Genomic DNA, 57,671 nt, shown 5'->3' on the forward strand with positions numbered 1-57,671 from the left:
GGCGCTTAGCTCAGTTGGTAGAGCGTCTGCCTTACAAGCAGAATGTCGGCGGTTCGATCCCGTCAGCGCCCACCATATATCTCTTATATATTGTCTCTGCTCAATCTTTTATATAGAATTTATTTCATAATAATTTCAATATCACTGATTGCATGAGAAATCCTTATCAGCGTAAAGCTACCGCAAAAGCACCAAGTTCAAATGATAATGTAAAAGAACTTTATAAGCAGTTCATTGAAAATATGGTTGCTCAGGGTTCAATTGTGGCTTTGTATCAGGAAGGCTGGGCAATGTGCACGACGCCGACTGGGCAGCGTGGATTCGCGATTTGGCAAAGTAAAAGCCTCGCTAAATTGATGATTAAAGACACTTGGGCAGATTATCAAGTGCAGGAAATTTCCCTCAAGAATTTGGTCGAGCAGCTTATTCCATATTTACGCCAGCAAAAAACCACCCTTGCAATGGATCTTACGCCTGATGGGCATAATTTGATGGTTTTACCAGAAAAATTCTTGTTAGATTTGAAAAATTATCTTTATCAACTGTATTTGCAAAAGCCTGAGCAATTCCAAAGTTTGAAATTACCTTTACCGCGTCATATCCGTTTAAATTAACTTTTAAAATTCATTCAGTATCCATCCGCTGAGGTAAGCGAAATATTCTCTTAGCCAAGAGTTGTAACGGTTAACTAATGGTGTAGGTGCTGCAACAGGAATAATGCTGCTATAGCCTTGTTTTTTTGCAATTGCAGCAGCTCTTAATGTGTGAAAATCACTGGTGACCATTGCAATCGGTTCATTCAAATGAATATTTAGCTGGTTCAGGATGGCTTGGCTATTTTTTAGATTTAAATCGGTACTGGTGCTTTTATCTTCTAGCCAAATACGATTTGAGGGAATTGCATAGTTGTGCTGTACATACTTCGACATAATTTCTGCCTCAGTATATTGCTCTCTAAAATCCAGCCCACCAGTCATAATAATGGGTGTTAGTGGCTGCTGTTTCGCTAGCTCAGCAGCACGATCCAGTCGTTGCGCTAAAGTGGCAGAAGGTTGCCCATTTTCAACACCACTACCCAAAACAATAATGGCTTTGACAGGTGCTGTTGGTTTATCGGATTGTGTCGCCAGATGTAAATATGTGAAAAAGCAGAGCACGCTCGCACTCCAGCATAGAAATCCGATCCAGCTGTAACGCCAGATGAAGGTTCTGAATGTTGTTTGATGTACAAAAATCTGGATTTTTCGATAGAACAGAGCAAATAGGATTAAGCCTATGCCAATCAACAACGGAAGTACTGTGCCTAGATGAATCTTATTCAGACTGATTAAGTAAGCCCCGTCTAAGAAGAGAATAGAACCGATGAAAGCTGAAATCAGTCTTTTTAGTTGTATTGAGTGCATTACGATTGATTGGAGTTTGAAGTGCTTGAGTGGAATTGTATCCGAGTTTAGCTGTTAATTAATTGAGATATTCACTTGCTGCATAAAATAAAACCGAGCTGTTGTAGGCTCGGTTTTATTGTTTCAATTGCATTAGATTTTAGTACACATCACGACGATAGCGACCATCTTGGCGAAGTTGCTCAACCGTGTCTTCACCCAGAATATCATTTAGGGCTTGGTTAACATCACTCGCCATGCCTTGGATACTGCCGCAGATATAAATGACGGCACCACGTTTGATCCAAGTCACTAACTCGGCAGCCTGGTTACGGAGGACATGGTGCACATATACTTTTTCAGCTTGATCACGGGAGAATGCTAAATCCAGACGTTCCAGCATGCCTGTGGTTTGCCAAGCTTCGATGGTAGTTTGATAGAAATAGTCATGCGCACGTTGGCGTTCACCAAAGATCAGCCAGTTCTGAGTGTAATCGGCACGCACACGGGCATGTAAAAGGCTCATCAATCCCGCAATCCCCGTTCCATTGCCAATACAAATGACGGGACGATTGTCATTAATTAGATGGAATGATTCATTGTTGCGAATACGCAGTGCAATTTCTTGTCCAAGTGCAGCATGAGCTGTTAACCAACCAGAACCTAAACCGAGTTCACCAGTATTATTGCTTTGTTGACGTACCACCAAACGAAGTTTTTGCTGTGTCGGAATGCTGGCAATTGAATATTCACGCGAAGGTAAAGTATGCAGTTGCTCAAGCAAATGTTCCATGTTGGCAAACGGTTCAATTTCAGTGTTGAGCTGTTTATCCCACAAAACCTGTTCAATTGAAATACCTAAAGATTCAACGGGCGTTTGTGCAGCGATTTGATATTTCAGCATAAATGCTTGAATACGCTCAGGGCTGTTACCTGGCTGAATCTCAGCAATATCACCTGCTTGCCAGTGGGCTTCATGCTTGGCTTGTAATTCAATATTAAATGCAGGCGCACCTAGACTCTCTGGATTGAGTAATTCACGATTGATCAACGTCCAACTGTCAAAGGTTTTATCAATATGCATGGCTTGTAAATCAAGTTTACTAACCTTGGTAAGTGCGGTATTCCAACGCTGTATATCTTCATGGCTGGCATTATCCACTTCAATGGTTTCAAATAAAGCCTGTGCCTGATTCTGTTTTAGCCAAGCGGTAATCTTATGTCCAAAACTGCAATAACTATCTGGATATTCTTTAGAGCCTAGAGCCAAGACTGCGAAATGAAGGTGGCTCAAATCCAGATTGCTATTCAGCATTTTCTTGGCAAAACCAGAAGCCAAATCAGGAGCATCGCCCGTACCATAAGTACTGGCGACAAACAGAACTTGTGGTATAGCTTTAAGGTCATCCAGTGTGAGTTGTTGCACGGTTTTAACCGTTACAGGCTGACGAGCTTCCTGCAAGCTAGTTGCAGTACGCCATGCCAGTTGCTCCGCCACACCAGTCTGTGATGCGTAGACAATCAACCATGGTTTTGCATTTGGATCGACACTCATACTGTTATTGCCTAAGCGTGCTGCTTGGGTCAATTTCTTTTGCTTGCGACGTTTCAGATATAGCATCCAACCCGTGACAAAGAACAATGGCATCGTTAGTGCGGCAAGCATGGCCAAGAACTGGTAAATTGGACCAAAGAAGCTACCACGGTGAACAGGCAACATACTGCTCATGATTTTTTCATTCAGCTTTTTATCTTCATACAGTTCCACATCTTGAACTTTTGCCGCTTGATAGTTATAGATGGCTTTGTTTCGTGCACGTTCATGTTGAGGGATTGGGTCTACAAAGCTGAGTTCAACTTTTCCATCTGCTTTTTTCGGCAGGTTTAAGGTCAGTGTTGAATAGTCATGTCCGAGTTTAGCCTGAACCCCCGTCCAAGTTAGTGTAAGTACGGATTGCATTTGTTCGGGGCTAAAGCTCGCAGCATCTTGTTTAGAACCACGACTTTCACCAGTTCGACCTTGCGGAGCATGTTCGCCACGCTGTTCTCTAGATGCTCCACGTGGACCTTGACCCTCAGGTTTAGCACCTTGCATTTCAGGCTGCGGACGTTCAACACCCATCACCTTAAACATACCATTTCGCCACCAATCATAAGACCAGTAGAGTCCTGTACATGCCAGCAGTAAGTAAAAGATTACCGCCCAAGTCCCCACCACGGCATGTAAATCCCAGAGGAAATTACGTCCTTTGAGCTTCGGTTTTACCAACAACCATTGTTTAAGCGAGTGCTTTTTTGGCCAGCGCAAATACAGACCACTCAAGACAAAGAAAATCAGTATGAGTGTACAAGCACCTGTAATTTGTTTTCCTACAGGACCCACAGTTAAGTTACGATGCAGTTGTTGTACAAATTGAAAGAAGCCTTGTCCCTTAATTTCCGGTAACACTTCAGCAGAGTAGGGGTTGACCATCATGTTATAGCCCTTACGCGCGCCTTCTTTCACAATATTGATAGTGCTTGAGGCAGTTGGGTCTTTGCCGATGGTAATGCTGTTGATTTGAATATTCGGATCGACTTGTTGAAAATGCGTGTAGAGCTCGGCAGGGCTGAGTTTGTCTCGACTTTCAGCATGGACGACATAACTGTCCGTGTTAATCCATTTTAGGATTTGTTGTTCGTAAGAGTAAATTGCGCCAGTAACCCCCATAATGGACAGTATTAATCCAGCGGTAATCCCCATAAACCAGTGAATTTGGAAAAATGTTTTTTTCAACATGATGGTCAAGTGTTGGATGTGTGAATAAATTGGCGAAATTATAACTGAAGATTGAGCAGATAATGTGGATTTTGCAGTTAATATTTATTCTCATTATCGTTTTGAATTCGTTTCGCAAAAAAAGCCTCCATATTTCAGAAGGCTTTATCGTAAAGGGAAGCTACTTAGATCTTCTTCGCTTCACCTACAGATTCATTTAAGTGCTTACGGATGGTCTCGAAAGAGAAATTACGTGAGTCCATACGTTTTGGTAAAATATAGGCGCCTTGTTGACCTTTTACTTTAAAGTTCAACAACATAAATTCTGGTGTGTTGTACCATTCATAAATGTCTTTCCAACCTATTGCACCCACACCTTCTTGCATGCCCATTTGCTGGCGCATCACGATGCCGTGCGGTTGTACCCCAAGTTTCACGCCTTTAATTTCCTGAATAGGAAACTCATTCATTTTGCGTTTCACATACCATTCCAAACCGTAAGTACGAATTGCAAGGTACAAAGCTACCCCAACAATTGCCACCCAGCAGAAAATGGTCGAGTAGTTTTTTAATAAGATGATGCCCAAAATCGCAATAGCTACGATGGCACCCATAATCATCCATGCTTTGGTGCTAATTTTATTGGTACTACGCCAAATCACCATCTGAGCATGACGTTGCTCAGCTTCAGAGATTTCGTAGTTCACAGGTTGTAGCGTATAAGCGTATAAATTTTTTGCGGTCATAGTGAAAAGAGCACATTTAAAACTGGAGAAAGTTTAGCATTAAATACACGGGGTTGATACGTTATAAATGCATTGTATTGCGGCTAAGACGCTGCTTTTTTAAATAGCAAAATCATCATATAGCCGCAAGTAAATTATCCTAAAGTGTAATCACATACACTTTAAAGTGATGCAAATTCGGTCGCTTGATCATCACGTTCATTGCTTAAACTTTGCTTGAGATGGCTAAGTTGTTGCAAGATACTGAACATTAAAGATAATTGCTGCAAAATAATTAACGACAATTGATCTTCCTTTTTATCCTGTGTGAGACGTTGCCGAATAGTTTGCAACATATTCTGTGCTGTGAGATCGGGCATTTCATCTTTCAAAAGAGCACCACGAATATCATCCAGTGCCTGATTTAGCAGATTCAGAATTTCAGGATCTGTAATTTGTGCACGATGTGCACCAAGCGCCGAGATGTAACTCAAAAAGGTATGGTTCAGACAGAGAAATTCAAATGCCTGACTTTTTTGAGTTGGGTCAAAATCTGGCTCAGTGGCTAAAGTTGAAATCAGAGAAGCGACATCGGCATCACTATTGTTCGCAGCACGACGCACTACACGATAATTTAAACCATTGTTGCGTCCCTGTTGGTATTGCTGAATCACTTCATTCAAATAAGTACATTGAGCCTGCAAGCTACGTTGAATAATGTGGGGTAGGCGACGGAATTTCCAGTCAGGGAAAATAAAGCTTACCCCTAGCCAAGCGATTGCACAGCCTATGAGTGTATCAATCATGCGGGGTAAGGCGGCAGAAAAACCTAAACCATCCAGATTAAAATTAATCAGTGCCAAGATGGTAATAAAGGCAGTTGCTTGCGCATACTGTTTGCTGCGTAATTCAAAGAATAATACCCCACTGAGAATGAGGAGCAGCAGTTGACCTTCCACCGAAGGAATGAAATACAATACCGCTTCACCAATGATAATGCCGACCAAGGTACCAACAATTCGTAAGCGCAGGCGACGTTTGGTGGCGTTAAAGTTGGGTTGGCAAACAAACAGGGCGGTTAAAATAATCCAGTAGCCATATTGAATCTGCGTCACTTGAACAAAAACATAGCTGACCAGTAAGACAATTGAGAGTCGGATCGCGTGGCGGAATAAAACCGATTCGGGAGTTAGATGGTGTTTGATCCGGATGACAATATCATCCCAGCCTTTCAAGTCATCATCTTTGAGCTGATTTTCAATATGTTTGCTCTTATCGAACACGATATTTTGTTCGGCTTCTAAGTTACGTAATTGAGCGTCAATCGACTTTAGGTTTTGGTACAGGGCAAACAAGGCATTCACCCAAATTGGGTCATAATGATTGTCATCGCGTAATTTTTCTAAAGAAACCTTCAGGTTTTGAAAGGCATGCTTAAAGCGCTTGTTATGTTTATAGTTTTTGCGCAGTAAGATGCTTTCACTTAAATCCTTACAGGCTTTGCCCTGAATGGAGAGAATACGTTGGAAGCGAAATAGAATATCGCTGTGTTCAAATACTTTGGTCAGAATCTGATAATCAATATGGGCAGAATCGGCACGTTCATGAATGTCCTGTGCGACAAAATAGTATTGCAAGCTGCGACGCGTATCGCGCTGACCACGGTCGCCTTTGAGACGAGTCAGCAGCGCTGTTTTCATTTCGTTAAAGATGCCCACCAACTTGCCATTTTCCAGTGACAAATCAATCATGCTTTGTTGATAGCTTTGCGGAGTCATGTCTACATCAAACAGATTGGATTTGGCAAACAGGAAATTACCCAGCGAGGAATAACACTCAGACAATTTGTCTTGTACTTGGCGCACAGGGAACAACAAGAAACTGATGGTCGAAATCACCCCATACCATGCTGCACCTGCGACCAGCAGTGAGGCTTGCATATACCATTCTTCAAACAGATGGACACCGAGCATGGAATATACGGAAACGACCAAACAGCCATAGGAAATGGTGGCGTAACGACGCCCCAATGAGCCCAATAAAATAAAGCCAATACAGGAGATAATCAGCCCAATGGCAAACAGAATTGGATGCGGGAACAGGAAGTAAATGGACGTTGCCGTAACAAAAAAACCGATATAGGTATAAACCAGGTTTAAAAGGCGTACTGAAAAGCGATCATCAATATCGCTCAGACCTGCAGCTACAACGCCTAAAGTCAGGGGGATGGTTGCCAGTTGGTGACCTAAAAAGTAGGGAACAAAGGCTGTACCTGAGAACGCAATAATCATGCGCACGTTATACATAAAAGTGGTGTTATAAGTGGTTTGCTTCAGACGAGTAAGCCAAGTGTTCAAGTGTTTTCCTTTAAGAGAAGTACATCAAATCTTTATGCAAAAAAACAGATTTGAGTCAGGATTAATTTCACTTTTTTGATCAAGAAATAATACTATGGAGAGTGTAAGCTTGTCTTGTTTCTTCGTAGTTAAAAAATTAAATATGAATACTCCCCAATCTCCCGCAACAAAGACCTATTCGACCTCTTGGATCATGTTATTGGCGTTATTGACGGCCTTGGGTCCACTATCTATTGATATGTATTTACCTGCTTTGCCTCAAATGGCAAAAGACTTTGGGGTGAGTACCCAAATGGTGGCAAATACGTTGCCAGCCTATTTTCTGGGTTTGGCAATAGGGCAATTGATTTATGGACCTTTGAGTGACCGAATTGGGCGTAAGAAACCGCTGTATTTGGGATTGACCTTGTATGTTGTTGCCAGCTTATTGTGTGTGCTTGCCACCAATGAATGGGCGTTGATTGCAGCGCGTGTGTTACAGGCACTGGGTGGATGCGTCGGGGTTGTGATTGCGCGAGCTGCCATTCGTGATCGTCTGGACATGAATGCTTCTGCACAGGCATTTGCCAGTATGATGATTGTGATGGGGGTCGCACCGATTTTGGCACCTACCTTGGGTGCATTGGTCCTGAGTTATTTTAATTGGCATGCCATCTTTGTTTTTCTGATGATGATTGGCGTAGCCTGTTGGTTGTGTATTCATTTCTTTTTTCAGGAAACCTTGCAACCTGAACGTCGCTTGCGCTTAAACCTAACTCAAGTCTTTCAGTTGTACGCTGCAATTTTCCAAGATCGTAGCTTTCGTATTCCAATGCTGGCAGGTTGTTTCTCGGGTGGGGTGTTGTTCTGTTATATCAGCTCATCTGCATCGGTGTTGATGAATGGCTATGGTCTGAACCAGCAACATTTTGCGATCGCTTTTGGTTCGAATGCTTTTGGTATTATGCTGCTATCGACCCTGAATAAAAAACTGGGCAAGCATCTTTCTGTCTTTAGTCGTTTAAAAATTGGTGGATTCATTCAGCTTTCAGGTGCCTTGGTGTTGGTGCTTGCAGGCATGTTACAACATGCTCCGATTGAACTGGTCTATGCGGGTATGTTCTTGGCGGTTTCAGGCATTGGTTTTACAGGTCCAAATGCAATGGCATTGGCTATGTCTGAGCAGGGTGCGCGTGCAGGAACAGCCAGTGCAGTAATGGGCAGTATGCAATTTGCCTGTGGCTTGCTGGGTGGCGTGATTCTGAATTTCTTGGTCTGGAGCGACTTAATGAACATGGCGACCTTGATGCTGTGTTTTATTGCCATCGCAATGTTGGCAATCTTCAGTTTGTCGCCACAGAAAGTGATGGTTCAATCATAGAACTTGAATAAAGGACAGTCATCCAGTTGTATGTGTTGACTGTCCCTTGGGTGGATCTTTGAGTTATTTATGCAGAAATTGCTTAAAGTTACGGAGAATGCGGAAGCTCACATAAAGTGCGATGAGGGCAAAGATCACAATGCCGAAGACGACGTATTTTAATTGCTGAATATCTTGTTTGAAAAACGCTTGGATTTGCGCATCGCTATATGCAAAACGGCTGACTTTCTGTGTTTGGCTATCATGAAATTGAATATGCTGAATGTAATTCTGCTGACCAATTTGCTTTAGACCCAACACATCAATCTGACGTCGATGGCTTTGATTCTCAGCATCAGTACATAGGTCTTGGGCATAATGCTCACAGCTCATTTTGGCAATAAAGCCTTGGTTGGCGACAAGAATAAAAACAGACTCATCGGGCTTTTGATTGTTGGTGACCAATACCAGCGGTTTGGCAGCAGTCGATTTCAGTTCAAACTGCTGTGCTTGAGCCAAATCTTGTGTGGCATTTTTAATTTCTAAAGTTTTGACGATACACGTCCAGACCAGAGCCAAAGTAATTAAAAAAATACTGGCTGCGAAACACAGGCGAAAAACGGTTTTAATGGTCTGGTGCATAAATGAGCCAATATCCTAAAAGTGTATAGCGCAAAAAAAGGGGAGTCATTTTAATATGGATTCAATCTAAATGCTTTGTTTAATCCTGCACAAGTTTTATGTTAAAAAAATTTAACGAAACTAGGAGGCTAGCTTTAAAAGGCGGTACACTGAAATATGTAAATAATAGTGTTTAAGTCAATATTTAGCTTGAAAATCATTGAGTTCATTCGCTTGATTTCATCTCTTGGTTAGCAACGGAACTCGCATGGGTAATTTTTTATTTCTTCAAATTTTCACGGTTATTTTTGCACTATCAATTGCGACGACGATTTTTAACAAGCGAATTTTAGGCTTTCCACAAGCAATTGGGGTTCCGATTGTCTCGGCAATTTTTGTCTTTATTTTACAGTGGGGTGCAAGCCTGCTGAATGGTAATCAGTTTATTACCATCAATATTCATAATATTGAAAATGCTGTACGTCACATCGACTTTTATGACTTTCTGATTAACGGTGTGATCTGTTTTATTCTGACGTCTTCTGCGTTGAAGTTTAAAGTTTCAGATTTACGCAGTTACTGGAAGCCAATCAGCATTTTAGCCAGTATCGCACTAGTACTTTGTGCCGTGTTGTTTGGGGTGGTGCTCTATGGTTATCAATTCTTAGTCGGGCAGCATGTCGACTTATTGGTGTTGCTGCTTTTGGGCGCGGCGTTGGGAGCGACTGACCCGATTGGCATTAAAGGAGTACTAAGTTCAGTACGTGCACCACATCATTTAATCGTCAAATTGGAAGGCGAATCCTTATTTAATGATGCCATGTGTATTGCTTTATTCATGACCTTACTCAATGTCTTACAAGGTGAACATTTTAGTTTAATCGGTACGCTACAAACCCTGCTATATGAAATTGTGGTTGCCATTATTATTGGTTGGGGCTTTGGTCTTGCTATTCTAAGACTGCTCCGTGGCAAACATGAAATGGAATCCCTGATTTTAACCACGGCATTGCTGGCTTGCGGTTCCTACTTGATTGCACTGTTTGCACATGCTTCTGCACCAATTGCCTGTGTGATTGGTGGATTAATTGTCGGGAATAAATGGAAAGAAATTCTGCAAGAGCGTGAAATTCGTGAAGTGAATCATTTCTGGCATACGGTTGAAGGGATTATCAATTCATTCTTATTCACCCTGATTGGTTTGGAACTGTTTATTTTAGATTTAAGTGTAAGTTTAATTTTAGGCGGTATTATTGCCTTTATTATTCTGCATGCTTCACGTTTTGCTGCTAATTTTCTCGCCTTTGCCTTTTTCCCAAGTTTTCGACATAAAAGTTATAACGGTAGTCTAGCCATTCTATCTTGGGGGGGGGTGCGTGGGGGAATCTCGCTGGCTTTGATTTTGGCGGTTGCCAACATTCCGCAACTCAGTGAATACAGTAGTATCTTGATTGGTTATACCTTTATTAGTGTGCTTTTATCGGGGTTGGTGTGTGGTTTAGGGCTGCCAGCAGTGATGAATGCCTTTTATTACAATCCGAATGAAGAGACAGAAGGCTTTAAGGGATGGTATCAGCGGTTGTGCCATAAGATGAATCGTAAGGGATTTCAATATATTGTTGGCGAAGATGCAACGGGTAATGAAACCATTACCATTTATAACCCAGATGCCTTTGTTGATGTAAAAGCCGCTGATGGGGTTGCTGCCGTGCATAATCCTGAAAAAGTACAAGAAGTGAAACGTTTGGAAAGTCCAGAAAACTTTTAAAACTTCTACTGCAAAAGGATAATTTTTCAGATGGCAGTGATTCAATCATCTTCTAAAGAATTGGCACAGTTGATTTTGCAGGTGGTGGCTTTAATTCCTTATGGGAAAGTTGCCACCTATGGACAAGTTGCCAAGATGGCAGGCTTGCCCAAACATGCCCGTTTAGTTGGGAGAGTGTTGCAGCAAGTAGAAGATGTGCATTTACCTTGGCATCGCGTGATTAATTCACAGGGTAAAATTAGCCTAAGCAAGCTAGATACTCAAGGTGATAATCTACAAGTTGTAAAATTACAGGCGGAAAATATTGCTGTGATTGCAGGGAGGGTGAACTTAAAGCAGTATCAGTGGGATGGCGAGATTCTTTAGTCTAGATAAAAGGTCTTACACCCAGTGCTGAGTATGAGTGTAAGACCAAGTCGATGAATTCAATTATTGGCGAACCACCAATACAGGGACACCTGTATCGCCAAGAATGTTTTGTGCAACGCTACCTAAGAATAATTTTTTCAGTCCTGTACGACCATGTGAACCAATCACAATTAAATCAGCGTTGGTTTCTTTCGCTGCATTAATGATTTCTTGGTGAATCACTTGACCCTCAAGTAGACGCGCTTCTACTTGCAGACCTTCAGCGCTAAATTTTGCTTTTGCTTCCTCAAGGGTTGCTTGAATAGAAGTACGTGCACGTTCAATTAAATCATTGGTTTGTGCAGCAGTAATATATTCGGCTGCAATGTAAGGGTCTAAAGCAAGCACTTGTACAACAGTAATTTTGCTGCCAAATGCTTTAGCAAGCTCTGCTGCTTGTTTTACTGCTGCAAAAGAGGTTTCTGAACCGTCCACTGGAACCAAAATATTTTGATAAGCCATCTGTGTTACTCCTTGTTTTCATTACAATCATTCTAGAAGCTGTTTTATTTGAGAGTTGCGACTCAAAATTATTGTTTATGCTTTTATACTAACCCTAATTTTGACTTTATAAAACCTAGTATTTTCATAAGGATAAGGCTTTATAAACCGTCGATTCCATAACCTAACTTAGCATGTTTTTTGCCTAAAAAGTATGCGTTGTTGTACTAAAGTCGGGTAAAAATTGTGAGAAAAATGAAACAGCTAAGTTAAGGCATCTTTTTATTGAGAATGGACTTAAATGAGTGAAACTTGGTCACATTTATAAGGCATAGTATGATGTTGCCAACTTATTAATAACAAACAATACATGACTGATCAAACCCAATTAAACTGGAATAGAACGAATTTAGATAATATTGAAACTGCTTGGGAAGGTGATCTTTGGGATCGTAAGCGTTTAGGTATTCAGTTGACGAACTATGTTGATTGTCTTAACTGTAGTGCTGTGCTTGCTTTGGATGCACGTTGGGGAGAAGGGAAAACGTGGTGAAGTATCATTAAAAGTTCTATTTAGTGTTGAATGAGTTGGTTAGTTTTAAGGGTCTAGAAGATAAATTTGATTGAGATGATTTTATGTTGGAAACGCGTAAAAGATTAATAAATGATTGGAAAAATTTTGGCATTAATGTGTTTGAAGAATCAATATGGAGTTCTTCAGTTCAGTTAGATTGTTTGCCTAAGGTCAGAGAGCTGTTGTCATCAAATGGTTTTAAGTATGTAGATATTAGTCTTGTAAGACCTCCTGATAATAGTTCTGAAAGAATGAAATTTAGAACTCACTATGATGAAAGTAATCAATGTTTTAGCACAAATTATGGTATTTCTATTCCTGCTCTAAGTAATAACCTCAAATTGACTGTTGGTTTGGAGCAAGCAATTGAAAATCAAGAATGCCAAGATAAAACACTTCGGATTATTAATACTCTTAGATTAATATTTGGTGTGCCTGTTGCACGTGAATTAATGTTGGTTACACATTTCAATAGTGAAAATTTTCAAAATGCTGGAGTTGCTTCTGAATTAGGATATGCATCGCCTTTTGATATTCAAAGTTTAAACTTTTATGATGAAATTGAATTTTCAAAATTAAGAAATGTGCCAATTGATGCCTTAATATTATTGGATAAAGCTTTCCAACAAAATTTTCCGAAGGAGCGTTTTATATTGATGTGGGTCTCATTTGAAGCAATTATTAATTCTATTTATTTGTCGGATAGCAATGGTAATAAAAGGGTTAAATATTTTAAGGAAGAATTAAAATCTAACATAGTAAATGATGAGGTTTATCGTTTGTTTCAACTAAGATGCACTGTTTTTTAAGAAAGTAAATTTGAACATGAGCAATTTGATGAAGAAAATTGGTCATTATATGCAGCGCTACAATTAGCGATCATGGAGGATTGCCCTCAAAGAGCTGCATTTTTAAGGGGTTATGAGCAAACAATTATTGAAAGATCATAGATTTTCAAAATATTTAATTAATTCTCCCACATCATCCGTCTGCAACTGCTCACGCATCTTTAAAAACTGCTTTTCATCTAATTCATAAAGTTTAAGAGCAAGCAGCTTTTGAATATCTTCTTCAGGGAAACGGTATTTAATAATTTTCGCAGGTACGCCACCCACAACTGCATAAGGTGGTACATCTTTGGTAACGACTGCACCTGTCGCAACTACTGCACCTTCACCTAGTGTTACGCCTTGCATAATCATGGCGCGACTGCCAATCCAGCAACCATCACCAATAATTGTATCTCCAGCAGGGACAAAACTGCGAGTATCAAAGGGGAAAGCTGAAATCCAATCTGTTCGGTGTAGTTGATTCCCACCCATCATAATCACGCATTCAGCGCCAAAACAGACAAAGTTGCCAATATACAGTTGGTCAATGGGTTTTTCAGGGGTAGAGGGCTTATCATGTAAATAACGCACGACACAACGTTCAAAGCCTTGATCCCAATACGCTGAATAGTATGAATAATTCCCTTTAATGTGAATGTTCGGATTCTTCACGGTTTTAGAGATGAATTCGAATTCGCACCAGTGTTTGACAGGGGAGTTAATCAAAGGTTCAGACATGGTCGGCAGCATAAGGTATGGGTGTATGGATTATAACGGATTGTGTGGAGTTTCCCATCACGTAGCACTTGTTTGATTTACGGATGAGCGATGAGTTAGCGAAACAGATTCCATAATAATTTGAACCAGTGTTGAACCGAATTTGGAAAAAGAAAACCACCCAAAAATGTAAGTACTGTTGTGGTCAGAGTAATTATCACAGAGTTGGTACTACTGTTGATGTAACGTGACTATGTCATTGCTATGAGGATTCCTAAGAAGAATCCACCAATTGCATAGTAGAGCTCTTGAAGGATTCTGTTGTCGATTCTTTGTATTGTAATTTTGAAGATGCTTTTATCTTAAATAGTTTTGTACAAAAAAACCCCTCAAAAGAGGGGCTTGAATCTTTAATATGCAAAATTAAAGATATTCAACGCTAACAATTTCGTATTCAACTTCACCATTTGGTGTCTGAATTTTTGCATCATCGCCTTCGCTTTTACCTAAAAGACCACGTGCAATTGGAGAGTTGACAGAGATTTTATTGATTTTGAAATCTGCTTCGTCATCGCCCACAATCATATAGGTCTTTTGTTCTTCTGTGTCCAAGTTTTCAATGGTCACTGTTACACCAAAAACAACGCGACCGTTTTGTTCAAGATCTTTTACATCAATGACTTGAGCTGCACCCAATTTACCTTCGATGTCTTGAATACGGCCTTCGCAAAAACCTTGTTGCTCACGTGCAGCATGGTATTCCGCGTTTTCTTTTAAATCCCCGTGTTCACGTGCTTCAGCAATAGCTGCAGTAATACGTGGACGTTCAATACTTTTTAATTGATGTAATTCTTTCTCTAAGGCTTCTTTGCCTTGGGGAGTCATAGGATAACGTTGCATTGTTGTCCCTCAAGTTTGTGAGTGTAAAAAAAATACAGGTTTATAAATGAAAAAAGCCCGCCACCGATAAGGTGACGGGTCTTATCGGAAACGAATTAAACTACGGTTTGTAAATCTTGCAAACGGTATACATCCATTGGTAATTGGATTCCAAATGCTTGGCAAACTGCTTCAGCACCGTTAATGGTGGTTGTGTAATACACTTTACCTTGTAACGCAGCACGACGGATCATGGCTGAGTCATACTGAGCACGTTTGCCCTCAGTGGTATTGACAATAAGGTGTATTTCACCATTTTTCAAGCGGTCTACAATGTGTGGACGGCCTTCGGTTACTTTATTTACAAGTTCACACGCTAAACCTGCTTGGCTAAGTACGTCATGCGTACCACCAGTTGCAACAAGTTTAAAGCCGAAAGAAACAAGTTTCTTCGCAATATCAACGATGTATTTCTTGTCAGATTCACGTACAGACAAGAATGCGTGTTTCACTTCGCCTTCTGTCGGTAAACCTGGTAAGCGTTCATTTGAACCTAGCACTGCTTTGTAGAATGCTTCACCAAATGTTTTACCTACACCCATTACCTCACCTGTAGATTTCATCTCAGGACCAAGCATTGGGTCAACGCCAGGGAATTTAGCAAATGGGAAGACCGCTTCTTTCACCGAAAAGTGAGTCGGAATAATCTCTTTGGTGAAACCTTGAGATTCTAACGATTGACCCGCCATGCAGCGTGCAGCCACTTTTGCCAAAGATTCGCCAATACATTTCGATACGAATGGAACTGTACGTGATGCACGTGGGTTCACTTCAAGTACATAAATGTCGTTGCCTTTTACAGCAAACTGAACGTTCATTAAACCAACAACGCCAAGTTCTTTTGCCATCGCAATCGTTTGGCGACGCATTTCGTCTTGTACTTCTTGTGAAAGCGAGTAAGGAGGAATCGAACATGCTGAGTCACCAGAGTGAATACCCGCTTGTTCAATGTGCTGCATAATCCCGCCAATCACCACATCTTTACCATCAGATACGCAGTCTACGTCAACTTCAATGGCATCATCCAAGAAATGATCAAGAAGAACAGGCGCTTCATTTGATGCTTGAACTGCATCGCGTAAGTAGCGTTTCAACTCTTCATCGTTATAGACGATTTCCATCGCACGACCACCCAATACATAAGATGGGCGAACAACCAGTGGATAACCGACTTTAGATGCTTCAGCCATACCTTCTTCAGCAGATTTTACAATGCTGTTGTTCGGTTGACGAAGTTGCAGACGTTGGATCATTTGTTGGAAACGTTCACGGTCTTCTGCACGGTCAATTGCATCCGGTGATGTACCAATAATTGGTGCACCAGCTTCTTCTAAAGCGCGAGCCAATTTCAAAGGCGTTTGACCACCGTACTGCACGATAATGCCTTTAGGCTTCTCGATACGTACGATTTCAAGTACATCTTCAAGTGTAATTGGTTCGAAGTATAAACGATCTGAAGTGTCGTAATCTGTAGAAACTGTTTCAGGGTTACAGTTCACCATGATGGTCTCAAAACCATCATCACGCATTGCAAGCGCTGCGTGTACACAGCAGTAATCGAACTCGATCCCTTGACCAATACGGTTAGGACCACCACCGATTACCATGATTTTGTCTTTACTTGATGGATTTGCTTCACATTCATCATCGTAAGTTGAATACATGTAAGCAGTATCAGATTCAAACTCTGCTGCACAGGTATCGACACGTTTGTAAACAGGCATTACGCCAAGATTCCAACGGTGTTTACGGAATTGTTTTTGTGAAATGCCCATCAAATCAGCAATGCGAAGATCTGATAAACCTTTGCGTTTAAATGCACGAATGTTGTCTGCATTTAAGTCGCCAAAACCTAAAGTTTTGATTTGTTCTTCAGACTTAATAATGTCTTCGATTTGAATCAAGAACCATTTGTCGATATTGGTTGCAGCAAAAACTTCGTCTAAAGTAAAGCCGTGACGGAAAGCATCTGCGATATACCAAATACGCTCTGGACCTGGAACTTTAAGTTCTTGAAGAATTTTGTCGCGCGCACCTTCAGCACCCACTTCAATTTTCTCATCAAAGCCACATGCACCCACTTCAAGGCCACGAAGTGCTTTTTGTAAAGACTCTTGGAAGTTACGACCAATCGCCATTACTTCACCTACAGATTTCATCTGCGTGGTTAGAATTGCTTCAGCTTGTGGGAATTTCTCGAAGTTAAAACGAGGAATCTTCGTTACCACATAGTCAATCGCAGGTTCGAATGATGCAGGTGTTGTGCCGCCAGTGATGTCATTTTTCAATTCATCAAGGGTGTAACCAACAGCAAGCTTCGCTGCAATTTTCGCAATTGGGAAACCGGTAGCTTTAGATGCTAAAGCAGAAGAACGCGATACACGCGGGTTCATCTCGATGATAACCATACGGCCATCTTTCGGGTTGATACCGAACTGAACGTTAGAACCACCAGTTTCTACACCAATTTCACGTAGTACTGCTAAAGAAGCATTACGCATTAATTGGTATTCTTTGTCGGTCAATGTTTGTGCAGGAGCAACCGTGATTGAGTCACCTGTGTGCACGCCCATTGGGTCAAAGTTTTCAATCGCGCAGACGATGATACAGTTGTCGTTTTTGTCACGAACAACTTCCATCTCGTATTCTTTCCAACCAATTAATGATTCATCAATCAATAATTGTTTGGTTGGAGAAAGATCGAAACCACGTTCGCAGATTTCGATGAATTCTTCTTTGTTATAGGCGATACCACCACCTGAACCACCCATGGTGAATGATGGACGGATGATCACAGGGAAGCCGAAGCGTGCTTGAATTTCTAAAGCTTGTTCCATTGACTCAGCAATGTCAGCTTTTGGACATTCAAGACCAATCTTACGCATTGCGATATCGAAAAGTTTACGGTCTTCCGCTTTTTCGATGGCTTCTTTGGTCGCACCAATCAATTCAACATTGAATTTTTCTAAAATGCCGTGCTCATCAAGCGCAAGAGCACAGTTCAATGCGGTTTGACCACCCATAGTAGGAAGAACTGCATCTGGGCGTTCTTTCTCGATAATGGCCGCAACTGTTTGCCAAGTGATTGGCTCAATATAGGTTGCATCCGCCATTGAAGGGTCAGTCATAATGGTCGCTGGGTTAGAGTTCACCAAAATAACACGGTAACCTTCTTCACGAAGGGCTTTACACGCTTGTGCGCCTGAGTAGTCAAACTCACACGCTTGACCAATCACAATCGGACCAGCACCAATAATTAAGATGCTTTTAATATCCGTACGTTTAGGCATTATATCGCTCCTTAATTACTTCTTAGATGCTTCAATAAGTTCGATGAAATGATCGAACAATGGCGCACAGTCATGTGGACCTGGGCTTGCTTCAGGGTGACCTTGGAAGCTGAACGCAGGTTTGTCTGTACGGTGAATCCCTTGTAGGGTGCCGTCAAACAATGATTTGTGCGTTGCTTTAATGTTGGCAGGCAAAGTGTCTGCATCAACAGCAAAGCCGTGGTTCTGAGAAGTAATCATCACAGTACCATCTTCAAGATTTTGTACAGGATGGTTTGCACCATGGTGACCATGTGGCATTTTCACTGTTTGTGCACCAGAAGCAAGTGCAAGGATTTGGTGTCCTAAGCAGATACCAAATACTGGTAAATCTGTTGTTTCAACAATTGTTTTTACAGCTTCAATTGCATAGTCACATGCAGCTGGATCACCAGGACCGTTTGATAAGAACACGCCATCTGGATTTAACGCGAGAACTTTCTCTGCTGGTGTTTGTGCAGGCACTACAGTTAACTTACAACCGCGGTCTGCAAGCATACGCAGGATGTTGGTTTTAACACCATAGTCGTATGCAACCACATGGAATTTGTGTTCAGGTTGCGTGAAGCCTTGACCTAGAACCCAAGAACCTTCAGTCCACTCGAATCCTTCAGGATCACAGCATTCTTTCGCAAGATCTAAACCATTCAAGCCGCCGAATGCACGTGCTTTTGCCAGTGCTTCTTCTTCTGTAATATTTTCGCCAGCAAGAATACAACCGTTTTGAGCGCCTTTTGCACGAAGGATACGCGTCAATTTACGAGTATCGATATCTGCAATGGCAACAACATTATGTTCTACAAGGTATTCACCTAGAGACTGTTCTGCACGGAAGTTGCTATGTAATAAAGGTAAGTCACGGATAATTAAACCGTTCGCCCACACTTTATGAATACGGCCAGACTCTGCATCTTCAGAGTTACAGCCAGTATTACCAATATGAGGATAAGTTAACGTCACAAGTTGTTGTGCATAACTTGGGTCAGTCAAAATTTCTTGATAGCCAGTCATGGCAGTGTTGAAAACGACTTCACCTGTCGTACTTCCCGTTGCACCGATTGACGTACCTTTAAAAATTGTACCGTCGGCAAGGGCTAAAATGGCGGGGATGCTCAAAACAAAGCTCCTGAACTAAAACCACAAAAATAGGGCTGTAAAAAAGCGAGTAGACGAAAAAAAAGGAAGGCTATAAAAAAACCTACCCTCCCTATGTCTGCTCGCTTGTAACTTAACAGCGCATTATACGCATCTAGTGTGAAAAAGTCCACGTAAAAACCAAAGAATCGCATGATAAATCGCTTGCATTTTTTAGATCGTTGTTTTGTTGCGCGAAATGAAAATGTAAGCAATTAAGAATTGTCCGACAAATCAGTGATTAAATTTTATCAAGTCCAGTTAAGCTTGAAGCCTTCTCACTATAAAAATAGGTTGTACATCATGACAGTAGAAAAAAAGCCAGCTGAAGTAACCGATTCCTTGAAAGAGGTCGTCACTGAAAGTGCTGTGAAAGTTGAAAAAGTAGCGAAACAGGCAAAACAGCAGGTGACTGAAGCTGTTGTAGAGGCTGAAGAAAAAGTGGCTGAAGAAGCCAAGCAATTAAATGCCACTGTGCAAGATCAAATTCGTCAGCTGAAAGAAGATGTTTTGCAACGAATTGAAGGTTTAAAATCCCAATTAAATTTGTCCCAGAAGGATTTAACCGATCTTAAAGCTTTTGTAAAAACTGAAGTGAATGCGGTCATTGAAGATTTGACTAAATTCGGTAAAGAATTGAAAGAAGATGTGAGTCAAATTTCAGTTAAGCATAAAGATCAACTCACTGAAACCTTTAAACGCTCTAAAGAACACACCCTAGAGGCTTGGAATAAGGTTTCGACTAAAGATGCTTCTGAGAGCCAACCTTGAGCGAATAATGAATTTATAAAGAAAAATTTCACCTCTCCTTGTAGAAGGAGAGGAGTTGAAGTGCTTTAGAACTGATGCAGCCAATCGCGCTTATTGTGGAAATCAGCAGTTGGACTACTGTGTTGCATTGCGTAAAATTGCTCACCTTGAGAGGTTTTAAGCACAGCAGTTAAGCCTAAAAATAAGTCAGACCATTTGAGTTTATGTTTCAGCATAAATTCAGTCAGATCTAAACTGACATTTAGGCCATAGTGTGTACGTTTAAGCTGATTTAACTCAATATCATACACAGCCTGTGGAGGTATATCTTCAGGATAACGATATTCTTCAAATTGATAGGCTTGCCAAGCTTGAGAAGGTGCTAAATTGATTTCACGATAAAAATCTTCGTGTTTCACACCAATAAAAATCTCAAAACAGGTGTTTTCCCAAAGAAAATCCTGACGTGGGTGAGCTGTAACCAAAGTAGGCCAATCAATCCACTGGTTCGGGTCTCGAATCCAAAAGCCAACATTCAGCGTAAAAGGGCTAACTTGTTCAATCGCGCCAACCACGGAAATCGCTTGAAAGCGTCGATCAAATGCACTGAGCTCGTAACTTGCCATAAATCGAAATTACTTAGATAAATGTGCGTGACGAACAAGGTTCGAAAGTTTAGGATTTTGCGGTTTTGCTTTTTTGTAAAGCAAAACAATTTTACCGATAGTCTGAACCACTTCAGCACCCGTTACTTCAGCAATTTCAGCAATCACCGCGACACGTGCTTCACGATCTTCACCCGCAATTTTAACTTTGATGAGCTCGTGATCGCTTAATGCACGATTGGTTTCCTCAACGACATTCTCAGTCAAACCTTGACCACCAATCATCACAACAGGATTGAGTGCATGACCAATTTGACGTAAACGCTTGCGTTCCTGAATAGATAAAGTCGCCATGAAAGATAACCTAATTTTAAAAACGACCTAGTATAGCAAAAATGAGTTGAAGCGGTTGAATTAATCGATCTTGTTGATTGAAAAAAACAGACAGATTTAGTCGATTTTGATACAGATGTATACTGCAAGCACTTGGTTTTTCACGTACAATAAAAAATTAGAAGTTTTTATATACATAGAGAGTTATGGCCACACGCATTACCAACCAAAAATTATCCAAAAGTAGTCGTGCGTGGATGAGAGAGCATCTTGATGATCCTTTTGTGAAAAAAGCGCAAAAGGAAGGTTATAGAGCGCGAGCTGCTTACAAGTTACTTGAAATCCAAGAAAAATATAAAATTATTAAACCCGGTATGACTGTGGTGGATTTGGGTGCTGCTCCAGGAAGTTGGTCCCAAATTGCAGGAAAACTGGTCGGTGATAAAGGTTTAGTCATCGCATCAGATATTTTAGAAATGGATGCTTTACCCGATGTGACTTTTTTACAAGGTGACTTCCGCGAGGAAGAAGTCTTCGAAAAATTGTTAAATATTTTAAATGGGCGTGTTGTTGACGTTGTAATTTCAGATATGGCCCCCAATACATCAGGTAATAAGGCTGTAGATCAACCTCGTCAAATCTACCTGTGTGAACTCGCATTAGACTTTGCCAATAAAGTTTTAGGACCGAATGGGCAGTTTGTAGTGAAGGTTTTCCAAGGCACAGGTTTTGATGAATTCCGTAAACAAGTGGTCGATAGTTTTGACGTGTTGAAGACGGTGAAGCCGGCTGCATCACGTGCTCGTTCGAAAGAAGTTTTTTTAATCGGCCAAGGGCGCAAGAAGGCTTTAAAGTAAAGTTTACTTGCCAACTCGTTAAAAATTGTGCATTTTGTACTTTTTTACATTATTGAACAGCTGGGTTTGCAGCTTACATTATTAAGGTCACCCATCCTTGGGCATGATCAAATTAGATTGATATGGGAATAAAGCTTTGAGCGATCTCTTCAAGAATGCCGTGTTGTGGCTCATTATACTAGGTGTGCTGATTTTAATATTCAGCAACATCAGTGACCGCGATAAGCCAGCTGCAATGAACTATTCAGAGTTCGTTACAGCGGTGAATGCTGGTCAAATTAAGCAAGTCACAATTGACGGTGAAAGAATTAGTGGCACTAAATCAAATGGATCAGAGTTCGAAAGTATCCGTCCTGCGGTGCAAGATCCTGAATTGATGCCTAGCCTGATTAAAAACAATGTTGTCGTTGAAGGTACTGCACCGCAACGTCAAGGTTTGTTGATGCAACTGCTGATTGCAAGCTTCCCTGTACTTTTAATCATTTTGTTATTCATGTTCTTTATGCGCAACATGGGTGGCGGAGCAGGTGGTAAAAACGGTCCAATGAGTTTTGGTAAGTCGAAAGCAAAAATGCTGACTGAAGACCAAATCAAAATTACATTTACGGATGTAGCGGGCTGTGATGAAGCAAAGCAAGAAGTGGTCGAAATTGTAGACTTCTTGAAAGATCCTGCGAAGTTTAAACGTCTTGGTGCGACTATTCCGAAAGGTGTATTGATGGTGGGTCCGCCTGGTACAGGTAAAACCCTACTTGCAAAAGCCATTGCGGGTGAAGCCAAAGTTCCTTTCTTTAGTATTTCGGGTTCTGACTTCGTTGAGATGTTTGTTGGTGTGGGTGCATCACGTGTACGTGATATGTTCGAACAAGCCAAACGTCATGCACCATGTATCATTTTCATCGATGAGATTGATGCAGTGGGTCGTCATCGTGGTTCAGGTACAGGTGGTGGTCACGATGAACGTGAACAAACTTTGAACCAGATGTTGGTGGAAATGGATGGCTTTGAAGGTAATGAAGGTATTATCGTTATTGCTGCAACCAACCGTGCGGATGTATTGGATAAAGCCTTACTTCGTCCAGGGCGTTTTGACCGTCAAGTGATGGTTGGTCTTCCAGACATTAAAGGTCGCGAGCAAATTCTGAATGTTCACTTGAAGAAATTGCCTTCAGTGACAGGTGTAGATCTAAAAGTTCTCGCTCGTGGTACACCAGGTTTTTCAGGTGCGCAATTGGCAAACTTGGTCAATGAGGCTGCATTGTTTGCAGCACGCCGTAATAAAAACACGGTGGACATGCATGATTTTGAAGATGCAAAAGACAAAATTTTCATGGGCCCAGAGCGTAAATCGATGGTGCTTCGTGAAGAAGAGCGTCGTGCAACGGCTTACCATGAAGCAGGTCATGCGATTGTTGCTGAAATTTTGCCAGGTACGGATCCTGTGCATAAGGTTACAATTATGCCGCGTGGTTGGGCATTGGGTGTGACTTGGCAGTTGCCTGAGCAAGATCAGATTAGCCATTACAAAGACAAGATGTTGAATGAACTTTCTATCTTGTTTGGTGGTCGTATTGCGGAAGAAATCTTCATCAACCAGCAATCAACAGGGGCTTCGAACGACTTCGAACGTGCAACCAAAATGGCGCGTGCGATGGTGACCAAATACGGTATGTCGGACAAGCTGGGTGTGATGGTCTACGAAGATGAAAACCAAAATGGTTTCTTCGGTAATGTCGGTAGTCGTACCATTTCTGAAGCGACGCAGCAAAAAGTCGATGAAGAAGTACGTCGCATCCTTGATGAGCAATACCGCGTTGCACGTGATGTCTTGGAAAATAATAAAGATATCGCACATGCGATGGTGAAAGCCTTAATGGAATGGGAAACGATTGATCGTGATCAAATTCGTGACATTATGGAGGGGCGTGAGCCGCAACCACCTAAGGTGTATGTGGCTGAAAACCCAGTGATTGATGTGACACCTACAAATGGTCCATCTACACCACCACCTTTGCCAGCAAGCTAAGTTGCAAGGATAATGTAAAAGAGAGTCTCTAAAAGAGGCTCTTTTTTTATGCTTATGCATTAAGAATAAAAATCCAATGGAAAAGTTTTCAGCCTGAAATGGGATTGAATTGCTACACTAGCAGCGATTGTTTCAGGAGTGTATTTATGCAACTTATGCCCTTACCGAATCGAGTCATCAGTTGTGGTCGTTTGAGTTTGGATTTATCTCAGCCACATGTGATGGGGATTCTAAACGTGACACCTGATTCTTTTAGTGATGGTGGCTTGCATAATTCCAAGGATGCAGCAGTTGCACGTGCCTTACAAATGGTGGCGGAAGGGGCAAGCGTGATTGATGTGGGGGGGGAGTCCACACGACCAGGTGCATCAGTGGTTGAAGTTGAAGAGGAAATTCACAGAGTAATTCCTGTAGTGCAGGCACTTGCGCAGCACGATGTGATTATTTCAATTGATACCTCGCAGCCGGAAGTGATTCGTGCTGCTGTGGCTGCGGGAGCGCACATTTGGAATGATGTTCGTGCATTGACGCGTCCACATGCACTTGAAACCGCGGCTGAGTTAAATATTCCGATTATTATTATGCATATGCGTGGTGAGCCGACCACGATGAATAATTTAGATCAGTACCAAGATGTGACTGAGGATGTAATTGCAGAGTTACAGCAGCGCGTCGATGATGCTTTGGAGGCTGGGGTAAAACCTGAACATATCATGATTGACCCTGGTTTTGGTTTTGCTAAGAATGCTCAGCAGAACTTGCGACTGTTAAAAGAGTTTTGGAAGCTGAATCGTATGGGTTATCCAATTTTATCCGCATTGTCACGTAAGCGCTTTATTGGTGAGGCATTGGGTGGAGCTGATGCGGTAGAGCGGGCGGTAGGTTCTGTTGCAGCTCATTTACTCAGTATTCAGCAAGGTGCGTGCATGGTGCGTGCACATGATGTGAAAGCCATGTCTGATGCGATTAAAGTGTGGCAAGCTATGCAATCTGCTTAAATGATTGCTGAATTTATATGCTGTTGGATGAAGAATAATAAATGATCTTTGATGCATCGCTCTTGGTTATATTGCACAAGGAAAGTGCTTTGCAACATGGAGCTATGTTTGCAGAATATTGGAATTGAATTTTAAATAAAATAACGTTGGATAAATCATGATGTTAAGACCTGAATTTTTAGTGCTTACTGTAACGGGTATATTGTTGGCTGCCTGTGGGCAGGTTCCACCACAGCAAATGTCGATGAGTAGAACGGCAGTGGTTGGTTTGGCGATGCCTGCACCAATGGCTATGATGAGCATGTCAGAAAATATGCCATTGCCTATCGAAAATACCGAGAATTATCAGAAAATAGAAACCAATCCTGTGCATGTGGTTGCGCAGCAGCCTATCTCTACCTTTAGTGTTGATGTGGATACAGGTAGCTATAGTAATGTTCGGCGCTATTTGACACAGGCAGCGCAATTGCCTCCCGTAGATGCTGTACGCATAGAAGAAATGCTGAATTACTTTAACTATCACTATCCAAATCCTGTGGGGCAGCATCCCTTTTCGGTGAATACCGAAGTGGTTAATTCTCCATGGCAGCAGAATGCCAAAATTATCAAGATTGGCATTAAGGCTAAAGATTTGGAGATGCAGCAACTCCCACCGGCCAATCTGGTCTTTTTGGTGGATGTCTCTGGAAGTATGAGTGCTGAAAATAAGTTACCTTTGGTGAAGAAAACCCTGAGCTTATTGACAGAGCAATTACGCCCACAAGATAAGGTGAGTATTGTGACCTATGCCAGTGGAGAAGATCTGGCTTTGTCGCCAACTTCTGGCGCTGACAAGGATAAAATTTTAAAAGTCATTCATCGCTTAAAAGCAGGCGGGGCAACCTCAGGTGAGCGCGCTATTCAACTGGCGTATGACCAAGCGCAAAAGTCATATATTCAAGGCGGCATCAACCGTATTCTAATCGCAACTGATGGTGACTTTAATGTCGGAATTACAGATTTTGATACCTTAAAGGGCATGATTGCGGAAAAACGTAAATCGGGAATTTCTTTTTCCACTTTTGGCTTTGGTTCTGGAAACTATGATGAGCAGTTAATGGAGCAGTTGGCAGATGCTGGAGATGGGAACTATAGTTATATCGACAATGAGCGTGAAGCCAAGAAAGTATTACAACGCCAACTCAGTTCGACACTAGCAACCGTCGCACAGGATGTCAAAATCCAAGTTGAATTTAATCCTGCAACGGTCAAAGAATATCGTCTGGTTGGTTATGAAAATCGCCTATTAAAAAATGAAGATTTTAATAATGATCGTGTAGATGCTGGGGATATTGGGGCGGGTCATACAGTCACAGCTTTATATGAAATTATTCCTGTGGGGCAAAAAGGGTGGTTGAATGAGTCGCGCTATCAGGCACCTGTAAATTCAAGCAAAACTAATAAACAGGAATATGCTTATGTGAATGTGCGCTATAAACAACCACAGCAGAATCAAAGTATTTTGTTGAGTCAGCCAGTACCAGCACGTAGTCAAGACTTGGCGCAATCATCGGTTGATACGCGCTTTACGATTGCTGTTGCAGCTTATGCGCAGCAATTGCGGGGTGGGCAATATAATGCGCAGATGCAATGGGATGATATTTTTAAGTTAGCGCAAAGTGCGGCACAGCCAGATGAGTTTGGCTTACGTGCCGAGTTTCTGGATTTGGTGAAAACAGCGAAAAGCTTGAGTGCTGAGCCTGTTAAGCCTTAATTCTAAGTTTCTGTATTTTTTCACAATATTTAAGGGTGGAATTTAATCTGCCCTTTTTTATTTGGTAAATGCCTGTCTTTATGCTATATAGGCTCGCGTTTATTAGTAGTTTGAGTGGCTGTATGTTTGCAGATTTGCTTCTCCCGATGTTTGATGATGAATATTACCCAGATGTATTGGTGGCTGAAGTGCAGCAATGCATTGTGCAATTTGCCAAGAAAGTGGCAAAGGTCAAAGACAGTACTTCTGAAATTTATCGATTTGCAAATGATGCTGTGTCTGCAATTAATGAAATGAAGCCTCAGTTTGAAGATTTGGATTCATCGCTAGATGATACCGCGGCTGATTATATTGCTGAAGCCATGATGATGGTGGTACAAGAGAATGGTCATTTCGATGTGGAAATGGAAGAGTTGATTGCGAATCGAGAGTGGTGAGTCACTCTCTGTTTTTATGTTAGTGGGATGAATTGGATTAATGAAAGATCTTGGTTCAAAGTTCATCTAAAAGGTCATTTAAATGACAGCTTTGATTTAAGTGCTCATCTTCAATTGCATTGACCGTCATCACATATTCATTTTTGATTATTTCAGTATTGGCACTGAGATTTAGCCAAAACTTTGGATAGGTTTTTATGAGTGTGCGTACATGTTGTTCATCACGTATATGGTTAAAACTTAACTTAAACTCAACATCTACAGACTTACACGCATGTAGGTAAAGCTGTTGGTCTTTTTCGAGGATCGTTCCAGCAAACCGGTCGTAAAATTTTTCAGTATTTGTCTCTAATGTCTTTGTTTCTGCGTGAGCAATGTTTGAAAGGCTAAGGATTAAAGTCGTAAGGCTTAGAATTTTTTTCATATTGTCATGGTTTAGTGATTTTGATTTATAAATTATAGGCATAAAAAAACCAGCTTTCGCTGGATTTTTATTGCACCATTTTAAGAAGTATTAAAATGGTGCCCGGGGCCGGACTCGAACCGGCACGCTTTGAGGGCGGGGGATTTTAAATCCCCTGTGTCTACCTATTTCACCACCCGGGCATGAGCGCAATAATAGAGTACGAATTTATTCTTTGCAAGATGATTTCTTTGTATTTGCTTTATTTTCAGACAATTCATGAGTTTGTGATCAAAAAATCACAATTTTAACAACAATTGGTACTTGAGTTGTCATCATATGTTCATGCAATTGAGATGATCATTAAATATTGTTTGCCTATTTTTTAAGTCACGTTTCTAGTGGATTAAAAAAATGACAAAGACTTTAACGCGCCGTGAACTCATTCAAAAAACTTTAGCTGGTTTTGGTGCCGTTTCTTTACCTCTTTCACTGACTGCTTGCGGTGATGACTCGAATGATGCTTCTGATTCGGGTGTCAGTGTGCAATTTGAGCATGGTGTCGCCAGTGGTGACCCATTACAAGACCGCGTCATTATTTGGACGCGTGCTACACCTAATGATCTGCAAGCACGCTTAGAAATTGTCTGGGAAGTGGCAACCGATCAGCAATTTACTCAAATGGTTGCGACAGGCAAAGTACAAACGACTCCTGCCCAAGACTTTACGGTAAAAGTGGATGTCACAGAGCTATTGCCTCAACAGCACTATTTTTATCGTTTCCGTTTTGGGCAAAGCTTTTCAGCTATTGGACAAATGAAGACCTTGCCTGTTCAGGCTTCTCAGGTGAAATTTGCTGTCTGTTCATGTTCCAACTATCCCGCAGGCTATTTCTATGTCTACCGTGAAATGGCAAAGCAGGATGTCGATGTGGTGCTGCATTTGGGGGATTATATTTATGAATATGGCAAAGATGGTTACGCAACAGAAGATGCTGAAAAGCTTGGGCGTTTACTAGCAGATGATAATAATCAGGAACTTGTTGCTTTAGATGATTATCGCAAACGTTATGCTTTGTACCGTCAAGATGCAGATTTACAGGCATTGCATCAGCGACATCCTTTTATTGTAATTTGGGATGATCATGAGCTAGCCAATGATACTTGGCGCGACGGGGCGGAGAATCATACTGAGGCAACTGCACAAGCACAAAATGAAGGGAAATTCTCTGACCGTAAACTGGCAGCATTACAAGCCTATTTTGAATGGATGCCCATTCGTCCAGTGTCAGAGGATGATCATTTACATATCTATCGTCAGTTTGATTTTGGTTCGCTGGTGCAGTTAACCATGTTGGATACGCGAATTATCGCGCGAGATCAGCAATTGGACTATGCCAATTACATGACCGCTCAAGGTTTAAATACGGTGCAGTTTCAGCAAGACTTGCTGGCGCAGGATCGGACTTTACTCGGCTATGAGCAGCGTGACTGGTTGTTGCAAAAATTAATGAGTAGTGGTGCCACGTGGAACGTATTGGGGCAGCAGGTACTGATGTCAAAAATGTTTATTCCTGCTGAACTTTTGTTGTCGCTGGCTGAAATTAGCAGTGGCACGATTACCGCTGAAACATCGGCGAATATGAATGCGCAAATTACTGAGCTGGTTCAAATCAAAATGCGTTTACAAGCAGGGGATCCAACCCTGACTGATTTAGGAAAGGCACGGGTCAATACGGTTACACCGTATAATTTAGATGCATGGGATGGTTATTTTTATGAACGAGAAGTCCTGTATGCAACTCTAAAGAGCTTGAATAAGAAAGTCGTGGTATTGGCGGGGGATACGGATAATGCTTGGTATTCAGAGCTATTGAGCAAAGATCAAGATCGGGTGGGAGTGGAATTGGCAACCAGTTCGGTGTCTTCGCCAGGTTTAGAAAAATATTTAAATATTCCTTTGGCGCAATTGCAGCAGTTTGAATATGCATTTCAAACCTTAATTAATGATTTGGCATATTGTAATTTGAATCAGCGAGGTTATTTGTTGGTTAATTTTACAGAGCAGAATATGCAGTCGAATTGGATTTTTGTCGACAGTATTAAAGAGCAAAGCTACATGGTTGATGAAACGCGAGGGTATCAACTTATTTTCAACACGCAATTGCAGTTGTTGGAAGATTTACCGCAAACGGCCTAAGTGGAATCATCAAAATATAAAAACTGGGTTAAAGCTCAGTTTTTATTACATTAAACTGTCGAGATAATTTTCTAAATCCTGATGCTTATGGGTTAAGCATAACTGTTGCTCCATGTGCATGGATTTTAAATGTAAGTTTTTAAAATGCTGTAATTGCTTGAGTTTCTGCTGATATGTTGCAGAGTTTTTATTGCTAAATTTCAGTGTTAATTTAAGTCGAATAATTTGTTTATAACTCCAGAAATTAAAACGGCGTAATTCCTGTAAATAATACAGTCCGACATGAGTTGCACTATTGCGGAATAGATTTTCCTTATAGAACTTTACAAAGCCGAAACCCATGGCAAAGAAAAATAGTACGATTTGTAGAAATGTACTTTCAATAAATGCAATATTTACGGCTTGTAAGATAATCAGGGCCGCAATTTTAATTGGGGCATGCTGTTGTTGCTCATAGTAGGAGCGAGAACTGTGTTTCATTTGCTTGAGGACAAGCGGAACATAAAGCATGTAAAGCAGCATAAAGCACAGCGCGGAAATGCCTTGTGCTTGAAATGCAGTAAAGTGTAGGAAATGCGATTCGATATAGTGACCAAGACTTAAAGAGAGTGAAACGAAAATCATAATGGCTAAAATCCAAGGAATAAACTCTTTGATTTCATCCATTAGGCCTTTGGTTTTTAGCATGCCATAAAATACAAAATTACGTCTAAATGCAGAGGGATACTGAATCTGTAATTTTTTTAAAAAGAGCGCAGCCTGCTTGTCACTGACCATAAAAATTAATACTTGAAGGTTGTCGCATTATAAATCAAAAAAGCATATTTTGGTCAAATCATATTAAAACCAACCAAATTAGTAGAAAAATTTTACCGTTTAGTGAAATTGTGACACCACCTGATCTGTTGATGGCATATTTTACCTAAACTGTGATCGGTTAGAGGGTTTTATGAAAATTATCGCTGGGCCATTACATTATTTGCATATTAAAAAGGCAAAGAGTCGAATGATTCGAGGGTTCATTCGTAAAGAATTAAAGACTGAAAAATTCAGTCATTTTTATTTTTCATTGATTCATATGGAGCAATATAAAGAACGACTAAAATTAAATATAAAGTAGTAAGTGGTGAAAATTTCTGTTTGCTGTATTTTCTTTTGTTATTAAATACGGTATTCATAAATACAACGATGCTTAGATTTTAAATCTAGCAAATACTAAATTAATTAAATATGACTTGATAATAATTTTGTGGGTAAGGGTGTTTTTTTATGGAGCGTCAAGCTTCTTCTCATGAGCGGTTAGCGGAACGCTTGGCCAGTATTTTAATTAAATTGAATAATGGTCAAAAGTTAAATGCCAAATTGCTAGCTCAAGAGTTTTCCGTCAGTACGCGAACTATCGTGCGAGATTTCGATCGCTTAAGTCTTCATTTGCCATTGGTTCATGATCAGCAATCTAAACAGTATTATTTAAAGCAGCATGATTCGGGTCGCATTCGAGCGCAGGATGTGCAGAGTTTTGCTGAGTTATCAGGCATTGGTAATTTGTTTCCGAGTCTTGAATTGCCATTCCTGCGGGAGTTATTTGGCAATCAGGCGCAGAAAACCTATATGGCAAAAGGCTATAGCTTTGAAGATGCGACACAGTTCATTGCGCTATTCCAATATTTTTCTAAAGCTATTCAAGTACAACGTGAAGTTGAGTTCTTGTATCGTAATGAATATCGACGGGTTCAGCCTTATCGCCTTATTCATCATTTTGGCAGTTGGTATCTGGCAGCTGTAGATGATGGTCAACTAAAGGCGTATCGCTTGGGTCGTATTCAATTGATGAATCCTCAGCTAGAGTTATCATTCTTTGAGCAAAGTGCAGAAATCCAAGAGCAGCTCGAACAAGAGCAGAGTATTTGGTTTGGGAAAGAAAAGCAGGAAGTGCATTTATTGGTAGATGCTGAAGTAGCTTCTTTTTTCAAATTCAAAAAGCAATTTCCTCAACAGACCATTCTGAAAGAAATGGAAAATGGCAATTTGCACTTGTCTATTTCTATTACCCATCCGAAGCAGTTACTGCCTTTTGTGCGTTACTGGATTCCATATGTACAAATTCTGGAGCCGAGTAGTTTAAAAGAGGATTTCTTTCGAGAGTTAAAAGCCTATATGCAGCAATCATTAACCTCATAGACAACGAGTTGCTTTTGAATTAAAAATTAGCATTTTGGGGAATTTAACTTTGCTGGCTTGATTTACGGATTGGGCAGGAGGAGTTTTTAGACATAAAAAAACCAGCTTTCGCTGGATTCTTTATTACACCATTTTAAGAAGTATTAAAATGGTGCCCGGGGCCGGACTCGAACCGGCACGCTTTGAGGGCGGGGGATTTTAAATCCCCTGTGTCTACCTATTTCACCACCCGGGCGTTTTAACAAGATTGGAGGCGGAGGTCGGAATCGAACCGGCGTACACGGAGTTGCAGTCCGCTGCATGACCACTCTGCCACCCCGCCATGTCTTGTTGATGCACATATTAGCAACCTTTAAAAAAATTACAATACTTTAAATGGTGCATATGCACATAAAATCAGCATGTAGAATAAAATTGCCTAAATAATCATGTATTATTTGCAAAATTGATTCATATCTACCTTGGAGATGTGCTGTGGCATTAGTTTTAGATGGTCGTGCGTTGGCTAAACAAATTGAAACTGACTTGTTAACACGTGTTGAAGTGTTAAAAGCAAAATCAGGTCGTACCCCAATTTTGGCAACGATTTTGGTCGGTGACGATGGTGCATCAGCGACTTATGTGCGTATGAAGGGTAATGCCTGCCGTCGTGTAGGTATGGATTCATTAAAAGTTGAGCTTCCGAAAGAAACCACAACAGAGCAATTATTGGCTGAAATTGAAAAATTGAATGCGAATCCAGATGTGCATGGGATCTTGTTGCAGCACCCAGTGCCTGCACAAATTGATGAGCGTGCATGTTTCGATGCTATTGCTTTAGAAAAAGATGTGGATGGTGTAACTTGCCTTGGCTTTGGTCGTATGGCAATGGGTGAAGCAGCGTATGGTTCTGCGACCCCAGCGGGCATCATGACGATCCTCAAAGCAAACAACATTGAAATTGCTGGTAAACATGCTGTCGTTGTGGGGCGTTCTGCAATTTTAGGTAAACCAATGGCTGCGATGTTATTGGAAGCGAATGCTACTGTAACCATCTGCCATTCACGTACGCAAAACCTTACTGAGTTTGTTAAACAAGCCGATATTATTGTAGGTGCAGTAGGTAAAGCTGAATTGATTCAAAAAGACTGGATCAAGCAAGGTGCTGTTGTGGTTGATGCAGGTTTCCACCCACGTGATGGTGGTGGTGTAGGTGATATCCAGTTGGTGGGTATTGAAGAGATTGCATCTGCTTATACACCTGTTCCAGGTGGTGTAGGTCCAATGACGATTACCACGTTGATTCGTCAAACAGTTGAGGCGGCTGAGAAAGCATTGGGTTAATGCTTTAAATTCGCTTTAAAGAAGCTGTATAGCATAAAACTATACAGCTTTTTTTATGGGGTAGATTTATTCAAAGCGAATTTGGGGAGTTAAAAAATCATCATGGAAATCCGCTGCGAGTACTTTCGTCATTCCGCTGAAGTGGATTGCTACTTTTCAGTCACGTGAAGCTGCATTATGATCGCCTAATCTGTTGATTCTCGCGATAGCGGTGGTCAGTATTTAAATGGATGTTTTAATACGCCCAGTGTTTCTGAACGATGCATATTTTACATAGCGTTAAAGGTTTATAAATTTAATGAGCTGTACTTTTCAAATGGCGAAAGCACCACAACATTTATTGGATGCGCTGCATGAGGTGATTCCTCAGGCGGAGTTGCTGGCACAGCAGCTACCAGAAACCCCAATTTCATTGTGGCTTATTCCTCCCGTCTTTCCAACGGATCGCTTAGATGATGAGGCGATCCGTCGCATTTGGAATGAAACCCCGTACTGGATCTTTTGTTGGGCTTCTGGTCTGGCAATGGCGCAGTGGTTATTGGCAGAGCCGCATCATGTCAAAGATAAAGTGGTACTGGATTTTGGTGCTGGGTCTGGCGTGGTTGCGATTGCTGCCAAAATGGCGGGTGCGAAACGCGTAATTTGCTGTGATATTGATAAGGTAAGTTTGGCATCGTGCAAGGAAAATGCAATTTTGAATCAGGTCGAATTGGAATATTTGGATGATCTGTATCAATCAGAACAAGTCGATGTGTTATTGGCAGCGGATGTACTTTATGACCAATGTAACCGTTTCTTCTTAGATGAATTCTTAAAATTTTCACCCGAAGTTTGGGTGGCAGATAGTCGCGTGAAAAACTTTAGTCATCCCCAATATATGAAAATTGATGAACGTAGCGCGACAACTTGGCCTGACTTGGATGAAGCGAAAGAGTTTCGCAATGTCAGCTTTTATAAGACGCTATAACGCATAGCGTCTTATAAAATCACGCACTTATGAGCAGCTGTATCGCACAATACGCAAGGTGCTTGGACGAGCTTCCAAAGCCTGACGTGTTGCATAATCTTCACTATTATGCAGTTCTGGTGTATTGCTCAGACCAATAGAAGTGCGAGAGTTACCAATTTGGCGACCATAGCTGTCAGTCGTCACAGCGGCAGGGTTGGCAACTTCATTTACACTTAAGATTTGCAGTTTAAAGGTTTTGTTGGTACCTAAAACTTTTTGGCAAGCACGTTGCAGTTTTTTGGCATCTAAGTCCTGATTTTGACGACCAGCAAGGGTATAAGCGAGGGTTGCTGAGTCCGCTGTTTGGCTTTCTACACGGTAACCGACTTGACCATTATACTGTTGGGGAGTGCTTTGGCAGGCTGCAAGTCCCAAAGCGATAAAACCAAGCCCTAAAAATTGAAACGTTTTTTTCATCGTGAAAGTTCCGTGTTTTATTCTTGCGCACAGTATGCCATAAGCCTGTGAAAATAACGATGTGGTTCAAAGTAAAACGCCCACCTGTAACAAAATAAAGGCGGGGCATCAGTGCTTATTTTTAGCGTTTAATGGTCAGTGATCAGACTATGCTTTTTCGTGTCTTTCATAAAGACATAAGTGATGAGCGAGAGACCAATCATGAAAGTAATATAGTAGAAGAAGTCACTTTCATGTTTTGCATTTTTAAAGCTCAAAGCAACCCATTCCGCGGTACCACCAAAAAAAGTATTGGCAATCGCATAAGACAGTGCAACACCTAAGGCATGAATATGAGGAGGAAATCATTCCGCTTTCACCACAGCGTTAATGGCGGTGTATCCTGTGACAATAATTATCCCACTCATACACAGCCAGAATGCAGTGGTTGCATCTGTGGTGGTGCCCAAACGATTGAAAATTAGTACGTTCAAGAGTACGCTGCAAATACCGAAGGCAATCATAATTGGCTTACGCCCGATTTTATCGGACAAGGCACCTACCGCGGGTTGAATCAACATAAAAATAAAGATGGCTGCGGTGGTAATCTCTGTGGCAGTATTTTTGTAGATAGGTGATGATGGTGTTAAGGGTAAGCGTCCCTCAGCAGTTAGCATAATCACGGTAAATGCCGCTTGAGGGTGCTTGCTAAATAACTCGATTGCCTCTGATTTTGGTCCATCTTGTTTGGCTTGTTCCTGAGTTTGTTTGGAAGATTGGGGCTCAACTAAGCCACGACGAATCCAGAACACCACTATTGCCAGCATTGCGCCAAGCAAGCGGAAAGGGAATGCGCTATCCCCAAGTATGAAGTGCTTGTTCAGGAAGTGTATGTTGTAAAATAATCAGTCCACACAGCGCGATTAGCTGTCCAGAAATTAAGGTCACATACTGAAAGCTGGAGAAAAATCCACGATGGTTTTTTCTGTCATTTTGGTCAGGTAGATCGCACTAGAATCATATTCTCCACCGACACTGAGATGTAGTGGTCATGCAAACAAAAAAATTCGGGAGCTAACATGCCAACAGTGTCATAAAATGGGGCACAGGCAATCATCACTGAGCCGACACATATCAAGGTTACGAAGAGCGTTAAGCCTGCTATATGCCCCTTACGATCTGCATAGATGCCCATAATCCAAGCGCCAATAGGACGCATGCGGAAGCCTAGAGCAAATGCGGCTGCTGCTTGTAATTGCTTGATCGTTTCATCGCTTTCTGGGAAGAATACAGGTTCAAAATACAAGGTAAAAGTAACATAGACATACCAGTCGACCAGAATACTAGCTGCCCCCCTAAAATGGATTTAAAACGCGCTTTTGATCAAATGTCATCTGAGCCATTTGAGGGGAGGAGCTTGACACAGGGAATTCCAAAGCTTTGGCAAAACACATTCCTTTAAATTATGAAAGGGAGTGAAAAACCTAAAAATATGTATTTGGATAAAGGAGATATGTTGCTTTTCACGTATCTTTTATGCGCCGATGCGAATGAATCTGCATTAAAGATTGGTCGCACGTAAGTCCAATTTTGACGATGAGTCGGTTAGGTGCTAGACAGACGCTGCATATTAAAGTGAAGCAGTTTAAGTAAGCTTTTGAGACAAAATAATTCAATTTAACTGTCTTGGTTGGACAATTCATCAATGGTGATTTGGGTTTTCTGTTAGGATTAAGGAAAGAATGACATAACAAAATAAAAGTTGCTTAAGGCACGCAGAATAGGAGGAACCTGATTATGGATCAACATCGTACATATGACCTAGTGGTTATCGGTGGAGGGATCAATGGTGTTGGTATTGCTGCCGATGCCGCAGGGCGAGGTCTCTCTGTTTTGTTGTGTGAAAAAGACGATTTAGCCAGCCATACCTCTTCTGCCAGCAGCAAGTTAATTCATGGTGGTTTGCGCTATTTGGAGCATAAAGAGTTCCGCTTGGTTCGAGAGGCTTTGGCGGAGCGTGAAGTGCTGATGGCAAAAGCACCACATCTGATTCGTGCCATGCGTTTTATCATGCCGCATCGTCCGCATTTACGTCCTGCATGGCTGATTCGGACGGGTTTATTTTTCTATGATCATTTGGGTAAGCGCGAAAAGTTAGCGGGCTCTAATTTGGTCGATTTTGATCCGCAGACCAGTCTATTTAAGCCAGAAATCGTGAAAGGATTTGAGTACTCTGATTGTGCTGTAGATGATGCACGTCTGGTGATTGCGAATGCCATGCAAGCGCGTGAGAATGGTGCGAATATTCAAACACGAACACGTTGTCTTGCTGCGCAGGTAGAGCAAAATGCTTGGACAGTGCATTTACAAAATGCACAGAGCACATTTACGGTACGTGCCAAAGTACTGGTGAATGCAGCAGGACCTTGGGTGACTGAATTTATCCAGCAAGACTTGCAGATGAAAGCGGCTTATATGATCCGTTTGATTCAGGGCAGTCATATTATTGTGCCGAAGATTTATGCTGGAGATAAGGCATTTATTCTGCAAAATGATGATCAACGCATTGTGTTTGCCATTCCGTATTTAGATGAATACACCTTAATTGGCACTACAGACCAGCGTTATTTGGGTAATCCTGATCAGGTAGAAATTACTGAAGGCGAAATTGATTACTTATTGAAGGTTATGAATAGTCATTTCCAGCGGCAACTTACTCGTCAGGACATAATTACGACCTATTCAGGTGTACGCCCATTGTGTGATGATGAATCTGATAATCCTTCTGCCATGACCCGTGATTACACGTTGGTGCTTTCTCAGGAGCAGCATGCACCGCTGCTTTCAGTGTATGGTGGAAAGCTCACGACTTATCGTAAATTGGCAGAGTCAGCCATGCATCAACTCAAGCCATTCTTCCATAAGTTGAAACCTGATTGGACGGCAAAAGCACTGCTACCTGGAGGTGAAAACTTTTTTGATGAGACTCGTTTGGTTGATGAGTTGCATCAGAAAATACAAGATATCACTCAATCTCTTGCGGAGCGCTGGGTGCATAGTTATGGTTCGCGTGTCTGGACAATGTTGCATGGTTGTGAAAGTATTTTGGCATTAGGGCGGCACTTTGGGCATGGGCTATATCAACAAGAAGTGGATTATCTGGTGGCTCAGGAATGGGCGGTGAGTAGTGAAGATATTTTAAAACGCCGTACTAAGCTTTATTTAAAATTTAGCCAAGATCAGATCGTTCAATTAGATGAGTATCTGGTTGAATTACATAAGCGTCGAGCGCAAGAAAAGGCAGCGTAGACGGAATTAAAAAAAATGAGAATAAAAAAGGTCGCATAAGCGACCTTTTTTAATTTTAGCTGAATTAAGCAGATTGCTTAACTGCTGCTTTAACCGCAGCTAAAAGTTCGTTTTGACGCGCTTTTAGTGCTGCTGGTAGGCGATCACCTAATTGATTAAACAATTCTGTGTGGCTTTCAATTTCTTTGATCCATTGATCTTTATCTTGAGAAGTCACAAGCTCAAACTGCTCTTTGGTGAAGTCAGAACCCGTCCAGTTTAACTGTTCGTAAGTTGGTACTAAGCCAATTGGTGTTTCAACAGCGCTTGCACGACCTTCACAACGATCAATGATCCACTCAAGTACACGCATGTTTTGACCGAAACCAGGCCATACAAAGTTGCCTTCAGCATCACGACGGAACCAGTTCACGTTGTAGATACCAGGAAGTTTGTTACCAGCAGCTTTCGCCTTCGCTTCAACTTCTTCACCAAGTTCTAACCAGTGAGAGAAGTAATCTGCCATGTTGTAACCCGCGAACGGAAGCATAGCAAACGGATCGCGACGAACAATACCTTGTTGACCAACAGCAGCAGCAGTGGTTTCAGAACCCATAGTGGCAGCTTTGTACACGCCATCAACCCAGTCAAATGCTTCTGAGATTAATGGAACTGTATCTGCACGGCGACCACCGAAGATGAACGCAGAAATTGGAACACCTGCTGGATTTTCCCAGTCAGCGTCAATAGAAGGGCATTGACCCGCAGCAACAGTAAAGCGCGCATTTGGATGAGCCGCTTTTTCAGTACCAGTATGCGGTTGACCTTTCCAGTTGGTAAGGTTTGCAGGTGCTTCTTTAGAAAGACCTTCCCACCATACTTCACCATTGTCAGTTACAGCAACGTTGGTATAGATCACGTCTTTATGAAGTGTAGCCATACAGTTCGGGTTGGTCTTGGTATTTGTACCAGGCGCAACACCGAAGAAACCAGCTTCTGGGTTGATTGCATATAAGCGACCATCTTCACCTGGTTTGATCCAAGCAATATCGTCACCTACAGTTTCAATTTTCCAGCCTTCGTAGCCCGCTGGTGGAATCAGCATTGCAAAGTTGGTTTTACCACAAGCAGATGGGAAAGCCGCTGCGATGTAGTGTTTTTCACCGCGAGGATTGGTTACACCAAGGATCAGCATGTGTTCAGCTAACCAACCTTGTTCACGACCCATTGCAGATGCAATACGGAGAGCTAAGCATTTTTTACCCAATAATGCATTGCCGCCGTAGCCAGAACCGTAAGACCAAATTTCACGAGTTTCTGGATAATGTACGATGTATTTTTCAGGGTTGCATGGCCATGCAACGTCTTTTTCACCTTCAGCAAGCGGAGCACCTACTGTGTGTACGCAAGGGATGTATTCGCCATCAGTACCAAGAACGTCATAAACGGCTTTACCCATACGTGCCATTTTAGACATGCTTACAGCAACGTAAGGAGAGTCTGTTAATTCGATACCGATGTGCGCAATGTGGCTGCCCAAAGGACCCATAGAGAAAGGAACAACGTACATTGTACGACCTTGCATAGCACCGTCAAATAAACCATTTAAACGAGCGCGCATCTCTGCAGGAGCTTCCCAGTTGTTTGTCGCACCAGCATCTTCTTCTTTTTCAGAACAGATGTATGTACGACCTTCAACACGAGCAACGTCAGAAGGGTCAGAATTTGCAAGATAAGAACCAGGGTGTTTTTCTTGGTTTAAAGCTTGCATAGTGCCGTTAGCGATCATCAAGTCGATAAGACGTTGATATTCTTCTTCGCTGCCGTCACACCATTCAATCTTTGCTGGTTTGGTTAATTTCGCAATTTCTTCAACCCATGCAATAAGCTTAGGGTGACGAACGAATTCTGGTGCGTTCACTTGGGTCATGGTGAGGCCTATCTTAAAAGTGTACAAATCTTGCACAAAGTACAATCTAAGTAATCAGGTTACCTAGATGAAAGTAAAAAAAAGTGGCAGTATTAAAGCACAAAATGATGAAAAAAATAAGACACCCCTATCTACCTGTAGATATTGATAATTTGTATTCTACTTTGGTTTTATTGATTTAAATCAATGATTTAAACTTTGTATAATTATTTATTTCTTATATTTATTTTGTTTATGAGGATCATTTATTTTAATTATTTCATTTATTTACAATGGCTTGCAAGTATTTTTTTTATGAGAATTATTATTGATTAAATGAATGGTGGTAATTTGAATTTTGCATAAGGGCATTGTTAATTGATGATAAATTGGACAAAATTAGAGCAAATACTTCATAGAAGTGAGTCGCTTGCATGACTTTAAAACCTCTTTCCATTATTTACAATGCACGCTCTGGTTTTCATGCCAGCAATAAAGAAGAAGTCTATGAACAATTACTGACATATTTCACTGAACAAGGTTTTGAAATTCAGGCTTTTGAGTTGGGTGAAAAAAATGACTTTCCTGCTTTAATGCAATCGGTTATTCAACGACATCAAACAGCTGATGATCTTGGTGTGATTGTTGCTGCTGGTGGTGATGGTACTTTAAATGCGGTTGCAAAAGCTTTATTGGGCAGCAATATCCCCTTAGGTATTCTTCCATTAGGCACATTCAATTATGTTGCACGGGTTTTAAATATTCCACTCGAGATCATGCAAGCTGCGGAAGTGATTGCAACGGGGCAGCAACGTTCGATTCATGTGGCAAAAATCAATGATCAGATTTACTTAAATAATGCCAGTTTAGGTTTATATCCCTTATTTATTCAACGTCGTGAACAGTACAATGCCAAGTTCGGGCGCTTTCCTTTGCATGCCTACACATCAGGTTTGGCAGTGCTGATCCGAGACCGTAAAGAGTTAAAACTTGAAGTCGAGGTTGATGGTAAAACGTATCCTGTTAAAACCCCGTTAATCTTCTTTGGTAACAACCAGTTGCAGTTAGCAGAAATGAAATTGCGCATTGCCAAGTGTGCAGAGCAGGGACAAGTTGCAGGTGTGGTGGTCGCGAAAAGTGATAAGCTGACTTTATTCCGTATGCTTTTACAGTTAATTCGTGGTCAGCTAGAAAAAGCCCCCGACGTTTACAGTTTTTCTGCAGATGAGGTTAAAGTCTATTCTAGACGTGACAAACTTACCGTAGCAATTGATGGTGAAATTGTGGAAATGCGACCACCCTTACGTATTTCAGTACAAAAAAATGCAGTTAATATGATGGTGCCTTATGCTGCTGCATCTGTCTGATCTACATTTTGGTACAGAACGACCAGAGTGTCTGACGGCAATTCAGGAATTTTGCCGTGAAAGGAAACCTGAATTGGTGGTGGTCAGTGGTGACCTAACGCAACGTGCACGTTACAAAGAATTTTTTCACTGTAAGCAATTTTTGGAGAGTTTGAATTGCCCGTATTTGGTGGTGCCAGGGAATCATGATATTCCGCTGTATCATGTCTGGGATCGAATTTTTAATCCCTTCACCCGTTACCAACTGTTTTTTGGCAATATGGAAATGACACTGGAAACTGAGCATTTTTATGTCATAGGGGTAAACAGTATCCGACGTCGTTACCATACCCGTGGTCATATATCTTTAGAGCAAATTCAGCAGATAGATCAAATATTGAAGCAGGCACCAGCGCATAAATTAAAAATTATTGCAGCACATCAGCCATTTTATACGCCGCCTGATGATCCACATGGCATTAAGGATTGTCCTTTGCTTGGGCGGATGGCGTTGGAAGTCTGGAGTCAGAGTGGCTTAAAAGCATTGTTGCATGGTCATCTACATCAGTCTGCGGTGTTCGATTTAAACAGTTTATATCATTTAGGTGCAGGGCATCCTGTCTTAGATATTCATGCAGGAACGGCAACCTCTTATCGTTTACATCATGCTTTGAGCAATAGTTTTAATGTCATTGATGCACAGGCAGATGTGCGCCATTATCAATTTAATTTGCAACAATTAAAGTTTGAGTTGGTCTAATTTGATGAATTAAGCAACGAATCTCACGTATTGCCTAAAAAAAACAAAAAAAAGATGATTTTTTTTTAAATCTGACCTTGAAGCAATATTTATCATCCCCACAAAAGTGTCATCTAAATTCATTTTGATGATGACCAAAGGAATAAATAAGTCGTCATCAGTCATTTTAATAGACTTAGTCTGATGGAGTTATTTATGAGCAACATTCGTCCATTACATGACCGTGTAGTTATTCGTCGTGTTGAAGAAGAAACGAAAACAGCTGGCGGTATTTTATTGCCAGGTTCTGCAGCAGAAAAACCAGCGCAAGGTGAAATTATCGCTGTAGGTAATGGTCAAATCACGGACAACGGTGTTCGCGCTTTAGATGTAAAAGTTGGCGATAAAGTATTGTTCGGTACTTATGCAGGTACCACTGTAAAAGTTGATGGTGAAGAACTTCTTATCATGAAAGAGTCTGACATTTTAGCTGTATTAGAAGGCTAATTCGTCCTTACTCGTTCAATATCAGATTAGTAAAGATTAAAAAATTTCGGAGTCTATAAATGTCAGCTAAAGACGTAAAATTTGGTGATTCAGCTCGCTCAAAAATGATCGCAGGCGTTAACGTTCTTGCAGATGCTGTTAAAGTTACTTTAGGTCCTAAAGGTCGTAATGTTGTCATCGACCGTTCTTTCGGTGCGCCGCACATCACTAAAGATGGTGTTACGGTTGCGAAAGAAATTTCTCTTAAAGACAAATTTGAGAACATGGGTGCTCAATTGGTTCGTGAAGTTTCTTCTAAAACCAATGACATCGCGGGTGATGGTACAACAACTGCAACTGTACTTGCTCAAGCAATCTTAAATGAAGGGATCAAATCAGTTACAGCGGGTATGAACCCAATGGATTTGAAACGCGGTATTGACCTTGCGGTTAAAGCCTTAGTTGCAGAAATCAAAGCAACTGCTAAACCTGCATCAGATACTAAAGCGATTGAGCAAGTGGGTTCGATCTCTGCAAACTCTGACGAAACTGTAGGTAAACTCATTGCACAAGCAATGGAACGCGTTGGTAAAGAAGGCGTGATCACAGTTGAAGAAGGTTCAGGCTTTGAAGATGCGCTTGACGTTGTTGAAGGTATGCAGTTTGATCGCGGTTATATCTCTCCGTACTTTGCAAACAAGCAAGATACATTAACTGCTGAACTTGAAAATCCGTTCATTCTTCTTGTTGACAAAAAAATCAGCAACATCCGTGAATTGATCACTGTTTTAGAAGCTGTTGCTAAAACTGGCAAACCACTTCTTATCATTGCTGAAGATGTTGAAGGTGAAGCGTTAGCGACACTTGTTGTGAACAACATGCGCGGTATCATTAAAGTATGTGCGGTTAAAGCACCTGGCTTTGGTGACCGTCGTAAAGCAATGCTTCAAGACATCGCAATCTTGACTGGCGCAACTGTAATTTCTGAAGAAGTAGGCATGTCTTTAGAGCAAGCTTCTCTTCAAGATTTAGGTACTGCACACAAAATCACTGTTTCTAAAGAAAACACTGTGATTGTGGATGGTGCTGGTGATGCTGCTCAAATCGCTGAGCGCGTTCAACAAATCCGTGCACAAATTGAAGAATCTACGTCTGAATACGACAAAGAAAAACTTCAAGAACGTGTTGCTAAATTAGCGGGCGGTGTAGCTGTAATCAAAATTGGTGCAGCGACTGAAGTTGAAATGAAAGAGAAGAAAGACCGTGTTGACGATGCACTTCATGCAACGCGTGCTGCGGTTGAAGAAGGTGTTGTTGCTGGCGGTGGTGTTGCTCTTGTACGTGCAGCAGCAGCGCTTGATGGTGTAACTGGCGCAAATGATGACCAAAACGTAGGTATCAACATTTTACGTCGCGCAATTGAAGCACCACTTCGTCAAATTGTATCGAATGCAGGTGATGAGCCTTCAGTAGTAATCAATGCTGTGAAAAATGGTGAAGGTAACTTCGGTTATAACGCTGCAACTTCTCAGTATGGTGACATGTTGGAAATGGGTATTCTTGATCCAGCGAAAGTAACGCGTTCTGCACTTGAACATGCTGCTTCTGTTGCTGGTTTAATGTTGACAACTGAATGTATGATCACTGATATTCCAGAAGATAAACCTGCTATGCCTGATATGGGCGGCATGGGTGGTATGGGCGGCATGATGTAATCATCTACCTAGATTTACCAATCTAAAAAAATCCCCACATTTTGTGGGGATTTTTTTATTTTGTCGGTATAATTTAGTCAGAAAAATATTCAGTAAGAATAAAGTATAAGAAAACAAATCTTTAAGGCGATAAACGCATAAACTTTTTGCTTCTGGGGAGAGGGGTATGGAGCAAGAACATGAAATGGTCGAAATGATTTATGAAGCGACCATGCATCCAGAATTATGGCAACAAGTGCTGATTCGTTTGGTGGAGTATACGGGTAGTCAAAGTGCAATTTTTACCGCCATAGATCAACTCAATCCAAAATTTAATTTCACTTTTACCCATAACATTTCAGAAGCGGCCTTAACTGCCTACCATGATGAAAAAATTCAAATGATAGATATGCAATTGCATGCACCGATTTTGAAGCAGCAAGGATTAGGGGAGCCTGTGGTTTTAGACTGGGCTGCATATGCTAAGCGGCAGGACAGTGAAGAATATATCTTTTATGAAAAATGTGTAGCCCCTTCAGGCATTGGTTCAGCACAAGGTATTCTATTAGAAACAGGACAATATCGCTGGGCAGTCTTGGGAATTCATCGAGCTGACAGTGTTCCAATTTACGCGAAATCAGAAACGGAATTACTCAAAAGATTAGCCAAACATTTTCGCCGTGCCTTACAAATTCATCGGCAGTTCAGTTTGGTACAACAGGAAAATCTGGATCTTTATAAGTTATTTGATGCATTAAAAACGGGTGTAATTTTACTGGATGCCAATGCAACGCTGGTCTATGCCAATGCCAAGGCACAACATATTTTACAAACTCACCAAGAACTCAGCCTAGATCATTTCAATCGCCTTAAAGCAGCCAGTCCTGATCAAGCCAAATTGGAAAAATATATTTCCAGCGCGCTCTTTCAAGATGTTTCACAAGATACTCTTGCAGATGCAGGCGGGGTAATGCCGATTCGTTTGAGTAAAAAATCACAACCTTTAATGGTCAGTGTGATGCCATTTTCCAGTGTTTGGCAAAAGATGCTGAATGAGCAGATTAGCGAACAGAAAGTCGCCGTGTTTTTAACTGAACCAGATAAGCAATATCAACTGGCACACGAGTTTTTGAGACAACACTATCAGTTATCGCAACGGGAAATCAAAATCTGCGAACTGTTTGTGAATGGATATAATCTTGAAGCGATTGCAATTGAATGTTCACTGACACTCAGTTCGGTACGGACGTATATTAAATATATTTTTGCCAAAACCCATTGTTCAACGCAAGTTGAGCTATTCCGCCTATTGGCAAGCTTAACTTTAGATTTTGAACATATTCCTTAATGGATGGTTAAGCGAATAAAATTAGTCCCCAAGTAATCGCAATAATACTTAAGGCAACAAATTGCGCTGCACTGCCCATGTCTTTGGCATTTTTAGAAAGTGGATGGCGTTCTAAAGAAACACGATCGACAATGGCTTCCAAGGCAGAATTAAAAAGCTCGACAATAATTGCCAATAAACAAACCGCAATGAGTATGGCTTGTTCACTTCGACTGATATTGAGAAAAAAGGTCACGGGAATCAGTACGAGATTAATATAAATAATTTGTCGAAAAGCAGCTTCATTCTGAAAAGCGGCTTTAAAGCCCGCGATAGAATAGCTGGCCGCATTCAGAATACGTTTAAGACCAGTTTTACCTTTGAGGGGAGAGTATTCGCTCATGATGGATTAAGCCGTTTGAGATAAGTTAAGAATAGCGGCAATACATTAAATTGGGCTTAAAATGCCGAATTCTGAGTTACAAAGTTTAACATAGATTTTAGGCAAGCCAATCTGCTAAAAGTTGTAATTCAATTTAGGCAATCGGAATATTGTTCCAATTTGCTTAAAACGAATGAAGGTGATGATACTGTTGCTTTTGAGGAATGATCAACATGCAGAAGGTGGTGGAGCGATTGTCCTCATGGATAAATAGGATTAAGTGAATACGGCTTGTTCACAATTTCTTCATAATTGAACAATAAATCCATAACTATGTTAATAATGATTGTGTTTTAAAGTTGAGTCATTGAATATCAACACAAATTTGTTAATTTTTCGATTCTTCCTTTTTACTTCTTTTTGATAAGTGGCGCAGACTTATGTTGTCTAAGTTTTTTATACAACGTCCTATTTTCGCAGGTGTTCTTGCAATTATTGTCATGGCTTTGGGGCTTTTTTCTGTTCTGAATTTGCCAGTTGAACGCTATCCAGACATTGCACCACCGCGAATTACAGTCAGTGCCACCTACACAGGAGCTTCAGCGGAAGCCGTTGAAGAAAGTGTCACGCAAGTCCTTGAACAGCAAATCAAAGGCATTGATCATCTTTTGTATTTTAGCTCCAGTAGTGATTCCTCTGGACGCAGTCGAATTAGCATCAGTTTTGAAAATGGCACAGATCCAGATACTGCACAGGTGCAGGTACAAAATGCGATTAATGGTGTAGTCAGTCGGTTACCTGAAGACGTACAACGTCAAGGCGTAAATGTGTATAAGTCACTGGGGGATACCCATATGGTGATTGGCTTATACGATGCCACAGGTCGCAGCACTAATATCGAATTGTCTGATTACATGATGACGCATTTGGAACAGGACATTGCCCGTATTGAAGGGGTAGGTGAAGTCGATGTATTTGGTTCGCAATATGCGATGCGCATCTGGCTTAATCCCGCTCAATTAAAACAATATAGTTTAATGCCTTCAGATATTCGTGCGGCGATAGAAGCACAGAATACCCAAGTGGCTGCGGGTGGTATCGGGGATTTACCGACGGTAGAGCATCAATACCTCAATGCCAAAGTCACTTCAGGTTCGCGCTTGAAAACGGTGCCTGAATTTGAGCAGATTATTGTCAAGTCGAATCGAGATGGCAGTTTTGTTTTTTTAAAAGATGTGGCGCGTATTGAACTGGGTGCGGAAAATTATCAATCCTTTAATAGCATTAATGGCTATCCATCCGCTGGGATGGGGATATCCTTGTCTTCGGGTGCCAATGCACTGGCAACGTCTGCTTTGATTAAAGCTGAGGTTGAACATTTATCCAGTAAATTACCTGCGGGCTATAAGATTGTGTATCCGCGGGATAATACGCCGTTTGTGCAGGAATCGATTAAGGAAGTGGTGAAAACCCTGTTTGAAGCGGTGATTTTAGTGATCATCGTGATGTTCCTGTTTTTACAAAATTGGCGTGCCACTTTAATTCCCACCATTACCGTACCTGTGGTGATTTTGGGAACCATGGCAGTACTGTATGTCCTTGGGATGAGCATCAATACACTCACTTTGTTCGCTTTGGTCTTGGCGATTGGTTTGTTGGTGGATGATGCGATTGTTGTGGTTGAAAATGTTGAACGTCTGATGCATGAGCAACAACTCTCTGCCAAAGATGCCGCAGTCGAGTCGATGCAGGAAATCAGTGGGGCACTGGTCGGAATTACCTTGGTGCTGACTGCCGTTTTTATTCCCATGGCATTCTTTGGTGGCTCAACAGGTGTGATTTATCGGCAGTTTTCAATCACGTTGGTTGCTGCGATGGGGTTATCCTTAATGGTAGCTTTGGTGTTAACGCCAGCGCTGTGTGCCTTAATCTTGCAGCCGAGCCACAAGCAGAAAAAATGGGCAGTGTGGTTTAATCAAAAATTAGAGCAGTTAAAAACTCACTATCTTCAACTGACGCAATTGACCATGAATCATAAGCGGATCAGCTTGGTGGTATTTACTGCATTAATCGCCGTGTTTGCTTTGTTCTACCGCGCCTTGCCGACTAGCTTTATTCCAAGTGAAGATCAGGGCATGTTGAGCGTACAATTTGAGCTGATCAATGGTGCACCGATGTCTAAAAGTCGTGAAGTGGGGGAAGAAATTCGTCAGTATTTCCTGAGCCAAGAAAAAGATAATGTCAATTTGGTGATGGTACGTTATGGACGTAATTATTCAGGCACTGGGCAGAATTTAGGTCAAGGCTTTATTGCGTTGAAACATTGGGATGAGCGCAGTGGTCAGCACAATTCCGCACAAGCCATTCGAGGACGTGCGATGCAGCATTTTCGTCAGAATCGCAATGCCAAGATTATGGTGAACATGCCTTCATCGGTGAGTGGACTGGGGCAAACCGATGGTTTGGAATTCTGGATCCGTGATATTAACGGCAATGGACGCCAGTTCTTAGATGCCGAATTTAAAAAGTTACAAACCGCAACGGAACAGTATAAGAGTTTTGAAAATCTGGATAACAAAGCCAATCCAGACAAGGCAGAGTTACAGGTCAAGATTGATCAAAAACAGGCAATGGCTTTAGGTCTCTCGCAATCAGCAATCAATAACACCTTATCTGCAGCATGGGGTGGCTCTTATGTGAATGATTTTATCGACCGCGGGCGGGTGAAACGGGTAATGATGCAGGGGGATGCCGAATTTCGATCTAAACCTGAAGATTTACAGCAATGGTATGTACGCAATGATGCCAATCAGATGGTGTCCTTTGCCAGTTTTGCCAATATCAATTGGGGGGGCGGACCTGAAGTCGTGAAACGCTTTATGGGCTACACCGCGCTGGAAATGGAAGCGGATACTGCCAAGCATGTCAGTTCTGGTGTGGCGATGGGTGATATTCAGCAATTAGTTAATCAGCAGCCTAATATTGACTTGGCATGGAGTGGATTATCATTTCAGGAGCAAAAATCTAGCCATCAAGCATTATGGTTATATCTGATTTCGATAGGTTTTATTTTCTTATGCTTGGCTGCTTTATATGAAAGTTGGACCATTCCTACTGCGGTGATGAGTGCCATTCCTTTAGGGATTGGCGGGAATATCCTGTTCAGTGCAGGGATGGGTTTTCCAAATGATATTTACTTCCAGATCGCCTTACTCACGACCATTGGACTGTCCTGTAAAAATGCCATTCTGATTGTGGAATTTGCTTCTATGGCACAAACACGCGGTTTAACGGTCATGCAAGCTGCCATGGAAGGCGCAAGTTTACGTTTGCGTCCAATTTTAATGACTTCACTGGCATTTGGCGCGGGAGTAATTCCATTGGTTTTGGCCATTGGTGCAGGGGCAGCAAGCCGTCAGGAAATAGGAGTCAGTGTTTTAGGGGGCGTGATTTTTGGTACGGTTCTGGTGCTGATTTTCATACCATTTATGTATGTACTGATTCGCTCGCTGTTCAGCCTAAAGCAATCTGAAGTGAAATAATAATAAACGGTTTAGACGAGTTGGTGGGTGAGACGAACTCACTGCTAAGCTAGGATGATTGATGGAGATAGCATGCTCATCTTAAAAAGGATTCAGGATGAGCATCTAAGGGAAATGTTGTAGGCATGGTTTTGCATTGCAGATGCCTGAATGAATGAAATAGATTGTCTTGATCAAATGATCCATTGTTCTGAATAACCCTTTGTTACTTTTCTGAAAATCAAAATGATTTAAGCTGTAGAGAAATCAACATCCTATTGACATCTATATGCCTGAACAGCCCTTAGCTACAAAAAAAACACCACAAGAAGTGATCCGTTTAGAGCGCGATTTAGCGAAATATGCCAATCTGATGGATTCGCTGATCCGTATTCCATTTACCAAGCAGGGGGTAGGGGCAGATGCAGCTTTAGGTACTATTCCTGTGGCTGGGGATGTCGCAGGCTTTGCCTTGACCTGTTATGCGGTATATAAAGCCAAGCAAATTGGGGTGCCGCAGCATAAATTAAATGTAGTGTATAAATTGGCAGCAATGGATTTGGTGGTGGGCTTTATACCAATTGCAGGAACCATATTTGATATTTTTATTCGCCCAAGTCGTAAAGCACTGGATATTGTGCATGAGCATATTCGAGAAGAGTATCAGATCCGCGATACGACACATGTGGAACATCCTTATCTACATGAGAAGCTAGAACAGAAGCAGCAGCAATCTGCATTTTGGCGTCAGCCCGTCATCGCATGGCTGTGGCTGCATATTCCCGATTTGATGGGTCTGCTGGTAATTGTTTTGCTGCTCGCTGCTTCTTGGTACGGTTTTACTGCCGTATGGTCGTGGTTTCAAAATGGGTGATTAAACCAATGAATCAATAAAAAAAGCCTCCATGTCGGAGGCTTTTTTGAATCTTTAAACTTATGCACAGTCTAATTGTTGCAAGGCTGCTACACGTTGTTCAATCGATGGGTGAGTTTGGAATAAGGCTGCTAAGCTAAAACCTTGTTCTTTACCTTCCGCAATCGAGAACGCTTTCATTTCTTTCGGCATTTGGTCAGGAAGCTCTGATTCTGCTTGTAAACGTAATAGGGCAGAGATCATGGCGTGTTTACCCGCTAAACGTGCACCCGCTTCATCGGCACGATATTCACGATGACGGGAGAACCACATCACAATGGCAGAAGCTAAAATACCAAACACAATATCAAGCACAATGGTAATGCCGAAGTAAGCCAAGCCTGGCGCTTCGCCATCTTCACGACCGAAGACGTTACGGTCAATGAAATCACCCACGACACGTGCAAAGAACATTACAAAGGCGTTCACGACACCTTGAATTAATGCCAGTGTCACCATATCACCATTGGCTACGTGACCAATTTCGTGAGCCAGTACCGCACGTAATTCATCTTTGTTCATACGCTCAAGTAGACCTGTTGAAACAGCTACCAGCGCATCATTTTTATTCCAACCCGTTGCAAATGCATTGGATTGGTAAGATGGGAAAATACCGACTTCTGGCATTTTAATACCAGAGCGTTGAGACAATTCCGCAACTGTTTGTAGCAACCAAACCTCTGCTTGGCTACGAGGAGCATTAGGGTCAATAAGTTCAGTGCCAGTTGTTTTTTTCGCCATCCATTTCGACATGAACAGAGACACTAAAGAGCCAACCATACCAAACACGAAACAGACGACTAATAGGTTGCCTAGATTCAAGCCACCCGCGCCATGGTAACTACCGACACCGAAGAGTGACAAAATAATGCCAGCTACAACCAGTACCGCGAGGTTGGTTAGCAAGAACAAACCAATCCGCATCATTGAGAAAATCCTCTTAATATAGAAATATGATCTGATTTATAACTCATAAATCATCAGGATCAATATGCGGTGAATAGTGCAAAAATTCAAGAAAAAAACATGATTAGACGCAAAAAAATAACGAATTTTACATCAATAAATTCGTGCAGATGCAGACGCATGTTCTGTGGAGTAGCTCCCCGATCTTGGGGCATAGGTATAACTGCCATCCGCTGCAATGATAATTTCACGTTGGCTACTTTTAGCTGGTGTGCTTGGAGTTGGTTCGGCTTGTGCCGATGGCGTGTAGTTAACGGATTGAGCCAGAACTTGCCCTGAATTGCTACCACTGCTGATCAGACCGCCAGAATACAGGTTACTATAACGACTGGAGACACGACGTACATAGTCCTGGGTTTCTTTAAAGGGGGGAATACCGCCATATTTATCGACATTACCTTCACCTGCATTATAAGCTGCGAGTGCCAGCGAAGTATTTCCGTTGAATCGTTTTAATAACCAGCTTAAATATTTGGCACCACCCATAATATTTTGCTGTGGATCATAAGCATTAGAGACATTAAAGCGACGCGCAGTAGCAGGCATCAATTGCATTAAACCTTGGGCACCTACAGGTGAACGTGCGTTGACGTTAAAGCCTGACTCAGTATGCATGACCGCTTTAATCAGACCTTCCGAAACGCCATGGGTTTGGGCGGCGTGGCGAATCATGGCATCAAACGCATTTCGATTGCGGCTGTAACTGGGTAAAACAGAAGATTCTGAACTACCCCAGTTGCTATAGCTATGCATATTGCTGTCAGGGTAATACGTCTTCTTTTCAACCTTTAAATGACTATATTTCCCTTTTTTATTGGTCAGCAGGGTTGTGCCATTCGATTCGGTTAACTGATAAATGGTTTCCCCAGCCACACAGGCAGGGCTGATTAGTACGATAGACGCACAGCCAAGAAGGTAAGCTTGCAAGTGATGCCATTTATTTTTCATTGTTATCAGTTTTCTGTCCCCAAACAGTCATCACAAGTTTAGCAAAAAAATCAGGTTAAAAAGCGCTGCTGAATTTTATTTTTCACGACTTTGTAAAAATCAAGCTTAATTGTGGAGTTAATAATCAAAAAAATATTTAATTTTTTTTTAATCAGGATTGCTTGACTATGATAAGTCACTGATATTTATTAATAATAAAATTGATCAAAAAATGATCAATTTAAATAGAACCCTTAAACTATGGGATGAATCACCTGTCAAGTGTTTTGAAATCCACAAAGTTATCCACAGCTTTTGTGGACAACTGTGGAAAAGTCCAAAAGATAAGCGTTTGGGATAAAAAATGAACTGCAACGTTCAAATTTACCTCATCAGCAAGAAGGAAAAATGACAAGTCGGATTGTTCATGAGAATTTACATTCTTTAGATGCGATTGCTTGGCGAATCGGATAAAATTGCGCGGTATTTTTATTTATGGGTTAATCGTGTCTATGTACTCGCCAGTTGAGTCCGAACAAGGGTTTAATTTCAAGCCAGAACTCCCAACCAGCTCTGCCTATTATCGTTTGCTGAAAAAGCTGCGCCGCCAAGTCGGTCATGCCATTCGTGATTTTAAAATGATCGAAGAAGGCGATAAGGTTATGGTCTGTATTTCTGGTGGTAAAGACAGTTATACCTTGCTGGATATCTTGTTGCAGTTTAAACGTATTGCACCGATTAATTTTGATGTGGTTGCAGTAAACCTAGACCAAAAGCAACCGGGTTTCCCTGAAGATGTATTACCGCGTTATTTAGAAGAAAATAACATTCCTTATTATATTTTGGAAAAAGACACCTATAGCATCACGAAAAAGTTAACCCCAGAAGGGAAAACTTACTGCGCGGTGTGTTCACGTTTACGTCGTGGTTCATTGTATGGCTTCGCGCAAGAGATTGGGGCGACTAAGGTTGCGTTAGGGCATCATCGTGATGACATTTTGGCAACCTTCTTCCTGAACTTGTTCCATGGCGGCAGCTTAAAAGCGATGCCACCAAAATTATTATCGACGGATAAAAAGAACATCTTGATTCGTCCACTGGCTTATGTGGAAGAAAAAGACATTATTAAATATGCAGAAATGCGTCAGTTCCCAATCATTCCATGTAATTTGTGTGGTTCGCAGGAAAACCTGCAACGCGCGATGTTGAATGACATGCTACGTGCATGGGACAAAGAGCATCCGAAGCGCTTACACAGCATTTTTGGTGCTTTGCAGAACGTTTCTCCATCGCAGTTGGCAGACCGCGACTTGTTTGATTTTGAAGTTCTCGATTCACAACGTGAATTTGACTTTAAAGAAAGTTGTTCGACTGAAGAACAAGGCATTAATAAGCGCATCAACATGGTGAACTTAGGATTTGCGGCAGAATAAAGTCACCAGACACCATTGTATGTAACAGTGGTGTCTACTTTTGTTATTCATTGATTTTCAACATGTATAAAAAGAATAAAAACTGAACGGTCCGTACAAAAAACTTTAGCCCAATATTTGATTTACGTGCTATAACAGGCTTCAAGCAAAACAGCTTCGCTATGATGTTGTCTGGATAGGCGACAGAAAATGAACAAATAAATTTGAGGAAACATCATGCCTGCCTTTTTAACTGATGATTGGTTTTCAACTGTAGAAACTTTGACTGCGCAAGCAGGGGACTTGAATCTGCCACCAGCATTGGCAAATTTAGCCATCAACTTGGTTGTGACGGATACCAGTGGCAATACCGAGTTGGCTTTAGATGGCGGAAGAATCTTAAAAGGTTTGTCTTCAAATGCCAAAACGACTTTAAATATGGATGCTGAAACTTTACGTAAAGTATTCTTAGAGTTTGATATGTCTGCAGCCATGCAAGCATTCATGACAGGCAAAATAAAAGTTCAGGGTGATATGTCTCAGTTAATGGCATTGCAAACGGCAAAACCAAGCCAAGAACAAAAAGATTTATTTAAGAAAGTCCTTGAGCATACTGCTTAAGTTGTTTTCCATAAAAAAAAGCTTACCCGAAGGTAAGCTTTTTTTTATGCTCAATTCATGACTATTTATATGTTCACCAATTGAGGCGTATTTTTGATGTATTCCAAATAGGCTCGGATACGCGTGACATATTGTACCGCTTGGCGATAACGCCCATTTTGGGCTTTATTACCATCTAAATAACTATAGAGATTAACCCAGTTATTTGGATCCTTACCTTGCGCACTAATCCGCTTTTGAATCTGACTCACGGCACCTGGTCCCATGTTATAAGCAACTAAGGCATACCAGTTACGATCAGGATAAGGCACATCTTCAAATCTGCTCAACATTCGGTCATAGTACTTGGCACCACCCTGAATACTTTGCGCAGGATCGGTACGGTTACTAACACCCATCGCTTTGGCTGTGCTGTTGGTTAGCATCATAATGCCGCGCACACCTGTCGGCGAAATTGAATCGGGTTTTAAATACGATTCTTGATAACCAATGGCTGCCAAGAAATGCCAATCGAGATCATATTTCTCGGCTGTACGCTGGAAACTAGCTTTATAAATCGGCATGCGTTTGGTCAAATCACGTTCAATAGAATCCCATGATTCGGCTTGTACCACGTTACGATTATAAAACGAAGCCAATTGGCTGATGGAACCTGTTTGTTTCCCTTGGCACACATAGCCGCTCGCGGTCTGTGTCAGGGGATCATCTGCATGTTTAAAGACCCAGTTCAGTTGGGTATTTAAACCGTTCTTCTGCAGGCTATATAAGTCACCACAGGTGGCTGAAAACGAAGTCAGCTTTTTACTTTCGATGTTTTGAATGCTTGATGTGGTAATGGCAAAGTTCACTTTACCTTGATCGACCAACTTCAATGCCGTGGCATTGTCGGGAACGGTGGTAAACACCAGCTCTACATTCATACTGTCAGCATAGTTACGGGCAAGGTCATAACCAAAGCCATGTAAATACTGTCCATCTTTAAATACAGTCGATGGATTTTCTACACCAACCACTGTGAGTTTGTTGTTGTTCACAACAGCATCATATTGGTAAGCCTTGCTCGCATTAATGGTATGAAACGGAATTAAGGCGGCGGTGAGTGCTAAGACTTTTAAAGGGAGTGAGAAAGTTAATGAGTTAAGGCAAAGCCTCGACCCAGAAGATGAACTACTGTGCATGTTGTCTCCGCTACAAGTAATTTATGCCCTAAAAAGTCAAAGCAAACGAGGCCTTAAACTTTCATAAAGTTTGATAAATTCAATAAGGGGTGGGCAGTCATGACGTCATTCAAAATGACATGGGATAAAAGAAAATTATGTGGGAAAAAACCACATAGGTTAAAAAGTACACGAAACTTAAGATGAGGGCATAATAAAGTCGGAAATAGGGATTGTCAAATTTAGTACAAAAAATAGTGAAAAAATGTAACATAAATACCTAATTTTATTAATAAATTATTTTTATACTCTTTTGTTGTGATGAAATTGAGCATAAAATAGCTTAAAAATGTATCTGTTTCGTACTCTGAAAAGACAATTTCCAACATGAAATCCAACTTAATTACCCGTGCTGGACACGATAAATTGGTGGCTGAACTTCAGCATTTGTGGCGTGAAGAACGCCCCGAAATTACCAAAAAAGTGAACTGGGCAGCCAGCCTTGGAGATCGTAGTGAAAACGCCGATTACCAGTACAACAAGCAATTGTTACGTAAAATTGATCGACGTGTGCGTTACCTTGGCAAGCGTTTGGAAGAGTTAAGAATCATTGATTTTTCTCCTGAGCAGGAAGGCAAAGTTTATTTCGGGGCATGGGTCGAAATTGAGAATGAGCAGGGCGAAAAAAAGCAGCTCCGGATTGTCGGGGTGGATGAAATTTATGATCATCATCCGCAACATATTTCCATAGACTCACCCATGGCACGTGCGTTGTTGTCTAAACAAGTGGATGATGAAGTGGAAGTGATGACGCCATCTGGAAAAAAGACGTGGTATATCAATACAATCCGTTATGAAAAGCCAGAATCAGCACCTTAATGGTATTTTTGATTTTATTTTGTGCAATTAAATAGAGTTTTATGCAAAAGTATTTGCCAAGTTAGAAAAAAATTTATATGATAGCCGCCATTGGAAGCGTGGCAGAGCGGTTTAATGCACCGGTCTTGAAAACCGACGAGGGTGTGAGTCCTCCGTGAGTTCGAATCTCACCGCTTCCGCCAAATTCAAAAAACCCTTGCACAAGCAAGGGTTTTTTATGTCTAAATTTTTTGATGTATTGCGATGTTTCTTGCGAAAGAAATCATATTTAGCGTAATCAATACTTTGTAATGAGCTAAACCTTCTCCTTTTACCGGTCTCAATTTTACGCTGCTAGTCCACCTTTAGCGCTAGTAAATAAATCAACATCACTAGCTTGGTCTATCTACCGAGTGAAACTATTTTCATGGTTTAAGTGAAGCTATGTCATTGTTTTGAACTTGTGAATAAGTAGTCCTATTGCAGCACTAGAGCATGACGTTGCTGGATAGTTTTCAGTATTTAAATGCGCAAAATACTGTCTATTTGGTATAGCTATTTAAAAGTATTGTGAAAACCTCGAGCGCTTGCTCGTGGTACCTTTTCAAAGTAAGTTGAATGAATATTAACTGTTATATGTAGCTAATCTTAAAGATAATATCGCTATACATGTAATTGTTAATTGTATGTAAAAAATGAATTGTTTTTTCCAATAATGCCTATAAATCATCCTAAAGGATGATTTTTCTAAGATTGTATAGCGTTAAATTTTGAACAAAATTAAGTGATGTATTTAAATGTTGGAACTTTGTATACAAGTTGTGGGATTTCGTTTTAAAACTTAATTTTATAATTATATGAATAAGATTTTGATATGGAAACATGAATGTTACTAAGATGTTGAATAAAGGAGTTTTTGTATAAAACCTGCTTCGGAGATTGTGTTGGTGTCACATGTTAAAGCTTCGAATTTGATGTGCTAATTATCCATGCTCATTTCTACTTCAATTTTCGCAGATGGCCATACCCGACAATTAAATGGTAATCACAATAAAACCACGACATTTGTCTCTTTCGATGCAGTGATTACATATAAAAAAAGTGAATTTTAGTCCATTTGCACAATTTATCTGGAATCCAGAAAAATACGACCGCTCAAATCAAGGTGGGTTTGATCATAACGTCATGATGGGATTATTGACTCAAGGAAAACTTAATTAAGGAGATATAAAGTGAATTTACCTAAGGTTGATTTAGGTTGCGGAACATTGCTGGAGAGTGAATTTACCTCCGCAGCATATACATGTGAACAATTGAACATTGTAGATTGTCCGAATCAAATTGATCAAAATCTACCTGATCCACATGACATGCTCACTTGGAACCAGGAACAACGTTTAATTGGATTTAGAAATACCTATAGAAGTTACGATGGTACAGTTTTTTATGCCAACAAAAGCCAGATTCAAGCACTTCCTCAGTATGAAAAAACCATAAATAATCAGAATGTGAGTTTTAGTTTAGATAACAGGA

At 41.2% G+C, this 57,671-nt stretch carries 47 protein-coding genes, 4 tRNA genes and 2 pseudogenes (1 of these 53 running past the window's edge); 29 read left to right on the plus strand and 24 right to left on the minus strand.

Features of this window, described 5'->3' with window-relative positions:
• The first annotated feature begins 152 nt into the window (after window positions 1-152).
• On the plus strand, window positions 153-614 hold the full coding sequence (locus tag MKI85_RS14515) for a DUF2750 domain-containing protein (protein ID WP_241628638.1): 462 nt from the start codon (window positions 153-155) through the stop codon (window positions 612-614).
• A 3-nt stretch (window positions 615-617) separates the two neighbouring features.
• Here the strand turns inward: MKI85_RS14515 and MKI85_RS14520 are convergent, their stop codons facing one another.
• The 4 genes from MKI85_RS14520 to yccS form a co-directional block, all read right to left on the minus strand.
• On the minus strand, window positions 618-1,403 hold the full coding sequence (locus tag MKI85_RS14520) for a YdcF family protein (RefSeq protein WP_241628639.1): 786 nt from the start codon (window positions 1,401-1,403) through the stop codon (window positions 618-620).
• 139 nt (window positions 1,404-1,542) lie between these two features.
• On the minus strand, window positions 1,543-4,161 hold the full coding sequence (locus MKI85_RS14525; RefSeq protein ID WP_241628640.1) for a PepSY domain-containing protein: 2,619 nt from the start codon (window positions 4,159-4,161) through the stop codon (window positions 1,543-1,545).
• 164 nt (window positions 4,162-4,325) lie between these two features.
• Window positions 4,326-4,886 (minus strand): hypothetical protein, encoded by a 561-nt coding sequence (locus MKI85_RS14530; RefSeq protein WP_241628641.1) that lies wholly within the window; start codon window positions 4,884-4,886, stop codon window positions 4,326-4,328.
• A gap of 161 nt (window positions 4,887-5,047) precedes the next feature.
• Window positions 5,048-7,222: a YccS family putative transporter gene (gene yccS / locus MKI85_RS14535; protein ID WP_241628643.1), complete on the minus strand. Its 2,175-nt coding sequence runs from the start codon at window positions 7,220-7,222 to the stop codon at window positions 5,048-5,050.
• 142 nt (window positions 7,223-7,364) lie between these two features.
• Here yccS and MKI85_RS14540 point away from each other — a divergent pair, with 142 nt between their 5' ends.
• Window positions 7,365-8,582, plus strand: coding sequence for a multidrug effflux MFS transporter (locus MKI85_RS14540; protein ID WP_241628644.1), 1,218 nt, complete (start codon window positions 7,365-7,367; stop codon window positions 8,580-8,582).
• 63 nt (window positions 8,583-8,645) lie between these two features.
• On the opposite strand, the gene MKI85_RS14545 is transcribed toward MKI85_RS14540, so the two are convergent.
• The gene (locus tag MKI85_RS14545; RefSeq protein ID WP_241628646.1) at window positions 8,646-9,203 is read right to left on the minus strand and encodes a hypothetical protein; all 558 of its coding nucleotides are present in this window, start codon (window positions 9,201-9,203) and stop codon (window positions 8,646-8,648) included.
• A 247-nt stretch (window positions 9,204-9,450) separates the two neighbouring features.
• Here MKI85_RS14545 and MKI85_RS14550 point away from each other — a divergent pair, with 247 nt between their 5' ends.
• Window positions 9,451-10,950: a cation:proton antiporter gene (locus MKI85_RS14550; RefSeq protein WP_241628648.1), complete on the plus strand. Its 1,500-nt coding sequence runs from the start codon at window positions 9,451-9,453 to the stop codon at window positions 10,948-10,950.
• 30 nt (window positions 10,951-10,980) lie between these two features.
• Window positions 10,981-11,316 (plus strand): MGMT family protein, encoded by a 336-nt coding sequence (locus MKI85_RS14555; protein WP_241628650.1) that lies wholly within the window; start codon window positions 10,981-10,983, stop codon window positions 11,314-11,316.
• 63 nt (window positions 11,317-11,379) lie between these two features.
• Here MKI85_RS14555 and MKI85_RS14560 read toward each other — a convergent pair whose 3' ends face one another.
• Entirely contained in the window at window positions 11,380-11,820 is a 441-nt protein-coding gene (locus MKI85_RS14560; RefSeq protein ID WP_100243297.1) for a universal stress protein, read from the minus strand.
• Between the two features lie 349 nt (window positions 11,821-12,169).
• Between MKI85_RS14560 and MKI85_RS14565 the strand changes: the two are divergent.
• Window positions 12,170-12,349, plus strand: a pseudogene (locus MKI85_RS14565) (P-loop ATPase); the annotation flags it as partial.
• An 86-nt stretch (window positions 12,350-12,435) separates the two neighbouring features.
• A complete protein-coding gene (locus MKI85_RS14570; RefSeq protein WP_241628652.1) occupies window positions 12,436-13,182 on the plus strand; it encodes a hypothetical protein in 747 nt (248 codons plus the stop codon).
• A gap of 135 nt (window positions 13,183-13,317) precedes the next feature.
• On the opposite strand, the gene MKI85_RS14575 is transcribed toward MKI85_RS14570, so the two are convergent.
• From MKI85_RS14575 to carA, 4 genes are all read right to left on the minus strand, one after another.
• On the minus strand, window positions 13,318-13,941 hold the full coding sequence (locus tag MKI85_RS14575; protein ID WP_241628654.1) for a CatB-related O-acetyltransferase: 624 nt from the start codon (window positions 13,939-13,941) through the stop codon (window positions 13,318-13,320).
• Window positions 13,942-14,343: 402 nt separating this feature from the next.
• Window positions 14,344-14,820, minus strand: coding sequence for a transcription elongation factor GreA (greA, locus tag MKI85_RS14580; RefSeq protein WP_241628655.1), 477 nt, complete (start codon window positions 14,818-14,820; stop codon window positions 14,344-14,346).
• Window positions 14,821-14,915: 95 nt separating this feature from the next.
• Window positions 14,916-18,149, minus strand: a complete 3,234-nt coding sequence (gene carB, locus MKI85_RS14585) for a carbamoyl-phosphate synthase large subunit (protein WP_241628656.1) — start codon at window positions 18,147-18,149, stop codon at window positions 14,916-14,918.
• A gap of 15 nt (window positions 18,150-18,164) precedes the next feature.
• Complete coding sequence (gene carA, locus MKI85_RS14590; protein WP_241628657.1) at window positions 18,165-19,304, minus strand: glutamine-hydrolyzing carbamoyl-phosphate synthase small subunit; 1,140 nt, start codon at window positions 19,302-19,304, stop codon at window positions 18,165-18,167.
• A 321-nt stretch (window positions 19,305-19,625) separates the two neighbouring features.
• Between carA and MKI85_RS14595 the strand changes: the two genes are divergently transcribed.
• Window positions 19,626-20,093 (plus strand): hypothetical protein, encoded by a 468-nt coding sequence (locus MKI85_RS14595; RefSeq protein ID WP_241628659.1) that lies wholly within the window; start codon window positions 19,626-19,628, stop codon window positions 20,091-20,093.
• Window positions 20,094-20,158: 65 nt separating this feature from the next.
• Here MKI85_RS14595 and MKI85_RS14600 read toward each other — a convergent pair whose 3' ends face one another.
• Window positions 20,159-20,698, minus strand: coding sequence for a DOMON-like domain-containing protein (locus tag MKI85_RS14600; protein WP_241628660.1), 540 nt, complete (start codon window positions 20,696-20,698; stop codon window positions 20,159-20,161).
• A 9-nt stretch (window positions 20,699-20,707) separates the two neighbouring features.
• Window positions 20,708-21,031: a ribosome assembly RNA-binding protein YhbY gene (yhbY, locus tag MKI85_RS14605; RefSeq protein WP_241628661.1), complete on the minus strand. Its 324-nt coding sequence runs from the start codon at window positions 21,029-21,031 to the stop codon at window positions 20,708-20,710.
• 185 nt (window positions 21,032-21,216) lie between these two features.
• Between yhbY and rlmE the strand changes: the two genes are divergently transcribed.
• The 5 genes from rlmE to MKI85_RS14630 all read left to right on the plus strand — a co-directional run bounded on the left by rlmE (window position 21,217) and on the right by MKI85_RS14630 (window position 27,081).
• Window positions 21,217-21,867: a 23S rRNA (uridine(2552)-2'-O)-methyltransferase RlmE gene (gene rlmE / locus MKI85_RS14610; RefSeq protein ID WP_241628663.1), complete on the plus strand. Its 651-nt coding sequence runs from the start codon at window positions 21,217-21,219 to the stop codon at window positions 21,865-21,867.
• 136 nt (window positions 21,868-22,003) lie between these two features.
• The gene (gene ftsH, locus MKI85_RS14615) at window positions 22,004-23,893 is read left to right on the plus strand and encodes an ATP-dependent zinc metalloprotease FtsH (protein ID WP_241628665.1); all 1,890 of its coding nucleotides are present in this window, start codon (window positions 22,004-22,006) and stop codon (window positions 23,891-23,893) included.
• 146 nt (window positions 23,894-24,039) lie between these two features.
• On the plus strand, window positions 24,040-24,891 hold the full coding sequence (folP, locus tag MKI85_RS14620) for a dihydropteroate synthase (protein WP_241628667.1): 852 nt from the start codon (window positions 24,040-24,042) through the stop codon (window positions 24,889-24,891).
• 157 nt (window positions 24,892-25,048) lie between these two features.
• Window positions 25,049-26,644: a vWA domain-containing protein gene (locus MKI85_RS14625; protein ID WP_413350600.1), complete on the plus strand. Its 1,596-nt coding sequence runs from the start codon at window positions 25,049-25,051 to the stop codon at window positions 26,642-26,644.
• Window positions 26,645-26,766: 122 nt separating this feature from the next.
• Window positions 26,767-27,081, plus strand: coding sequence for a DUF5713 family protein (locus tag MKI85_RS14630; RefSeq protein WP_241628669.1), 315 nt, complete (start codon window positions 26,767-26,769; stop codon window positions 27,079-27,081).
• Window positions 27,082-27,136: 55 nt separating this feature from the next.
• Here MKI85_RS14630 and MKI85_RS14635 read toward each other — a convergent pair whose 3' ends face one another.
• Complete coding sequence (locus MKI85_RS14635; protein WP_241628671.1) at window positions 27,137-27,547, minus strand: hypothetical protein; 411 nt, start codon at window positions 27,545-27,547, stop codon at window positions 27,137-27,139.
• Between the two features lie 54 nt (window positions 27,548-27,601).
• A tRNA-Leu gene (locus MKI85_RS14640) sits at window positions 27,602-27,687 on the minus strand.
• 211 nt (window positions 27,688-27,898) lie between these two features.
• Between MKI85_RS14640 and MKI85_RS14645 the strand changes: the two genes are divergently transcribed.
• Window positions 27,899-29,683 (plus strand): alkaline phosphatase D family protein, encoded by a 1,785-nt coding sequence (locus tag MKI85_RS14645; protein WP_241628673.1) that lies wholly within the window; start codon window positions 27,899-27,901, stop codon window positions 29,681-29,683.
• Window positions 29,684-29,728: 45 nt separating this feature from the next.
• On the opposite strand, the gene MKI85_RS14650 is transcribed toward MKI85_RS14645, so the two are convergent.
• Window positions 29,729-30,460 (minus strand): hypothetical protein, encoded by a 732-nt coding sequence (locus tag MKI85_RS14650; protein WP_241628674.1) that lies wholly within the window; start codon window positions 30,458-30,460, stop codon window positions 29,729-29,731.
• Between the two features lie 492 nt (window positions 30,461-30,952).
• Here MKI85_RS14650 and MKI85_RS14655 point away from each other — a divergent pair, with 492 nt between their 5' ends.
• A complete protein-coding gene (locus MKI85_RS14655; RefSeq protein ID WP_241628675.1) occupies window positions 30,953-31,864 on the plus strand; it encodes a helix-turn-helix transcriptional regulator in 912 nt (303 codons plus the stop codon).
• Window positions 31,865-32,013: 149 nt separating this feature from the next.
• Here MKI85_RS14655 and MKI85_RS14660 read toward each other — a convergent pair.
• A tRNA-Leu gene (locus MKI85_RS14660) sits at window positions 32,014-32,099 on the minus strand.
• Window positions 32,100-32,112: 13 nt separating this feature from the next.
• Window positions 32,113-32,186, minus strand: a tRNA-Cys gene (locus tag MKI85_RS14665).
• Between the two features lie 152 nt (window positions 32,187-32,338).
• Here MKI85_RS14665 and folD point away from each other — a divergent pair.
• Together folD and MKI85_RS14675 are read left to right on the plus strand one after the other, a co-directional pair.
• The gene (folD, locus tag MKI85_RS14670) at window positions 32,339-33,187 is read left to right on the plus strand and encodes a bifunctional methylenetetrahydrofolate dehydrogenase/methenyltetrahydrofolate cyclohydrolase FolD (protein WP_241628676.1); all 849 of its coding nucleotides are present in this window, start codon (window positions 32,339-32,341) and stop codon (window positions 33,185-33,187) included.
• A 298-nt stretch (window positions 33,188-33,485) separates the two neighbouring features.
• Entirely contained in the window at window positions 33,486-34,154 is a 669-nt protein-coding gene (locus MKI85_RS14675; protein ID WP_241628678.1) for a class I SAM-dependent methyltransferase, read from the plus strand.
• A gap of 27 nt (window positions 34,155-34,181) precedes the next feature.
• Here MKI85_RS14675 and MKI85_RS14680 read toward each other — a convergent pair whose 3' ends face one another.
• Entirely contained in the window at window positions 34,182-34,613 is a 432-nt protein-coding gene (locus tag MKI85_RS14680) for a hypothetical protein (RefSeq protein ID WP_241628680.1), read from the minus strand.
• A gap of 128 nt (window positions 34,614-34,741) precedes the next feature.
• A pseudogene (locus MKI85_RS14685) lies at window positions 34,742-35,954 on the minus strand (MFS transporter).
• 435 nt (window positions 35,955-36,389) lie between these two features.
• Here MKI85_RS14685 and glpD point away from each other — a divergent pair.
• A complete protein-coding gene (gene glpD, locus MKI85_RS14690) occupies window positions 36,390-37,901 on the plus strand; it encodes a glycerol-3-phosphate dehydrogenase (RefSeq protein ID WP_241628682.1) in 1,512 nt (503 codons plus the stop codon).
• Between the two features lie 64 nt (window positions 37,902-37,965).
• Here the strand turns inward: glpD and MKI85_RS14695 are convergent, their stop codons facing one another.
• Entirely contained in the window at window positions 37,966-39,810 is a 1,845-nt protein-coding gene (locus MKI85_RS14695) for a phosphoenolpyruvate carboxykinase (GTP) (RefSeq protein ID WP_241628684.1), read from the minus strand.
• A 413-nt stretch (window positions 39,811-40,223) separates the two neighbouring features.
• On the opposite strand from MKI85_RS14695, the gene MKI85_RS14700 reads away from it, so the two are divergent.
• The 5 genes from MKI85_RS14700 to MKI85_RS14720 all read left to right on the plus strand — a co-directional run bounded on the left by MKI85_RS14700 (window position 40,224) and on the right by MKI85_RS14720 (window position 45,402).
• Window positions 40,224-41,156 (plus strand): diacylglycerol/lipid kinase family protein, encoded by a 933-nt coding sequence (locus tag MKI85_RS14700; RefSeq protein WP_241628686.1) that lies wholly within the window; start codon window positions 40,224-40,226, stop codon window positions 41,154-41,156.
• Window positions 41,137-41,895 carry a metallophosphoesterase family protein gene (locus tag MKI85_RS14705; protein ID WP_241628688.1) on the plus strand — a complete coding sequence of 253 codons (759 nt, stop codon included), beginning with the start codon at window positions 41,137-41,139 and terminating at the stop codon, window positions 41,893-41,895. Before MKI85_RS14700 ends, MKI85_RS14705 begins: the two co-directional genes overlap by 20 nt.
• A gap of 195 nt (window positions 41,896-42,090) precedes the next feature.
• Window positions 42,091-42,381: a co-chaperone GroES gene (locus MKI85_RS14710; RefSeq protein ID WP_004810787.1), complete on the plus strand. Its 291-nt coding sequence runs from the start codon at window positions 42,091-42,093 to the stop codon at window positions 42,379-42,381.
• 59 nt (window positions 42,382-42,440) lie between these two features.
• On the plus strand, window positions 42,441-44,075 hold the full coding sequence (gene groL / locus MKI85_RS14715; RefSeq protein ID WP_241628689.1) for a chaperonin GroEL: 1,635 nt from the start codon (window positions 42,441-42,443) through the stop codon (window positions 44,073-44,075).
• Window positions 44,076-44,241: 166 nt separating this feature from the next.
• Window positions 44,242-45,402, plus strand: coding sequence for a LuxR C-terminal-related transcriptional regulator (locus tag MKI85_RS14720; RefSeq protein WP_241628691.1), 1,161 nt, complete (start codon window positions 44,242-44,244; stop codon window positions 45,400-45,402).
• A gap of 7 nt (window positions 45,403-45,409) precedes the next feature.
• Here MKI85_RS14720 and MKI85_RS14725 read toward each other — a convergent pair whose 3' ends face one another.
• Window positions 45,410-45,784, minus strand: a complete 375-nt coding sequence (locus MKI85_RS14725) for a diacylglycerol kinase (RefSeq protein ID WP_241628693.1) — start codon at window positions 45,782-45,784, stop codon at window positions 45,410-45,412.
• Between the two features lie 419 nt (window positions 45,785-46,203).
• Between MKI85_RS14725 and MKI85_RS14730 the strand changes: the two genes are divergently transcribed.
• Window positions 46,204-49,305: a multidrug efflux RND transporter permease subunit gene (locus MKI85_RS14730; RefSeq protein WP_241628695.1), complete on the plus strand. Its 3,102-nt coding sequence runs from the start codon at window positions 46,204-46,206 to the stop codon at window positions 49,303-49,305.
• Window positions 49,306-49,573: 268 nt separating this feature from the next.
• Window positions 49,574-50,158, plus strand: coding sequence for a DUF4112 domain-containing protein (locus tag MKI85_RS14735; protein ID WP_241628697.1), 585 nt, complete (start codon window positions 49,574-49,576; stop codon window positions 50,156-50,158).
• A gap of 60 nt (window positions 50,159-50,218) precedes the next feature.
• Here the strand turns inward: MKI85_RS14735 and htpX are convergent, their stop codons facing one another.
• Both htpX and MKI85_RS14745 read right to left on the minus strand, forming a co-directional pair.
• The gene (gene htpX / locus MKI85_RS14740) at window positions 50,219-51,124 is read right to left on the minus strand and encodes a protease HtpX (protein ID WP_241628699.1); all 906 of its coding nucleotides are present in this window, start codon (window positions 51,122-51,124) and stop codon (window positions 50,219-50,221) included.
• Between the two features lie 132 nt (window positions 51,125-51,256).
• Window positions 51,257-52,111, minus strand: coding sequence for a lytic transglycosylase domain-containing protein (locus MKI85_RS14745; RefSeq protein WP_241628701.1), 855 nt, complete (start codon window positions 52,109-52,111; stop codon window positions 51,257-51,259).
• A gap of 491 nt (window positions 52,112-52,602) precedes the next feature.
• Here MKI85_RS14745 and ttcA point away from each other — a divergent pair, with 491 nt between their 5' ends.
• Complete coding sequence (gene ttcA / locus MKI85_RS14750; protein ID WP_241628714.1) at window positions 52,603-53,523, plus strand: tRNA 2-thiocytidine(32) synthetase TtcA; 921 nt, start codon at window positions 52,603-52,605, stop codon at window positions 53,521-53,523.
• Between the two features lie 216 nt (window positions 53,524-53,739).
• Window positions 53,740-54,123, plus strand: coding sequence for an SCP2 sterol-binding domain-containing protein (locus tag MKI85_RS14755; protein ID WP_142768025.1), 384 nt, complete (start codon window positions 53,740-53,742; stop codon window positions 54,121-54,123).
• A gap of 65 nt (window positions 54,124-54,188) precedes the next feature.
• On the opposite strand, the gene MKI85_RS14760 is transcribed toward MKI85_RS14755, so the two are convergent.
• Window positions 54,189-55,301 carry a transglycosylase SLT domain-containing protein gene (locus tag MKI85_RS14760; RefSeq protein ID WP_241628703.1) on the minus strand — a complete coding sequence of 371 codons (1,113 nt, stop codon included), beginning with the start codon at window positions 55,299-55,301 and terminating at the stop codon, window positions 54,189-54,191.
• Window positions 55,302-55,667: 366 nt separating this feature from the next.
• Here MKI85_RS14760 and greB point away from each other — a divergent pair, with 366 nt between their 5' ends.
• The 3 genes from greB to MKI85_RS14775 form a co-directional block, all read left to right on the plus strand.
• Window positions 55,668-56,159 (plus strand): transcription elongation factor GreB, encoded by a 492-nt coding sequence (gene greB / locus MKI85_RS14765; RefSeq protein ID WP_241628705.1) that lies wholly within the window; start codon window positions 55,668-55,670, stop codon window positions 56,157-56,159.
• Window positions 56,160-56,251: 92 nt separating this feature from the next.
• Window positions 56,252-56,341: transfer RNA gene (locus tag MKI85_RS14770), tRNA-Ser, on the plus strand.
• 1,029 nt (window positions 56,342-57,370) lie between these two features.
• A protein-coding gene (locus tag MKI85_RS14775) for a serine hydrolase domain-containing protein (RefSeq protein ID WP_241628707.1) crosses the window boundary here: on the plus strand, window positions 57,371-57,671 show its 5' end (the start). It continues 989 nt past the right edge of the window; only the first 301 of its 1,290 coding nucleotides appear in the window; its start codon is at window positions 57,371-57,373; its stop codon lies off the right edge, out of view.

Source organism: Acinetobacter zhairuonensis (genome assembly GCF_022601715.1).
Taxonomy (GTDB): domain Bacteria; phylum Pseudomonadota; class Gammaproteobacteria; order Pseudomonadales; family Moraxellaceae; genus Acinetobacter.

Coding starts and splice junctions, on each gene's coding strand:
- MKI85_RS14515 (WP_241628638.1), top strand. CDS start 153: ATGAGAAATCCTTATCAGCGTAAAGCTACCGCAAAAGCACCAAGTTCA.
- MKI85_RS14520 (WP_241628639.1), bottom strand. CDS start 1,403: ATGCACTCAATACAACTAAAAAGACTGATTTCAGCTTTCATCGGTTCT.
- MKI85_RS14525 (WP_241628640.1), bottom strand. CDS start 4,161: ATGTTGAAAAAAACATTTTTCCAAATTCACTGGTTTATGGGGATTACC.
- MKI85_RS14530 (WP_241628641.1), bottom strand. CDS start 4,886: ATGACCGCAAAAAATTTATACGCTTATACGCTACAACCTGTGAACTAC.
- MKI85_RS14540 (WP_241628644.1), top strand. CDS start 7,365: ATGAATACTCCCCAATCTCCCGCAACAAAGACCTATTCGACCTCTTGG.
- MKI85_RS14545 (WP_241628646.1), bottom strand. CDS start 9,203: ATGCACCAGACCATTAAAACCGTTTTTCGCCTGTGTTTCGCAGCCAGT.
- MKI85_RS14550 (WP_241628648.1), top strand. CDS start 9,451: ATGGGTAATTTTTTATTTCTTCAAATTTTCACGGTTATTTTTGCACTA.
- MKI85_RS14555 (WP_241628650.1), top strand. CDS start 10,981: ATGGCAGTGATTCAATCATCTTCTAAAGAATTGGCACAGTTGATTTTG.
- MKI85_RS14560 (WP_100243297.1), bottom strand. CDS start 11,820: ATGGCTTATCAAAATATTTTGGTTCCAGTGGACGGTTCAGAAACCTCT.
- MKI85_RS14570 (WP_241628652.1), top strand. CDS start 12,436: ATGTTGGAAACGCGTAAAAGATTAATAAATGATTGGAAAAATTTTGGC.
- MKI85_RS14575 (WP_241628654.1), bottom strand. CDS start 13,941: ATGTCTGAACCTTTGATTAACTCCCCTGTCAAACACTGGTGCGAATTC.
- greA (WP_241628655.1), bottom strand. CDS start 14,820: ATGCAACGTTATCCTATGACTCCCCAAGGCAAAGAAGCCTTAGAGAAA.
- carB (WP_241628656.1), bottom strand. CDS start 18,149: ATGCCTAAACGTACGGATATTAAAAGCATCTTAATTATTGGTGCTGGT.
- MKI85_RS14595 (WP_241628659.1), top strand. CDS start 19,626: ATGACAGTAGAAAAAAAGCCAGCTGAAGTAACCGATTCCTTGAAAGAG.
- MKI85_RS14600 (WP_241628660.1), bottom strand. CDS start 20,698: ATGGCAAGTTACGAGCTCAGTGCATTTGATCGACGCTTTCAAGCGATT.
- yhbY (WP_241628661.1), bottom strand. CDS start 21,031: ATGGCGACTTTATCTATTCAGGAACGCAAGCGTTTACGTCAAATTGGT.
- rlmE (WP_241628663.1), top strand. CDS start 21,217: ATGGCCACACGCATTACCAACCAAAAATTATCCAAAAGTAGTCGTGCG.
- folP (WP_241628667.1), top strand. CDS start 24,040: ATGCAACTTATGCCCTTACCGAATCGAGTCATCAGTTGTGGTCGTTTG.
- MKI85_RS14625 (WP_413350600.1), top strand. CDS start 25,049: ATGATGTTAAGACCTGAATTTTTAGTGCTTACTGTAACGGGTATATTG.
- MKI85_RS14630 (WP_241628669.1), top strand. CDS start 26,767: ATGTTTGCAGATTTGCTTCTCCCGATGTTTGATGATGAATATTACCCA.
- MKI85_RS14635 (WP_241628671.1), bottom strand. CDS start 27,547: ATGCCTATAATTTATAAATCAAAATCACTAAACCATGACAATATGAAA.
- MKI85_RS14645 (WP_241628673.1), top strand. CDS start 27,899: ATGACAAAGACTTTAACGCGCCGTGAACTCATTCAAAAAACTTTAGCT.
- MKI85_RS14650 (WP_241628674.1), bottom strand. CDS start 30,460: ATGGTCAGTGACAAGCAGGCTGCGCTCTTTTTAAAAAAATTACAGATT.
- MKI85_RS14655 (WP_241628675.1), top strand. CDS start 30,953: ATGGAGCGTCAAGCTTCTTCTCATGAGCGGTTAGCGGAACGCTTGGCC.
- MKI85_RS14675 (WP_241628678.1), top strand. CDS start 33,486: ATGAGCTGTACTTTTCAAATGGCGAAAGCACCACAACATTTATTGGAT.
- MKI85_RS14680 (WP_241628680.1), bottom strand. CDS start 34,613: ATGAAAAAAACGTTTCAATTTTTAGGGCTTGGTTTTATCGCTTTGGGA.
- glpD (WP_241628682.1), top strand. CDS start 36,390: ATGGATCAACATCGTACATATGACCTAGTGGTTATCGGTGGAGGGATC.
- MKI85_RS14695 (WP_241628684.1), bottom strand. CDS start 39,810: ATGACCCAAGTGAACGCACCAGAATTCGTTCGTCACCCTAAGCTTATT.
- MKI85_RS14700 (WP_241628686.1), top strand. CDS start 40,224: ATGACTTTAAAACCTCTTTCCATTATTTACAATGCACGCTCTGGTTTT.
- MKI85_RS14705 (WP_241628688.1), top strand. CDS start 41,137: ATGCTGCTGCATCTGTCTGATCTACATTTTGGTACAGAACGACCAGAG.
- MKI85_RS14710 (WP_004810787.1), top strand. CDS start 42,091: ATGAGCAACATTCGTCCATTACATGACCGTGTAGTTATTCGTCGTGTT.
- groL (WP_241628689.1), top strand. CDS start 42,441: ATGTCAGCTAAAGACGTAAAATTTGGTGATTCAGCTCGCTCAAAAATG.
- MKI85_RS14720 (WP_241628691.1), top strand. CDS start 44,242: ATGGAGCAAGAACATGAAATGGTCGAAATGATTTATGAAGCGACCATG.
- MKI85_RS14725 (WP_241628693.1), bottom strand. CDS start 45,784: ATGAGCGAATACTCTCCCCTCAAAGGTAAAACTGGTCTTAAACGTATT.
- MKI85_RS14730 (WP_241628695.1), top strand. CDS start 46,204: ATGTTGTCTAAGTTTTTTATACAACGTCCTATTTTCGCAGGTGTTCTT.
- MKI85_RS14735 (WP_241628697.1), top strand. CDS start 49,574: ATGCCTGAACAGCCCTTAGCTACAAAAAAAACACCACAAGAAGTGATC.
- htpX (WP_241628699.1), bottom strand. CDS start 51,124: ATGATGCGGATTGGTTTGTTCTTGCTAACCAACCTCGCGGTACTGGTT.
- MKI85_RS14745 (WP_241628701.1), bottom strand. CDS start 52,111: ATGAAAAATAAATGGCATCACTTGCAAGCTTACCTTCTTGGCTGTGCG.
- ttcA (WP_241628714.1), top strand. CDS start 52,603: ATGTACTCGCCAGTTGAGTCCGAACAAGGGTTTAATTTCAAGCCAGAA.
- MKI85_RS14755 (WP_142768025.1), top strand. CDS start 53,740: ATGCCTGCCTTTTTAACTGATGATTGGTTTTCAACTGTAGAAACTTTG.
- MKI85_RS14760 (WP_241628703.1), bottom strand. CDS start 55,301: ATGCACAGTAGTTCATCTTCTGGGTCGAGGCTTTGCCTTAACTCATTA.
- greB (WP_241628705.1), top strand. CDS start 55,668: ATGAAATCCAACTTAATTACCCGTGCTGGACACGATAAATTGGTGGCT.